The organism is Parabacteroides sp. CAG:2 (genome assembly GCF_000436315.1).
Taxonomy (GTDB): Bacteria; Bacteroidota; Bacteroidia; order Bacteroidales; family Tannerellaceae; genus Parabacteroides; species Parabacteroides distasonis.
In genome coordinates this window covers 71,091-122,923 of the sequence record NZ_FR885264.1, presented here as the reverse complement: position 1 = coordinate 122,923, position 51,833 = coordinate 71,091, and the positions used below count along the sequence as shown (strand labels likewise).

The window sequence follows — 51,833 nt, the reverse complement described above, 5'->3', positions numbered from 1 at the left end:
TATACATTTGCCCAGTTTTTAATGATATAGACCATGAATGGCGCACTAGTTCCGTACGGACTTACAATAGTATCATCGTCTTTCTATCACATAAATAATTAACTATCAAATATTTACAGTAAAAACACTTTAAATTGGTTACAATAAACAAATGTTAAATTTATTGAGATTCAAGGCTAGGCGAAAATGGCACTAGTATGGCTTCTATGAAAAAAACAGATAATATATTCAGAGACTGGATAATATAAAAAAATTTAGCCTTCCTTTATAAATAAAAGAAGAACCACATTATCTACAATCTTTCTACCAAGAAAGCGCCATAGACTTATTCCCACAAGGCTTGAAATCCAATAAGGCATTACCCGAAACAGAGTCTCTCATGACACTCTTCACCCATCACTCTAACACAAGCAAGTCTTCTGCTTAGAATAATACCGATTTATTTGGGATTAAATCCTATCAAAACATTCAATATACAAACATAAGACAAACTGGATAAGGGCGGGCAAACCCCGCCCCTACCATGCTACCAAGATAATTTTATAAACTTATTCTCCCACGGAGCGAAACTCAACGGATTCCCCGAAACTGGGTCTCCAACGACATCACAAACCGTAGTTTTCACAAAATTAATTTTATCTGAAGTTACGGAGAAAGTAGCTGGCTTCCCGCCTATCTCACGCAATTGAAGCATAACAGCATTCTCGCCTTCCACAGGCCTCATGTTTACCAACAACAAATTCTCCGGTACGATCTTGAAAATGGAAGCCGATTGAAGAGGCTCCACCTTTTTATCTCCGGCAGGCAAAACACGGGTCAAGAACGGAATCCGGTTTTCCCAAGCGAACTTAGTCGCATACTCAATAGTGTTGTCTTTCGAAGAGTTGATGAAGTAACTCCATTGCATCTCTCCCATTTGGTCCGCATTGAAATTGGTTACCCAATAGTTGTTCATCGGCCATGAATACATATTCGTGGACTGAGGTACGGCTCCGGCCTTATACCGCCCCGTATTGATCGCCCCAAATTGCATTAATGGTATTTCTTGGCTACCCATCACGACCTGTGACTCTCCATTACGAGCCGTAGCGAAGTTTTGCACCGTGTACCAATCGTTAGAGGAGCCCGGGATTTGGTCTACACCCGCCTCAATCGATCCGCCGGGTACATCCAAATGGATCTTACCGCTTTCAACCTCAAACGGGAAAGCGATATAAACCGCTTCCGGATCTGTTACCGCTTTTTTACGCAAGCGATAAACTACCTCGATTTTCTTTGTTACGTTAAATACACGGAATTCCACCATCAAATTATTCGGCTCACGTCCCGCTACTGTCTCTCCCCGAAAACGATATGTATCCCAAACATCGCCTTTCTCATATTTCTCGAAACGCATCTTCTCGGGACGACGGCGGAGGAATTGGGGAGCACGATATTGTTCCATCGGATGACGGCTATCGATAATCTCATAAATAAACTCTCCCATCTCCCATTCCGCATCCGGCGTAACCAATTGTTTGTTCAAATCCTTATCATATAATTTACGAATCGTACCTTTACGGGTATTGAAGTCGATGGCATACCAAGGATTCTCCACATGTGTCTCTTTTAATTCCGTTGCGCCCTGTATTTCCGGACGTGGCGCATCCTTTACTTTTATATAATACTGCGCATATCCCAAGGCCGGGACATCTTTCACGTAAAAGCTCCAATAGGTACCGTCGGAACGGCTTTCGCCAGCTTGTGCGGGAATTACGTTGCCAGCCGCATCCACGATCTCGAAAGCCTTGTCTTTCGGAAGAATCTGATGATCGACATAAGCTTTAGCGATACCGCTATAACTCCAGTTGAGCGTATTGAATACAGCGATAGACGGAACGTCGCTTTTAGGCACGAATGATTGTAATATACCCATAGTAGCCTCTCCCAGCAAACCGGAATGGCGATAGGCTTCCCACGCATACGATTGTTTCAAGGAGCGTTGTTCCCAAGTTTCCAGTCCATAAGCGTTACGTACGCTCTCGCTATGCCCGAAAGTATGCTCATCATAGAACAAAAGAGCTTTGTTGATGTCCTGAATCCGATCATTGATGTCTTTCGGCAATTGAGCGCCTAGCATTTTAGCAAATGACAATCCGGCTTGATTCGCGATAATATCCGAATGAGTCACACGAGATATGGCGGCTTCACGGGCACCGGAAGCGAAACCATCCGTCCACCAATCCGGCCAAGCTCCACGAATGGTCTCGATACGATCCGCATATTGGCTCTCTACCGTCTTAAAGAACTCGCTGGCTACCGCCGTGCGTAATTTCGGCCATTCATACTTCTCATTCCATTTTTGTAGCATCTCACAACTTTTCGTGGATGGAGGCGCATTATCCGTAAAATAACCCGAATGCTGGGCGGCCAATATATCATACGGATAGTTTTTCGCTTCCATTTGATCCAGATACGCTAAGACCCGTTCCTCGAACTGCTCAAAATCATCGGTATGGATACCAAAGAAATTTCCTTGGTTATAATGCTCGGCACGATAGGTCAAGACCTTCTTCCCTGATGGAGATTCCCACCAGAATACGGTAGGTTTATCAAAACAGATCAACGCCCGGTGGCCATGGGTTCCCATATTCACATATTTCACGCCGGCATCCGCAAAATACTCGCTGAAGCACCAACCGATTCCATTCACGTCGTCTTGCATAGCTACCTCGGCACGCATCCCATTCTCACGGAATTGCTTGATCGGATAAAGGGAGGCGGCGAGCGTTTGCTCATCGGGTAATTCGTCAAAGTTCAAGTACATTGTAGCTAATTCGATACGACCCTCTTTTACCCGCTGCTTCAGGCGAGCGATCTGTTCCGCCGGACGGCATTTCAAATATTCGCTAACCGCCCAAGCGATCTCGCAAGTCCAACGGAATTTAGCGAAATCCGGATAATTATCCGTAGCGTCGCAATAATCCAACGCATAATCAATATATCGTAGATGTTCCGCTAGGATTTCCATTTGGGAACGGGTATAACCGATATCCGTATGCGTGTGTTGCACCATATTCATTTGCCAATGGCGAACCGGTTTTACCGTCACCATAGTCTCCTCTTTCTCTTTCCCACTTGTCAGCGTCAACGGTAATTGGCGAGTCGTGCTAACCTCGGGTATCTCGATTCGGAATACATTATCCCCGGACACCAGTTTCTCTTTACGGCTTTGCTCGCCTAAACGGATCGTTACTGTAGAAGGCTCTCCTTCATGTTTTACGGAGATCTCGACCTTTTGGGTCAGTCCGTTTTTCGATTTATAAACCGCCGGTAATACACGGCTCTTGACATCCGATAATCCCGGAGACGCATGAACCGACAATGTCCCGATCAACAAAGCCAATCCTGCTGATAAATAAGTTCTTTTTTTCATCTTATCGTGTTTTTATTGATATAAGTCCTATATACAACATACATATTAATAATAGCATCAAGCCGGCTACCTGTCCGAACATATCGGCTATGCCTCCCATACAAGGCGTAATCAAAGCGCCTCCTGATACACCCATAATCATCAAGGCCGAGACCTCGTTCGATTGCTCCGGCCGATGTTCCAACGCAAAAGAGAACAGGATCGAAAACACATTCGAGCAAGCCAAGCCAACCAGTACGATCATAACGCCCATGCCCCACAAGCTATCCGAGATAAGCAATCCTACGAAAGCAAGGATAGCGATAAGCATGCTCCCCCTTAAGAAGGGTCGTGACGAGATCCTCGCCAACAATATAGCCCCCAGGAAAGAGCCTCCGGTACGAGCGGCAAAATAAAGGCTACTCCCTAATCCGGCCTCTTGCAACGGCATGGATAACTTTTCCATCAATAGCTTAGGGATCGTCGTATTCAGACCGACATCGATCCCGACAATACACAGAATCCCCAAGAAAAGCATCCGTATCCTAGCATCTTTACATAAAGCTAACGTAGAGGCGAACGAGGCTTCTTGCTCCTCTCCTTCCTCTTTACCCGGAATAGTCGTTATCAACCAGATGATAGATAACAAGGTAGTCACCGAATAGACAATGAATATCAACTTCCAATCTCCCCAGAAAGAAGAAGCTACACCTGCGATAATCGGCCCTAAGAAGGAAGATACCGCCTTAATAAACTGCCCTAACGTAAGTACGCTCGTTACTTTATCCGGATTTACCACCCGCGCTACCATCGGATTCAAGGACACTTGCAAGATCGTATTTCCAATTCCCAGCAAAGCGAACGCAAACAAGATACAAGCAAAGTCATAGAAGAATAGAGGTATCAGCATCGCCAAGGTTGTGATAGCCAAGGCTACGACCACCGTATTCCTACGCCCGTGCCGTCCCATCCAGATACCGGTAGGGACAGAGAACAGGGCGAACCAAAGAAAGACCATCATGGGCAATAGGTTCGCCAACGTATCGGACAAACCAAAGTCCATCTTCACATAATTCGTGGCAATTCCCACGACATCCACGAATCCCATCACGAAAAAGCCGAAAAGGATCGGGAATATAGCGGAGTTCGTACTTTTAGTTCTCATATCGATCTTTTGGTTGGTTACCCATTTCTAAAACCAAATGTCCACCTTGAACAATCTCCGAGAAAGGAATACGAGTATCCGTCAATGGTTTCCCGTTTAAGTTCATCGATTGCACGTAATCATTTTGCTTACTATTATTACGAGTCTCGATCACGAATTCCTTCCCTTTATAATAGCGGTCATTCAGCCGGATCGTAATCTTATCGAATAAAGGACTGCCCAAAGCGAAAGAAGGCGCTTGATCCGTCAAGCCTTTCATATCGAATAAGCCTAAGGAAGAGATCACGTACCAAGCCCCGAGCTGGCCTTGATCCTCATCTTGTCCGTAGCCATAACCGTGGATGCCATCCGTACCATAGAACTCATTCAAGATCGCCCGTACCCATTTTTGCGTAAGCGAGGGACGACCGGCCTCGTTGAACATCCAAGGGATGTGCAAGCACGGTTGGTTTCCTTGGTTATACAAGGTTTGCAAACCGGCGAAAGCCCCTACTTCCGTGCCTCCGCTAAAGATTAATTTACGAGACACCGTGAAGATGCTATCCAACCGATGGTTAAACACGTCTGCGCCTACTTTCGCGACCAAGCCTTTCGCGTCGTGCGGTACATAGAATGTATATTGCCAAGCGTTACCTTCTTGGAATCCACGCCATACTTGCATCGGATTGAAGTCCTCGATAAACGTACCATCCTTCTTTTTAGGACGGACAAAATTACAGGAAGGGTCATAGATACGCTCCCAGCCTTTCGATAAGTCCATCAAACGGTTATAATCGTCCGTCTTACCCAGTTGCTTCGCCCATTGGGCCACGGCCCACGCACTATAAGCATATTCCAAGGTATGGGAAGCGGAGAACATGAAAGCCTCGTCTGGCCCGTCCCCCTTATCCAAATGAGGCACATAACCATATTCCACGAAATAACGGGTATCGATCTTTCCTGCGCCCAATGGACGATTCTCCCCATCCAACTCATTCTTCAAGCAAGCCTCATAGGCCGTATTCACATCGAAATCCCGAATGCCACATTGATAAGCGCCGGCGATAATCGTACTTAATAAATTCGTACCAACCCCGGAGACATAACGGCTATTAGCGATTCCATCCGCCAGCCAGCCGGCGTCCTTGTACACCAACAAATGGCTACTTATATAATCCGAATAATATTCCGGATAGGCCAAAGCCCAAACCTGCGTCAGATTCCATTGCGCTCCCCAAGCGGCATCGGTATTATATAAGTTATGTATCGGTTTCCCGTCTTTCAAAGGGATTTGTCCTACCGAGCCATCATTTCTCGGATAAGCGCCATTCACGTCGCTAGCCAATCCGCGGCCCAATAAAGCATGATACAAACCGGTATAGAATTTCACCTTATCCTCTTGCGCCGGAGTCTCTACCCGGATACGTCCCAAATATTCTTCCCATGTTTGGCGAGAGATTTCCCTTGCCTCGTCAAACGTAAGGGTAGCGGCCTCCGTCTCCCTATTTAACCGGGCATTCTCCACGGATGTATAGGAAAGACCTACTTTAGCGGTTACCGACTCTTGATCTTGGGTACGGAATGTCAGATAAAGTCCGGCCCCCACGCCCGTCGCTTTCCGTTCATCCGGACGGATATCCGCTCCGTTGAAAGCGCCAAATCCAACGGGAACCTTGTCCAGCACCGCCGAGAAATACAAAGGAACCGATGCCCCGGGTTGATATTTCCTCACATATTCAGGCTCGGTAATCACCCAGCCCTCGATATGCCCGTCTTCCGTAAAAGTAATTTCAGCATCCCGTACAGCTCCGCTCTCTCCTTGACGGTTTCCTATATCGAACAAGATATGGCTATCCTCCCCGGCCGGAAATGTATAACGCTGAATAGCGACACGAGGGGTAGCGGTAAGCTCCGCACAAATCGAGTAATCTTTTAGGAGAACGGAATAATAACCGGCGGTAGCGATCTCGTCCGTACGGTCAAAACGGGAACGGTATCCTATACCTGTCGAGTCGTCTACCGCCCCGGGAATTGTTTTCAATGGACCCGTCGTAGGCATCAGTACGATTCCACCGATCTGAAACTCATGCAAGCAGGGGAAACCCTCGATCGATTGATCCCGATAATCGTAACCGGTCGCCTCCCAACCGGATTTATTCCCGATATGCCCGTTCGTAGAAGGAGCCGGCTTGGCCATACCGAAAGGCATCGCTCCCGGGGTAAAATGAAACCAACGGCAATGCGCCGTACCGATCCGAGGTTCTACATATTGGCTAAGTTCTTCTTGCTGAACTTTCTTGCCTTGTGTCACGCAGGATGTGAAGAAAGCACACGCAAACATCAAGAACCATACAGGTCCTATACTATATTTTTGTCTCATATTCCTTTAGATAGATGGTTTAACGCAAAAACATAAGCTCCCATAGCGATCGAGCGATTAGCACCTTGTTTACTTACGGTCACCCCTATCCGTTTACAAGGATCATACCCTACCTTGCGATTGGTACCCGGAATGGGTACCTCGACAGCTCCTCCTTTAGCGAAATCAGCGAAACTCTCCGCATCCTCCAAAAGATAAGCTTTCATTTGCAATCGGCCGAAACGACTTCCATCCATCATACCGGTAGATGAGTTCAATTCTTTCAACAAAGCAGGGAGAATATATTTAGAAGCCCCCGATAGTCCACCACCGATCACGATGATGCCATCGATTAAAGTAATGGCAGACGCCAACGCATCCCCCGCTAGCTCCCCTAATTCGGAGAAAGCCGTAATAGCAGCCTCCCGGTTACCCGGGCAAATACCCTCGGCGATCTCAAAGATCTCTTTCGGAGTATGCACTCCCGTATCACCGGATCGTTCCGCATATACTCGCATGACCGCACGTATGCTGACACTCTCCTCTACGATATACTCCGGATATTTCTTATTCCGAAAACACCAGATATCTCCTCCTGCCGCATTATCTCCCAATAGAAGCTCTTGATTAATGACAACCCCGGCACCAAAACCGGTACCCAAGGTGACTCCCAGCAGGTTCTTATATTGCTTCATGCTTCCTGCCTCCCGCAAACGGCGGTTTATATCCGGAAGGGCTCCGGTTAACGCTTCTCCATATGCGAATAAATTCCCATCGTTATTGATAAATACCGGTATCCCGAATATATCTTCCAGAAACGGGCCTAACGCTACTCCACCCCGGAAAGAGGGGAAGTTGGGTAAATCGCCTATGATACCGGCTTGATAGTCTGCCGGACCGGGAAAAGCGAAACTGATAGCGACCGGAGTTTCCGGCAAGCCTGCCTGAATTGCCTTAAAACCCTCTACCAAATTGCCTAAACACTTATCTAAACAATCCGCGCATGCCGGAAGAACTACCGGATCGGCTATCTCTTTTCCTCCTTGGATGGCAGAGAAAACAAAATTCGTTCCTCCCGCATCCAATGTCATTACTATTCTATTGTCATTTGTATACATCATATATTCCTTTTCTTTATTTACCCATGTTCCGCCAGTGCCACCACGGTGGCACAGCCGTGCCATAGGGTTGGCATTGGCGTGCCATCGCAGTGGCACTACCGTGCCATCAAGGGTGGCACAGTTGTGCGACGCCTATGGCACGGTGATTATTGCCTAAATCGTACGTAAGCTTTTATAGTACCACAGTATTTACCTACGGACGATCCATACGGGCGGATCGTATATTCACCCACGCAAGCCGGAATGATAAAAGTCTCCGCGTAATGAACGATGAATGGTTCAAAAGCGTTTGTCGGACTCTCCACGATCAACTCATCTCCCTTGATTACATTCAGTACTTGCACCCCTCCATTCGTATTGTGAGGCACGATATCCGTGAACCAATGACGGCGGGTCTCGATGAACTCGTTCTCATGCAAGCCGGTCCGCTCCTCCCGCCAACCGTCTCCCTCGGCGATCATCTCCACTTGGTTGATCAAGTTATGACGGACAAACTCCGTTTGCCGCTCCCATTGGATCACTTTCGAGCCGTGGCCGATATTAATCGGTCGAGGCAATCCGTCCAATCCCAAGCGGCCCCAGTCCCAAAGCTTAAAGGTAAAGATACTTGGGGTAGCGCTAATCTCCAGCACCATGGCACCGGCTCCCGAACAATGGACCGTTCCGGCGGGGATCAGATAATGATCATGGCGTTTGGCAGGCCATTTGTTGACATACTTCTCCGTATCGAAAGGCTTTCCGGTCTGTTGGGAGTCGTTTAGGGCAGCGATCATCTCGTCCGGATTTACACCGGTTTTCAATCCCAGATAAACGGTAGCGTCCTCCTCGGCATCCAGCAGGTAGTAGCTCTCGTCCTGCGTATAATAAATCCCGAACGTATCCCGGATATATTGGGTGACCGGATGCACTTGCAAACTTAGGTTTCCTCCTCCCATCGTATCCAAGAAGTCGAAACGGATCGGGAAATCTTGTCCGAAACGAGCCTCGACCGGCCCGCCCAGCAAGTCTCTCGTCTTATAGAATACCAAGTCATTGGAAGGGATCTCAAACAGCTCTCCGGCAACTTTCAGGTATAAACTATTTTCCTCGGGCACGCAATCAAAACACCAGCCGAAGTTATCTTGCTTTTTATCCAGATCACAGACCTCTTTCATCCATTGGCCGCCCCAAGGAGCCGGATCGAAGAAAGGTACTACCCGGAACGGAGTATGCGCCGTTTTCTCTAACCCTTCTTTCAAGGTCTCCCCGGAAATCATCTTAGGTGTTCCGACGATATGGGTATCCAACCAATAATCGACCTTGGGAAGGACTTTCTTCTTCAGATTATCGCAAACAATCCAATCAATAAAATATCCTCGCTTATAATGGTACGACGGGGCTTCCTCCCGGTTTTCCACACCTAGCCCGTTCACCTCTTTTCTACGGGAACGCATCTGGATCTCCCAACGAGCCATATCCGCATAGATCAATTTGTCCGGAGCGGAAACGATCTCGGCGGCGGCGTGGCCATAAACGATTGTCCAGCCTTTTCCATCACGCAAGGACTCCCGGCAGGCGTTCACCTTCTCCTCATCCAAGAAATCCGTATAAGAGAAATGAGCCCGGCGGCCAAACAACCGGTCATCCGTCAGATAAGGATAGGTCATCGCCTCTATATCTTCTGCCGATTTAAATAAATCTCGCGTATTGATAAAACGATCGGGCGCGAGCGCTTGCAGTTCACGCATCAACTCCTCGTGATGAACCCCTTGGTAGCATTCCACCACCCAAACTTGTGATCCATTCGTTTCCGCATGTATCTCCGCCAATCGCTTCCGTATCGATTCCCAGCCTTTCCACAAGGTACCGTCTACAACGGTGGCCGGCATTTTATCATAATTACTTTTTCTCATCTCTTTTGACATTTAATATTGCACGCTTGTATTTAACTCTTATTTTTCTCTGCCCAATCCCTTAATAATTCAATCGCCTTAGATAACACTCCGGCCGATCCCTTGAAATTACCAGAGCCGCTGGGGACACCGCCTTTGCCATACCATTCGTAGAATCCGTCATTTTGGATCACACGCTCGATCATCGGATGAATCTCCGCATAAGCCTCCTCAACCATTCCATTAACGACAAGCTGCTGGATCATCCGACCGCCAAACCAAGTCCAATCCCCGCCATTCTGATACAGATAAGCCTTTGACATTCCTCCATGGAAAAAACCATCCGGATACACGGGATATAAGGTAAGACCAATACTCGGCATACCCGACAGGCGAACATTCTCAAGCATCTGGGCATTTACGGTACGTATCTCGTCTTTCGATAATAAGCCGGCCTCTATAGCGATAGCCGTCCCACCATGATAATGAATGGCAAGTTCATCAAAACCTTCCGGAATCGGAGATTTCTCCGGATAAATATGAGGAATGAACTTCTGGCGCTTTACATCCCATAGATGAGCCCGCACATTTCTCTCGATTCCCTCACGCAGACTTTTCCAACGGGAGGCTTGCGGAGAATCAGGAGCCATTTCCAACAAATAATCCAAGGCGATTATGAACATAGCGTTATCATATACATCGATAGCTGGATCCGACAAATCATTCATATCACATCCGAAATCGTCATTCGGCTGTACATCGCCCCAATCAGCGGTCATTGCTCCATAAAGCAATCCATATTTCTCATTATATCGTTCCCGCATCAGATAATCTACCATAGCGTTCATTCGCTCGAGAACGGTCTTCCCGGCAACTTTCTCATTCAATATCTCCCGATCACCCGTCTTACGAATGTATTTACCTACGATCTGAATCAAGGAAGATTCTTGGTCCGTCTCTACCGTATTCTTAAAAGCGACATGTTTCGGGGCGGCATTCGAATAATAAGGCGTATCATCATACCATGTAAAATCTTCTTTCAGCACATAACCATCGATCATCTCATCATTCGGCTGTTGAAGAGCGAAAAACAATAAGATAGCTTCCCGCAGTTCGTGTGGATCACTCTCCTCGCAAGCGATCTCTATAAACGTATTCATATCACGAGCCCATATCTGGGAATAACCACTCCCTGCGTTAAAGCCACTACGAATGGTCGCACGAGCCATACTATCCACCTTATGTAAAGCCGTGTCGGACAATATTTGATCGGCCAATCGCTGTTTCTCGGTCAATCCCGTACAGGATAAAAAAGATACAAATACAAAAGAAACTACAACTAGAATTTTATTCATGGCATTATGTTATGATTTATGTCGGCAAAATTATTTCAATAATCCAGAAAGGAATGCTACATTTGTTCCGATTTACTTGTACAATCTTATGATTTATAGATCATGGTCAAGATAAAAGAAGGATTTAAGGGAGAACGGCTTGTTTCTTTACCCGAGGAACTATTGGCAAGCTACCGGAGGGAACCGCTCATCAATAATTTATATGTACGCAAGATAGGTTTCTTCCCACGTGTTAAATATCATTTTCTCCAAAAAGAACATGGCTGTGACTACGCCATGCTTATTTATTGTACGGAGGGAAAAGGATGGTATCGTATCCTCGGTAAACAATATACCGTGGAGAAATACCAATATATCATCATCCCTCCCGGTATCCCCTACTCATTCGGGGCAGACGAGGGAGATCCATGGACTATTTACTGGTTACACTTCCAAGGGAAGCTTTGCGATCAATTCCTGCCGTCGCATCCGGTTCCGGTCACTATTTCGCCGAATGAATATTCCCGTTTACAAGATCGGTTACGGCTGTTTGAGGAGATATATAGCAGTTTCTCCATGGGATATATTAAAGAATATATGATTTATTCCTCCATGTGCCTTTACAATTTTCTGGCCTCTTTCATCTATCTGGAGCAATTCCGCCATATCATGATTCCCTCGCAAAAAGAATATCCGTTCACGGCACGGGTTATTCATTATATGCGTGAGAACATCCAGCAGAATCTTACCTTGAAGGAATTAGCGTCTTATTTCAAATATTCCCCTTCTCACTTCTCGGCTCTCTTCTTTGGCGAGACCGGGGTCTCGCCCATGAATTACTTCATACGCTTGAAAATACAGAAGGCTTGTGAATATATCGAGCTAACGAATATGAAGTTGAATGAGATCGCCACGCATCTGGGATTCGAGGATGCCGCCTACTTCTCGCGTACGTTTACGAAAGTTATGGGTTGCTCTCCTTCCGTTTATCGTAAAAAGGAGATGGAGATATAGAATTCGTTTGGATTTCTAGTATTTCTCATGAGAATAAAATATATTTGTACAATAGATATTTAAACGAACATAAAGTAAGTAGTTACTATGATAGACCTAACACAGTTCACCCCTTGGACTCTCTTTACGGATCTTGGATTCATTTCGATACTTCTATTGGTTGGCAAATTCATACGAGTCAAGGTAAAACTGATACAACAATTATTCATCCCACCCAGCTTGATCGCGGGCTTGCTAGGACTGGCGTTCGGACCTAATGGACTGGGGTGGATTCCGCTTTCCAATGACTTAGGTACTTATGCGGCTATCCTTATCGCCTTGGTGTTCGGCGCGTTGCCTTTATCTTCCCCGAACGTCTCCATGAAAGAAGTAGCGAAACGAGTCGGGCCGATGTGGGCGTACGCTCAGGTGGGTATGTTATTGCAATGGGCATTAGTAGGCTTGTTCGGATTGTACGTGATCAAGCTGATCTGGCCGGACCTGAATGACGCTTTCGGCATTATGCTGCCGACAGGCTTTTATGGCGGACACGGCACAGCCGCCGCTATCGGGTCCGCGTTCGAGGGATTGGGCTGGGACGAGGCTCGCAGTTTAGGCATGACAACCGCTACCGTGGGGGTTATTTGCTCGATCATCGGAGGTTTACTGATGGTCAAATGGGCGGCCAAGCATAAACAAACCGCTTTTATCTCGGATTTCGACGATCTCCCGGATGAGTTGAGAAGCGGGTTGCTGCCGGAGGATAAGCGGGATTCCATCGGAGAGGCTACGACTTCCTCCATATCCATCGATACGCTGACTTTCCATGTGGCCTTGGTGTTTGTCGTGGCTTTTTTGGGATATATGGTTAGCCAAACCGTAAAGGTGTATTATCCGGTATTGGAGTTACCTGTTTTCAGTTGTGCCTTTATCATTGGATTAGTATTAAAGAAATTCTTCGACGCAACAACCATATCCAGATATATCTGTCCGCAGACGACCCAGAGGCTGAGCAGTTCCTTCACGGATATGCTGGTAGCTTGCGGTGTAGCGTCTATCAAGCTAGGGGTGATCGTAAAATATGCCTTGCCGCTTATCGTACTCATCATAGCGGGCGTGGCGATCGTCTGGTGCATAACATTCTTCTTAGGAAGAAGATTAGCCAAGACCTTTTGGTTCGAGCGCATGATTTTCGCTTGGGGATGGTGGACCGGCACGATGGCCATGGGCATCGCCTTGCTGCGGATCGTCGATCCGAAACTTTCCAGCAAAGCGATGGATGATTACGCGATGGCTTACCTGCCTATCGCTCCCATAGAGATCTTATTGATCACCTTCGTCCCCATCCTTTTCGTCAACGGATTGGGAGTTTGGTTGCTATTAGCCTGCTTGGTCCTTTCCCTACTGATCTTGCTACTGGCGTGGAAGATGGGATGGTGGATTACTCGCTCTTGATACTATTTACCGGGTTCTCGTTCGCCGCTTTCCAGTTCTGGAAGCTTACGGTCAATAATGTGATTACGGTTACGATCAATAAGGCGATTAAGAATACCCACCAATGAAGCGGAGTCTTATAAGCGAAGCCCTCGAGCCACATCTTCACGCCCTGCCAAGCGACCGGCGCCGCTATCACGAAGCAAATACCTACAATCCTCAGATAGGCCTTATTAAACATCAGCAGGATCTCTCCTACCGTAGCTCCATGTACCTTGCGGATACCTATTTCCTTACGGCGGTATTGAGTCTCGAACACCACTAAGCCAAATACTCCGACCAAAGAGATAATAATCGCCAGTAAACTAAAAACCGTAACCAGATCGCGTAAATTCTCCTCTTTCTGGTAAAGATGATTAAAGATCTCATCATAGAATTCGATATTAAACGGATAGGAAGGATCTAATTCTCTCATCGTCTCCTGAATGTGACCTACTACGGCATGAATGTCCGATCCGGCTTTCAAGCGGATATAAGAGATTGGCAAAGAATAACCAAAGTTTCCGACCAAGAAAGCGATATTATCCTCTCCACCACGAAGCGAGGTGAATTTCACATCGTCGGAGAAACCGATAAGATGACCGGGAGAATAGCTATCGAACGCGTCACCCACTTGCATATCCAACCCCTCCATCGCCGTACGATTGAATATATAAGACGTATGATCCGAAAGTTCGTCCGCCTTTGAGAAATCTCTCCCTTCTATAACCGGAATCCCCATCACCCGCAAGAAATTGGAAGATGCTATAATTATGAAATACTGAAAGTCCTTACCCTTATAACTACCGCCATTCGTGTTATACCCGTCCTTAGAGCCCACTTTCTCCATAGCGAAAGCTACATCCTCGATACCCGGGTTCTCTTTCAAGCGATTCACATATGTATCGTGATGCTTATCGTACATTGTCTCATTCAGCTCCACGATAGCTACCTGGTCCTTATCGAATCCTAAAGAGAAATTCCGCATATAACTATTCTGGATTTGTACAAAGCAAGCCCCGATAATCAACACGATCGAAACAACGAACTGGACACAAATCAATGTCGTACGTAACTTACGCCCGGAAGGAGATAACCCGAAGCTGCCCTTCAGCACCAAGGCCGGAGGAAAAGAAGTTATATAATAAGCAGGATAAATACCCGCCAGCCAACCGATAACCAACGCTACGATGCCACACAAGAAAACGATCGGAAGATTTGAGACCAAACTCAAATCAGCCTCGATAAAAGGTAGCGCTTCCGCCCAATCCAATCCCCAAACGATAACGAGACTTACCAGCCATGCTATAAAACTAATAAGGGCTGCCTCTATCAATAAAGATCTGCGCAACAAAGTATCCGAACTACCCAATACCTTCTGCGTATTGATACTTTTGATTCGCAACGGAGTCAGAGAAGTGCTAAAGTTCGTGAAGTTAATAGCCGCAACAATGACGATCAGAAGGGCTATACCGAACAATAAGGCCGTGACCTCCTTGTTTCCGCTCCGGAATGTACCACCGTCTTGCGTCTCATTCATATAATAAATATCAGTCAGCGGAACGAGCCGGATCTGTTCTCCTTCATGGTAAATCTTCTTGAAATCAAAATGACGGTTGAAATTATCGGCAACCTCATCTGCCATGGCAGGATTATCAAGCAATAAATAACAAACCCAGTTACTTGAGCTAAAATTATTGATATTATAATCCGGATCGATCGCCGTATAGACCACGTTCCGAAGCTGCGTATTCTCCGGGAAATCCTTATAAACCGCACCAATCGTAAAGAGTTTAGCCGATTTAGTCCAGATATTTTCTTCCGCTCGCAACGTCTTACCAACCGCGGAGATATCTTCCCCAAACAACTTGTCAGCCAAGCTTCGGGGTACCATTACTTTCTCAGGATCTTTCAAGCAATCGATATCGCCTTCCACGATCGGGAACGCGAATATCTTCGGTAAACTAGCGTGGCAGGTTGTCACGATTTCCTTAAACCCAAACGGTTGCCCGTTTCTATCCACCGAGAGATAAACACCATTCTGGCCAAAAGAAGGAGTCAACAATGTACCCGCCTCTATATGCGGGGAAGATTGGATGACAGCCTCCACAAAAGCACGGGGTAATATTGTCCCGAAAGTACCCGGAATGGTCAAGTCCACCCTAAAAATCCGCCCGGACGTAGGATGGCAACGGTCAAAAGTCCGCTCAAAATTAATCTGTATCAAAATCACGATAAAAGCGGCGAAAGCAACCGCAAGACCGGCTACGTTCAATGCGGTCGCCATTTTAAACCGCCTCAACACACTTAGAAAGTTTCGAATAATCGTTTTCATTTTATTATAGTTTCATTTATTATTCCGTTTTAATGCTATCCACCGGATTCGCGTTCGCCGCACGCCAGTTTTGGAAAGTTACCGTAAACATCGTTATTAAGGAGACAATTAATAGAGCGAACGCAAATATCCACCAATAAATAGGAGTTTTATAAGCAAAACCCTCTAACCATTTCCGTACGCCATAATAAGCCAAAGGAGCCGCTATGATAAAGCAAACGCAGACAATACGGAAATAAATCTTATTGAACATAACCAAGATCTCATGAACCGTGGCCCCGAATACCTTACGAATACCGATCTCTTTCCGGCGATACTGGGTCTCGAATATAACGAGGCCGAATATACCGACAATAGAGATAATCACAGCCAACAGGCTAAACAATAAAATCATCGTACTTAAATTCCGTTCTTGATGATATAAATGATCGAAAATCTCATCATAAAATTCCACCTCACAAGGATATGTGGGATCTAAGTGGGCTACTGTCTTACGGATATGATCCACCACGCCCATGATATCGCTTCCCGCTTTCACACGAATAAAAGAATAAAGCATCAAACGAGGTTCATTAATAACAAAACCTAATTCGGAGACGCTTTGTCGCAAGGAAGTAAATTTAACATCATCTACAAATCCGATGACGGAACCATCGGCCGATTCCTCCTCAAGCCATGGAATCCGCATGATATCATTCGGTTCCATGTTCCATTTATCCCGCATTTGTCTATTGAATACATAACTATAGTTGTTACCTCTCTCATCAGACTCGGTAGGCATCCGCCCCCCAATCAATGGAATACCCATTACTTTGAAGAAATTCCAAGAAACAGAAAGAGAAGTGAAATTAACACTCTGCTCTTTATATACACCTCCCCACGTACGATAGCTATCCTCCGATCCAAACTTCTGGGAACAGAACGCCACATCCTCTATTCCCGGATATTCTTTCAATCCACCCACGTAGCTATCCTTATGGTCATGCATAATATTCCGGTTCAGCTCGACAACTACTACCTGATCTTTGTCGAAACCCAAAGAATATTTTTGCATAAACCTATTTTGTTGACGAACGAACATGGCTGATATAATCAATACGATAGAAACGATAAACTGAAAACCGATCAATGCCGTACGCAACTTCTTCCCAGAGGAAGAAAGCCCGAAAGAGCCTTTCAATACTAATGCCGGAGGGAAAGAAGTCATATATAAAGATGGATAGATCCCCGCAATAAGACCTATTATAACAGATAATACAGCTAAGCCACCTACTAAACCGGGGTAAGCAGTCAATGTCGTATCCGCTTGCACAAAATACAGCCATCCCATATGTCCTAATCCCCAAACGATAAACAAAGAACAAAGGAAAGCAAGCAAACTAATACCCACGGCTTCAAATAACAGGGAAGCACGTAATATGCCAGCAGAACTCCCCAGAACTTTTTGCGTGTTGATACTCTTGATGCGCAAAGGCGCCAAAGAGGTACTAAAATTCGTGAAGTTGATACCCGCCACAATAATCACCAGAAAAGCGATCAGCATCAGTAACCGGGCTTTCTCCGCGCTACCGCTTTTCACTAAACTTCCGCTGGAATCCTCGTTCATATAATAAATATCGGTTAGGGGGACCAGCTCGGCATGTATATCTTTCGCCATATCCCCATATTGCTTCGAATAGTCAAAATGGGCATCAAAATTCTCAGCTACTTCTTTCGGGGAGGCAGAAGGATCTAGCATCACGTAACAGAAATAGTTACTACTTATCCAATTCGTCAGCGCATAATCCGGAGACATCTCCGTATAAATCACGTTCTTCAACTGTGTGTTTTCCGGGAAATCCTTATAAACACCTCCTACGACCAAATATTTCACGCCCGGTTTTGTCCAGATCCCACCATCGGGAACGATCTGCTTTCCAATTGCCGATTCCTTTCCAAATAATCGGTGAGCCATACTTTCGGGCATCAAGGCTTTTTCCGGTTCCGACAAGCAAGAAGATTCTCCTTCACACATCGTAAACTGAAACATCCGGGTAATCTCCGGATGGCAAGTTATGATCGTCTCCTTAAAACCTTGCTTTCCTTCTTTTCTTGTAACAGTCACATACATCTCTCCTATATACGGATTGATTAACGTACCAGCCTCAATATGCGGGGAAGAGTGGATAAACGCCTCTATCAACGGTCGGCAATGGATCATGCTTGCTCCATCCGGGAAAGAAAGTCCCATCCGATAAATCCGGGTCGAGTTCGGATGACAACGATCGAAGTTATGCTCAAAGCTTACTTGCACCATGATAATTAAAAACGCAGCGAAAGCGACCGCTAATCCCGCTACATTCAAAAAGGTAGCTACCTTGAAACGTATTAATACATTGATGAAATTGCGTATGATTGTTTTCATAACTTGCTCTATTTTATTGATACTAAAATCGACCCAAAAAGAGTATTCCTTAAATAAGATGGCTGATATTCATTCGTTTCAAGATATTCAAAGAAACCTTGTTCAACGCAATTGTCTCAACCTCTTCCGTACGGAAAAACTTACTTAAACCTTCGATCTTAATCATGGCTGTATTTGTTTTAATTTATTATACTCAAATCCATCTAATAATATTCAAATAACGTGCCAAACTACACATCAAACTAATATTCAATAAATTAATTCTCAATTCATAAAACAGAAGTGTCCAATAATTGGACACCATTGTACAATTATTGGACACATACTTTTCTATGAAAGCAGCAATATGATTCTACAAAAATCTTCTATTCATTCTTAATACTATGTACTGGATTCTCATTCGCCGCATGCCAGTTTTGGAAAGTGACAGTCAATATTGTGATAACCGCTATGATAGCAAAAGCGATCAAATACACCCACCAATACATCGGTGTCTTATAAGCGAAATTCTCCAACCAGCGGCTCACCGCATAACCCGCAACCGGAGCGCCCAATACGAAGCAAACACATAAAATACGTATATACGTCTTGTTGAACATCACGATAATCTCGCCCGTGGTAGAACCCAGCACCTTACGAACACCAATTTCTTTCTTCCGATACTCGCTATCGAATACTACCAAACCAAAGACTCCTACGATAGAGATGAAAATAGCGCATAGCCCGAACAAGGTAATCAAGGAACTCAGATTCCCCTCTTTCTTATACAAATCATTCAACACCTGATTGAAAAAACGGATATTGAAGGGATACTCCGGATCGAATGTTCGCACGGCCGATCGCACATGATCCATGGCTGCCCGCAAGTCTGATCCCGCCTTTACCTTGATATATGCCCAGTTAGGACGACTCCCCCAATTACGTGTTCCCCATACGAAAAACGCCATGGGCGCTATCTCCGTACGGAAAGAGGCGAATTTCACGTCCGGTATGAAACCGACGATTTTTGTGCTGTCAATCATCGCATCTACCTCCATTTCATAGGCGGCACGCGCACGCTCATTAAAAATATAAGCCCCATAAGGATTATTAGCGTCTTCCTCCCGAAAGTCGCGACCTTCATTTACTTGTATCCCTAACACCTTTAGGAAAGAAGGATCTACCGGCAGGCATTGAAAACTGATCTCTCTGCCTTGATACTCACGTCCCCACCCCATGTACTGGTCACTGCTGGAGAGAAGAGGCTCGGCGAACGTCACGTCATCGATGCCCGAGAAAGATTTCACCTGGCTCACGAAAGCCTCATGGCTTTTCCAGAGTTTAGAGTTCAGATCGGTAACGATAATCTCATCCTTATCATAGCCTAACGGGGCGTGCTGCATATAATAATTCTGCAAATACATGAATACCGCCCCAATAATCAACCCAAATGAAGCCACATACTGCACGCCAATCAAGACATTACGCATCTGGCGGCCTTTTGGTGACAGACCGAAACTTCCTTTCAATACCAAGGCCGGAGAAAAAGATGTCATATAATAAGCGGGATACAACCCGGCGCACAAACCGGTAGCAATCGCGATCAATGCCGTAGCCCCCAACAACAACGGATAATCCATCAAGGCAATCCGAGCGTCGATAAGCGCGGATAAGGTTGTGCTGGAAAACAAAGAGACCCAAAGCAACGCCAACAGGAAAGAGATAACACTGATAACGATAGCCTCCAAAATCAGAGACATACGGATCACCGAGACCTCTCCACCCAATACTTTTTGCGTATTTATGCTCTTGATACGCATGGGCGTAAGCGCCGTACTGAAGTTCGTGAAATTAATACCGGCAATCACTACGATCACGATGGCGATCGCAAATAAGACAAGCATAGTAGATTTACTTGCCTTCGGAGCATTATCGTAAGTGACCCCGGAGTCGAAATGCACCTCCGTCAGAGGGTTCAGAACCAAAGACACTCCACCTCCTTCCCAAGAGAAATCTTTCGATAAGGTAGATACATCGAAATGCGCTTTGAAATTCTCGAACAAGCCGGAAGCGTTCGCTGGATCATCCAAACGGACGTAGAACATATAATTCCAATTGCCAAAGTTCTGGAAATTCTCTTTCGGATTTAATTGGTAATAGATGCTATTCCCCACAGATGAGTTATCCGGGAAATCCCGATACACTCCTCCAATGGTGAAAACACCTTTCGAATTAACCATATGCAACTGCTTACCCACCGCAGATTGATTGCCGAAAAGCTTGTTCGATAGACTTAGCGGAAGTAATACCATATTGGGTTCTTTCAATTTATCGGCGCTGCCGTCCAACATATCAAACGTAAATATATCCGCATACTCAGGAAATACACGCATCCATCGCTCCTTGAAATTATTCCGAACACCGTTCTCCTCCGTATAAAAGAAAGCGCCCTCTCCCCAAGGATCCAATAACGAACCGGCCAGAATATGCGGTGATGATCGGATAAAAGCTTCCGCTAACGGACGGTTTATAATAGCCTGTTTCGTACCACTTTCATAAGCCACCTCTACCCGGAATATCCGATCCACATCCTTTATGCCTCGGTCAAAATTCCGGTCATAGTCCACTTGCATCATAATCAAGATGAAAGCAGAAAAAGCCACAGATAGTCCTAATACATTTAAAAGTGTCGCCATCTTGAAACGGCACAATACACTCAAGAGATTCCTCAAAATAGTTTTCATACGTAATTTTATATTACCTGTTATATTATTCGTTCTTAATGCTACGGACCGGATTCTCATTGGCGATATTCCAAGATTTCAGGATCACGCATCCCCAAATGATCGCTAGAACCAGTAGAGCCGTAGATATGAAAATAAAAACAGTCAGCGGTATCTTATCCGCGAATTGCCTCAACCAGCTCTCTCCCACGACTCGTGAGGCTATCACTCCTAAAAGGATAGCCGGAAAAGCCGTGATCAAAACATCCTTAGATAAAAGACGTAAAATATTCGGGGCCGTCGCTCCATTCACCTTGCGAATCGCTATCTCCTTGCTCCTACGGTGCATCTCGTCCGTAATATATCCTAATAATCCCATTAAGGTTATCAGCAAGATAGCGATCGAGGCAACAAAGACGCCGTCACGGAAATGACGGGTTCCCTCATACTGAGACTCTATGATCGTTTTCAGCACCGTAAAACCGACATCCTCATTCGGGAATAGTTCCGCAATCCGATCATTCATTTCCCGCAAATATTCCGGAGTTAACTCGGAGACACGAACCGTAAAGTTACAATAACTCATCCGGTCACTACCAAACATGATGACCGGTAACTGGGGAGTGAAGAAGGAAGTCACCATGAAATCGCAGGTGACACCCACTATTTTTCCCTTTAAATTACCCTCATCATCATAAATATATTTACCGATCGCACCATCCGTCCACCCACGCTTACTCACGAATGACTCATTCACTAAGATATCCCCGTCACCTTTTAGTGGTTGCCCCTCAAGCAAGGGGATTTTCATCAGAGAGAGATAATCGGCGTTATAGTTTACCTGTCGGGCCGTGAACAGCCAGTTTTTCTCATTATCCAGAATAGGGAAACCACCATAACCACTTAGAATGTCCATTGACGAAAGCCCCGTAGCCGTGACATAAGGTAACTTCTTGAACTCGGCGGTAAGTTTGGCCGTTTCCGGATCATCCATATTATTCAAGGGGGCATACACTATATTTTCCGGATCATATCCTAAATCATTATTCATTAGCCGATCATATTGCAATAACACGATCACCAATAATGTAATGACAAACGCAATTCCCCCAAACTGGATAAAGAGCAAACTCCGCTTCCATCCCTGCTTACCCGAAGTAGATACCCGGAATACTTGGGTAACCGGGATAACGCTGAACAAACGGGCCGGTAGCAAGGCGGACAAAATGAATATAGCCAAGATCATGATCGCAGGAAGCCATATAGTCTGCGCATTCAATAAAGTGCCCAAAGTAGGAACAGCCGCCATATCCGCTACATATTCCCGGAAAGCGAATAAAAGCAATGCCATACATACAAGAGCCACAACAAATAAAGCCGCCGTCTCAAACAAGAACATATTGAAAATGTCCTTGCTGGAAGCTCCATTACATTTATGTACTCCTACGGATCTCGCCCGGATCGGCAGAGAAGATACCGAGTTCAAGATATAATTCATCGCCGCCACGAATAACAAAGCGAAAGCCAGTACGCTCATGATCACCACCATCCGCTTCACCTCGGTACTTTGCGTATATATCTCCGAGACCGGCTTGATATAAAGCTCCATATCAAAACCTTGTTTCCTCTCTCTTTCTACATCTATATATTTAGGCAATAAAGCCGGTATTTTCTGATTGATTTGTTCCGGGAACACACCCGATTTCAGGCGGATATAGCCCAGATAACTATCGTCGGCACCCCAACCGGCATAGGCACCGAACTGGGTTTTCATATTAATGAAAGAAGCGACAGCGTCAAAACGTAAATGACTATTTTCCGGTATGTCACGGAATATCCCAGCCACCGTATAAGGATAGTTTTTTCCGTACAGCAGTTGTTTCCCGATCGGATCTTCCTTGCCAAATATACGTTCAGCCATTTTTTCCGATAAGAAAACTTGATCTTCGATTCCCAACAAACGGTCATCCCCTCTTAGCACCTTGATTCCCATCGTACGGAAAAAGAGGGAATCCGCCATCATCAAACGGGGCTTGAACCGATCCTCACCATGATACAATACGGCCCCGTACCTTCTCCGGCAAACCGTCGCGTACTGTATCTCGGGGAACTCTTGCCGCAAAGCCTCCGGGATCGGGGCAAATAGGATACGAGACCCATCTTCCTCTCCCGTTTTATCATCATTGTATCGCACATGCACGCTATACAAATCTTCCACTTGGTCAAAGAATGTATCGAAGCTCAATTCAAAAGCGACCCTAGCGAACAGGATCAATCCCACTCCAAGTCCTAGTGTCAAGGACAGAACCTTGATCACATTTCCCCCTCGGCCTCGAAGTAAATAACGGATTGTATAATATAGCTGTCTCATCGATTTGTATTTAAGTTAAATTGAAAGCTAACCGACCTTCACAGGCCAATTAGCTTATAAAAAACTCTTGTGTGTATGTGTTTATGTCATGTTGACTAAATAAATTCACTAACGGAAGAAACAACGCTACCGTCGAATAAATTGATCACACGGTGAGCGAAACCCGCGTCGTGCTTGGAGTGCGTCACCATTACGATCGTCGTTCCCTCCTTATTCAGCTCGGTGAGCAGCTGCATAACCTCGGCACCGTTCTTGGAATCCAAGTTACCCGTTGGCTCATCGGCCAAGATAATCTTCGGGTTGGAAACTACCGCACGGGCGATAGCCACACGCTGTTGCTGACCTCCGGAGAGTTGCTGAGGGAAGTGAGCCGCACGGTGGCTGATATTCATCCGCTTCAAGATATCCGTTACCATCTGCTTACGCTCCGACGCCTTGATCTTTAGATAAGTCAACGGCAGCTCCACGTTCTCAAAAACGTTCAACTCGTCTATCAAGTTGAAGCTCTGGAACACGAAACCGATGTTTCCCTTACGGACCTGCGTACGCTCTTTCTCTTTCAAGTGTCCTACCTCTTGGTCGCCCAAGTAATAATTTCCCTCGGAAGGGTTATCCAGCAAACCCAGAATATTCAACAACGTAGACTTACCGCAACCGGAAGGTCCCATGACAGCGACGAACTCGCCATCTTTTACCTCCAAAGAAACCTTATTCAACGCAATTGTCTCAACCTCTTCCGTACGGAAAAACTTACTTAAACCTTCGATCTTAATCATGACTGTATTTGTTTTAATTGTTATCTAACTATTTAATTCACCATATCTAATTCAAATAGTGTGCCAAACTAACTAAATATTTAATTCTCAAACAAGTACTATTTTACTTTCCAAAACAGACTGTCCAATTATTTGACAGTGGTGTACAAAATTTAGACACTACTATCCAATATCTCGACATAAAAAAACACCTCCCAGCTTCACAGATGAGAGGTGCTATTGTTGACTTATCTACATAGTAAAACCTACATGTCACTACTTGATCTTATCTCTATATCTTTTCCCTCCGGCATGTCGAAGTTCTCAATGACTGTCAAGAGAAGCTCCTCCTCATCAACATTTATAGAATAAGAAACTGTATTTTTACCCTTCGAAAAACGGATAAACCAACTAACCACCCCATCGTTCTCATTCTCGATCACTTGATAAGCCTCTTCCTTATCCCGCTCAAAAGCGGATTTAATTTCTTGTTGTAATGCGGCGTGGCCCTCCACGACGAAAGAAGAGACTATCTTATATACCTTTTTAGTTTTCGGATCTTTATTCGTTACTACGCTTTTATCGATCGTCTTATCCGCTTTACATTTCTGCACGACAGCCTCCAAATTCTTCTGTGCCCATAACTCTGTACTGAAACTTCCCACCAAAAGGCATAATGCCACCCAAAAACATTTACTTGCTTTCATAACTTCTTTTGTTTATTAGTTAATTTACTATTTATCCAATTCCAAGATCTTATAAACTTCCTTACGTACCTGAGTATCCGGAATATTCCTCAGTAGAGTCTCCCGTTTCTTCTCGAACCGCTTATTCATCCTTTCCGGCAAATAAGCTATTTCATCCGCATTTCTTAAGAGCTGATCCGCATTCTTCTCCATCGCTTCCGCCGCTCGGGATATGACCTCCAATTCGGGTTGTATCTTCTTTATATCTGTCATTACGACACCATTGCGCACGATGTAGCTTCCCTCATAAGGGTTAAAAGAAGCATTTTGATTCATAAAGACCGTATTCACCAAAAACAACAAAAGAGAAGCCGCCACGCAAACTGCGATCGCCCATCCCATTTTTCGCTTATCAGAAGATTCCTTAACGGGTAGCCTCAATTCCGGAGTCTCGCTAAAATCCAAGGCAATGCCACTCTCGAAGTATCCGAATACCTCCCGATAACGTTCCAGATGGGCGGGAATATCCGGACGGGCGAAGAACTTATACAACACTCGCTCCTCCTCGTTCGAGGTCTGGCCCTCGAAGAAGCGGTCTAATAAATCCTCTATAGACTTGTATTCCTCTGTTTTCATAACGTCTGCATTTTAAAGAATTGCTCTCTCACCCGTTTACGGGCACGGGAAAGATTCATACGTACCGCCTCGGGGGTACTTCCGGTCAACCCGGCGATTTCCTCTACCTCGAAACCATCCACGTGTTTCATGCGAAGAATGGTCTGTTGAAGTCCCGGTAGTTTATTGATAAGCCGCATTACATGCTCCAAACTGTCTTTTTGTTCCAGCTGGGTATAAGGCGTGGAGGCATCGCAGATAAAGAATTGTTCGCCCGCCTCACCTTCCGTGCGTTCACGAACTTTCATCCGATTCAGGCAAAGGTGCTTTGTGATTTGTACGGACAAGGCCATTACATTATTATAATAGTCTAACTCGCCACGCATATACCACAGTTTCAAAAAGACTTCCTGCATGATATCCTCGGCATCCTCCGGGTTATCCAGCAGCCTTCTCGCGTAAAGGAATAGTTTCTCCCGCAAAGGCAATATCTCTTTTTTAAACTGTTCTTGTTCCATTCTATCTTAATGACAATCGAGAAAAGAAAACGTAACATGGCTGGAGAAAATAAATTCAAGGTCTTTGTCATTCTAGTATTATAGTCGTGCCACCCTTATGGCACGATGATGCCATAGCGATGGCACAACGATGCCACGCTGGTGGCACAGCCGTGCCACTATAACGGCACGGGCTTGGCACTGTAAGTTATTACTAAATAGCCCTATACATCACAGATACGGATACACTTCTCCAAGGAAGCGATCTTGTCTTCTTGGGCGGGGACGAACTCCTGCCCAACGAAGCCTTTATAGCCTGTCTCCATAAGAGCCTTGATGATAGCCGGATAATAAAGTTCCTGCGTCTCGTCGATTTCCGCACGTCCCGGACTACCTCCGGTATGGACATGGGAGAAGTATTGATTATATTTCCGGATATTCTCGATGATATTCCCCTCCATGATCTGCATATGATAAATATCATATAGTAACTTAAAATTAGGGGAACCGATACGGCGACAAAGCTCCGCCCCCCAAACCGTATGATCGCACAGATAATCCTTATGGCCGACACTGTTCAAAAGCTCCATGGTCAAGACGACCTTGTGTTTCTCCGCTAACGGGATAAGGCGCTTCAACCCCTTCTCGCAGTTCTCCCAGCCTTGCAAGTCCGTTACGCCATTACGTCTGCCGGAGAAGCAAATCAAGTTTGTCAATCCAGCGTCCGCCACCATCGGGATCACCTTCTCATAACTGGCGACCAACTCGTCATGCAAGGCCGGATCATTGAAACCTCGATCTATTCCAAGCCCGGCCCCTTGCGCCATCGCCACCGTCAAGCCATGTTTTTGTACGATCGGCCAATCTACCGGGTCCAGCAACTCAACGGATTCAATCCCTATATGCTTGCAGATCTCACAGAACTCGTCCAGCTTATAATCGCCGAAACACCATTTACTTACGGAATGGCGGACATTTCCTTTCAAGGGTTCCTTCACGTCTGTTTTCTTTTTCGCGGCGGCTGCCGCCTCGATACCTGTAGTCGCCAAAGCCACGCCTCCAGCTAAAAATGTCTTGATAGCCGTTCTTCTTGATATGTTTTCCATGTATTCGAATTTGATAGTTAATAGGAGACAAATATAAGAAAAATCGGATATAATATCCTGAGGCGTTGGTATTACATCCAAAAACACTACTTTTGCATCGGAAGTCACTCTACATGAAAAACACATCATATACAAAACGATCTATTTATCTGATCCTATTCTTTATAATAGGATGCACTTCATCCCTATACGGAATGGAAGGTGCAAGTGTGTATTTCAAGGCGAGCCTATGCGGAAAAATCTATAAGCATTTATCCTTTCTTGTAGAAGAGGACATCCGTCCGAGAGATGACTTTAAGGAAGCGGAATGGTTCCTCACCACCGTTGAGGTAAACTACAAGTTTAATAAATATCTTCTGGCAGGAAGCGGATATATGTCTCTAGCACGATACAAGGCATCCGACGAGTTACGAAACCGATATTATCTCTACGCTACGGGGACTTATTCGGCCGGACGTTTTACCCTCTCTGTCCGGGAACGTTTTCAAAGTACCTATAAGGTTCACGCCGAACATCCCAAGAATTATCTGCGTTCGATGCTGACCCTCTCCTATAAGATCGGCAAGAGTGGTTTCTGTCCTTTTGCCTACACCGAGGTCTTCAATGATACGCAAAATAAGATGCGGTCCGATAAGATCCGTTTCTCCACAGGAAGTAATTACCAACTAAACCCGAACAATAACCTCCAACTCTATTATCGCTACCATATATTTAATGTAGACGATCCCGTGAATTACCGCCATGCGATCGGTATCTGCTATACCCATCGTTTTTAATAAGAATTTTCGTACCTTCGCGTCCCGAGTGCTTGATAAACCTCGTTAAAAACAAGAAGACATGCAAAAAACAGTTACAGTACCTTTCATGCTGCTAGGTATACTTTTTAATATATGCCTTGTAGCGTCCAATCTTTTAGAGACAAAAGTAGTGCAAGTAGGCGGTATAACGGCTACCGCAGGTTTGATCGTATTCCCGATCTCGTATATCATCAATGATTGTATAGCGGAAGTGTGGGGATTCAAGAAGGCACGGCTAATTATCTGGAGTGGCTTCGCCTCTAATTTTCTAGTGATCGCATTCGCGCAATTGGCGGTATTATTACCGGCCGCCCCTTTTTGGGAGGGTGAGGAAGGTTTCAATTTCGTCTTCGGGATGGCCCCACGTATAGCGGTCGCCAGCTTGATAGCGTTTTTGGCCGGTTCTTTCCTGAACGCCTATGTGATGAGCAAAATGAAAATCGCCTCCAACGGAAAGAATTTCTCGTTACGAGCGATCGTATCTACCCTTATCGGTGAGAGCGCCGATTCCCTGATCTTTTTCCCGATCGCCTTCGCCGGATTGATCCCGGCCGGAGAATTGCTTATCATGATCGGGACGCAGGCGGTACTTAAATCCTTGTACGAGGTTATCATCCTTCCCGTCACCATCCGTGTCGTAAAGTACATCAAGAAAGTAGACGGGAATGATGTGTATGATCTTGGTACCTCGTATAATATCCTAAAGGTTAAAGACATTTAGGCCGGGACCAAACAATGACCGGCCTTCATTTGAATAGATGCGACCAATCCTCCCTTTGCTGCGGCATATAGGACTTCATTCCCAATAATTCAGCCGCCCGGCAATTCACGGAAGCGTCATCAATCAGCATAGTCTCCTCGGCTAAAAGATTCGAGTCCTTCAGTACGTACTCAAAAATATCCGCATTCGGCTTCAGCATATGCAATTCGTAAGAGAGGTAAATCTTATGGAAGAAATCTTGGGCACAAAGACCTTGATAAGAGAAATAGGTATCTTCGGACCATTTCCAATGAAGCTCGTTCGTATTGCTCAGAAGCATCGTATTATAGCGTTCACGAAGCTCCAATAGCAGACGCAACTTATTTTCCGGGACGTCTCCCAACATGGCGATCCATGCCGTGTCGATTTGTTCGTCCGTCAGGGGCTTTCCCGATAAGGCACGAATATCATCGCGAAACTGTTCCACCGAAATCGTTCCCAACTCTAATCGCTCAAACAAGTCCTTATGTTGATAGTTATTCGTGATCTGTTCCCGGATATTCTCCACGCCCAGATTCTCGAAAGCCTCGATACAACGGTTGCGAGTCAGGTTAATAAGCACACCGCCCAAGTCTATAATCAAGTTCTTTATGCCTTCCATATCATTTCTTTTTATACCAGCTACGACGTCTACGATGTCGTCTTTTCTGTTGATAACGATTGATCCGCTTGTAAACGACCCAGACAAACAACAAGCCGAAAACAGCGAATATCAATATAACAATCCAAGAGTTAAGATTGTCACCTTTTACCCGGCTCCACATTTCCAGAACCACCTCCGTCTCGTTCCCGAAATCACGGATCATGGCACAACGTTCCACGACCTTCCGGTCCGGATATTGGGCCGGGTCTATCTGGATACGCTCCGCTCCCGGTCCGAAGAAATAACTTACGTCCGAGAACTCGGTCAGCGTCGTATCGATCTTTTCCGCCAATATTTCCGGGGTAGCCACGGTGCTGACATATCCGGTCACTTCCATATTACGGCTGACGATGTCCGGACGGCATAGATAGTTCATAAAATAACTGGCCGCCTTCACGTTGCGAGCGTATTTAGGGATCGCCCAACCATCGTACCAGATATTACTACCCTCCAAAGGAACCTCATACCCCAGATCTACGCCTACGGCACTCGCCTCTTCCATGGCCCAGACCGCGTCGCCGCTCCAAGTGAAATTCAGCCACGCCTTTCCTTTCGTCATCATCTCCTTACCGAAATCGGCCTCCCAACCGGCGATATTCGGTTTCATTTTCTTTAAGTATTCCTCGGCGATAGCGATCATTTCCGGGGAGCTATCGTTCATCAATTGCTCCACCGTGATCGTACCATTCGCCAATTCCCTCGCATGGGCGTAGATGATGGCGGTTCCATAAGCGTCACGATAGCTATCCTTCATCAAGATCTTATTCCTGAAACGAGGGTCCCAAAGGCATTTCCACGACATTACCTCGTCCCTCGAGACATCGGCTTTATTATACAACAGGCCGGCGGTTCCCCACATATAAGGAACCACGTAGTCGGTAGTCTTACGGCCCGGCTGACTTAACTTATTCAGTTCCTCTTGGATATAGGGAGAGACATTGTCGATATAATCCGGTGTCTTCCCGAAATTACGGTCGATCGGTAGCAAGAGATTTTTCCGCAGCATGCGCTCAAGGATATACTCCGAAGGGCAAATCAAGTCGAAATCCTCATGTCCCCGCTCGATCTTGGTCAACATGATCTCGTTGATATCAAAGACCTGATAGATAATCCGGACTTCCTCACCCGTCTGTTCCTTATACCATTTCGGGAAATCCGTCAGGACGTCCTCGTCGATATAATCTCCCCAGTTATAAATCTTCAAGATCTTGCTTCTCTCCTCGTCCGAGCGCCCGCAAGAAGTGAACAGCCCCATAAGCAGGGCCAAAACAGACAGAATCGATATAAACTTCTTCATTTTCATTTACCCTCGCTTCGCTTTCTCAGCACGTTTATTTATAACAATCAACAATACTAACACGGTTACGAATATAATCGTTGAGAGGGGACGCAGTTCCGGGGTCAATCCTCCTTTCCGGGCATCCGCATAGATAAAGGTGGAAAGGGTTTCCAAGCCCTCATTACCAATCGTAAATATGGTCACGGCAAAATCGTCGATAGACAGCGTGAAGGCAAGGATAAAGCCACTGATCATACCCGGACGGATTTCCGGGAAGATCACCTTCCGCAAGGCCTGAAACGGAGTCGCCCCCAAATCCAACGCCGCCTCGTAGATATTCTGGTTCATTTGTTTCAAGCGGGGCATGACGCTTAATACCACATACGGCGTACAGAACGTGATATGCGCCAGCACGACCGTCGTCAAACCTTGAGAGATCCCTAAGCTGACAAACAACAGGAACAAGGAAATACCGGTAATGATATCCGGATTCAACATCGGGATGTTATTGACAAAACTCACGGCATTGCGGGCCCTTGCCTTCAAATTAAAGATCCCGATAGCGGCTACGCTCCCCAACAAGGTAGATACCGTAGCGGCTATCATGGCGATAGCGAACGTATTCCAAAGTGCGCTGACCAACGAATGTTGTACGTTGCCGGCAAAAAGAGAGCTATATAATTTCGTGGAGAACCCGGTCCAGTTACCCAGTACTTTCGCCTCCGTAAATGAGAAGATCATGATAATCAAGATCGGCGAGTAGAGCAATAATAACAAAGCCCATAGATATCCCTTAGCTAAATATTTCACCATCAGATAAGCCCTCCCTCATTCGCCGAATCACTGCTCTCATTGCTGAACAATCCCGTGATTCCGATTAATAACAACATGATAAGAGAAAGCGCCGCCCCGTAGTTCCACATACCGTTATTGATATTCTCCTGTATGGTCGTACCGAAGAGCTTGATATTGTTCATCGTCAACAACTCGGCGATGGCAAACGTAGAGATGGTCGGCATAAACACCATCATGATACCGCTCATCACTCCCGGCATCGATAGTGGGAATACGGCCTTGATAAATACCTGCGACGGATTCGCCCCCAAGTCTTGCGCCGCCTCTATCAAGCTGTGATCCATTTTCTGGAGTGTATTATAAATCGGGTAGATCATAAAGGGCAGGAAGTTGTACACCATACCAAAGATCAAGGCCCCCTCTCCCAGCGGGAAATTCAAGAAATCGAACAAAGCCACGGTAGCCAACGTACGGATCAAGATATTGACCCACATCGGAAGGATAAACAAAACGACCATCGTACGGGAAGTATTAAATCGGGCTTGGCTCAATATCCAAGCGGCCGGATATCCCAGCAGCAGACAAAGAATGGTCGTTATCAAAGCGATCCCGACTGAATACACGAAGGTGTTTATCGCCTCGGGATGGATCATAAACTTACGGAAATTGGCGAAGGTAAACATCCCTTCGTCATTCGTAAAGGCGTAATACACGATCAAGAGGAGCGGTATCACGACAAAGATGGCCAAGAACAGGACATAAGGAATGGTCCAGTTCCTTCGTCTCATAAAAAATGCAGAAAACGTATTGATCACTTCCTTCCCTTTTTAAGCATGAATAATTCGAATTTTATCCGGGGCGATCGTTATGCCGACATGGTCTCCATCATCCCATACATCGTTGGTATCGACAAAGATGTCCTCGTCCCAATCCGTAAACACGGTCAGATGATAATGGTTGCCTTTGTAGAGGATAAATTTCACCTCTCCGGTCAGGCGACCGTCTTCCTCGTTATCCTCCAAGATCACATCTTTAAAATCGATCTCGACTTTCACAGGCATATTTGGCTCTATATCGGTTACCTCCTTGCATTCGAACGTACAGCCTAGGAATTCCACATGCGTAGCGTCGATGAGCTTTCCCTCGAAGGTATTGCAAATACGCTCTTTCTTCATTACATGGATATCGAAAGGCTTGATAAGAAGCCCGACCTCGCTACCCGCCTCGAACGGGTGGTAATCCTGTACCATAAACTCGTATCCGTTCGGGGTTTGCACCATCATCTCATAATGCACGCCCTTAAAGATAGAGGAGGTTACCGTACCCGTCAGCATCGCCGCCTCCGACGGCTCGAAGATGTAAATATCCTCAGGGCGCAACACGACATCTACCGGCATTTGCTCCCCGAATCCCTCATCCACGCACTCGAACTCATGACCGGCGAAAGAGACTTGCTTATCCTTGATCATCGTTCCGTTCAAGATGTTACTCTCACCGATGAAATCAGCGACAAACGAATTGACCGGCTCGTTATAAATATCGATCGGGGTACCGATTTGCTGGATCTTTCCCTCGCTCATGACAACGATCGTGTCGCTAAGCGTCAGCGCTTCCTCTTGGTCGTGGGTCACGTACACGAACGTAATGCCTAAGGACTTATGCATCTCTTTCAATTCCATTTGCATGTCCTTGCGCATCTTCAAGTCCAAGGCCGCCAACGGCTCATCCAGCAATAACACCTCCGGCTCATTCACGATAGCGCGAGCGATCGCCACACGTTGCTGCTGGCCACCGGAAAGGGAATCGACATCCCGATCCTCATAGTCTGTCAACCCTACCATTTTCAACGCTTGTTTCACTTTCTTCTCGATCGTGGCGGAAGGAAGTTTCTTCAGCTTCAGGCCAAAGGCGATATTATTGTACACATTCAGATGTGGAAATAAAGCATATTTCTGGAATACCGTATTTACGGGACGTTTATGCGGCGGCGTCTGCGTAATCTCCTTCCCGGACATCGTGATAACGCCCTCGGAGGCCGTCTGGAAGCCGGCTATCAAACGCAACAGGGTAGTCTTTCCGCAACCGGAAGGCCCCAAAATGGTTACAAACTCGCCCTTGCGGACCTGTAAATTTACATCATTCAGCACGGCCTTCTCGCCAAAATACTTCGATACGTGCTCCACGCTGATAATGCGATCCGATTTTCGTATTGACATTCTCGCTTGATCTAATTAGAATTAAACAATCATGAACAATGTTCTTATTTATTTTTGCGCGAATGTACAGATTTTAATAAGGCCGGGCACTATCGTTTTTACAAAATCTGACCTTACACCGGGTGAGAAGCGTCGCATTTCTCCAAGATTCGACCGCACACCCGATGTAAGCCCCGTATTTCTCCAAGATTCGACCACGCACCCGGCGCAAGGTCCAATATTTCTCCAAGATTCGACCGCACACCCGACGCGAGCCCCGTATTTTTCCAAGATTCGACCGCGCACCCGGCGCGAGGTCCCGCATTTCTCCAAGATTCGACCGCGCACCCGACGCGGGCGGGATATTTGGGAAATATTCAATCCACGTATATCCGGTAGCTCCCCGATCCCAATCGGTACACAGCCTTCCCATCCTTCAATCCCACGGGCGTGATCCCCTCCTGCCCTTTCTCCATACGAACGGACTTCTCCGATTTGGCGGGCAGATATAAGGTAGCCGTCGTATTAGCGGGAATGGTTGCCTCGTATATATAGCCCTTCTTTTGGATTTGCCATCCACTCTCGATACGGCCATAGGCGGAATCGTAATGACCCCGGATGAACGAGAAGGTTCCGCCGATACGGGGTTGAAGGATGATGTGCTTATAGGCGGGTTGTTCCTCATCCCGCTGGATACCCAAGGTATAAGCTATCATCCACTCCTCGATAGCGCCATACGAATAATGGTTGAAAGAGTTCATATCCACAGGGCCGAAGCCATTTACCAACGTGTAGGAATTCCAACGTTCCCAAATCGTGGTAGCGCCTTGCAGGACAGGATACAGCCATGAAGGATAGGCGGTTTGCTCAAACAGCTTATAGGCGACATCGTCATAACCATTGTCGGATAATACCAAATTCAGGTAAGGCGTACCGATAAAGCCAGTGGTAAGCGTATAATTATGTTTCTTGATATTCTCTACCAGATGCCGGATCGCCAAGGGTTTGTTTTTCTCATTGAACAGATCGAACTGGAGAGGAACCACGTATGAGGTCTGCGTATCCACGATCTTCGCCTCGGTAGCCGCCGTTCCGGGCCACATACCTACTTGCGAATCCTTGCCAAAGATAGATTCCACCGTTGGAGCGAACGTGCGTCCTTCCTCGTTTACGAACAGGTCGTTAAAAGACCTCTTCACGTTCTCGTAGAAAGTACGGAAACGCCTTTGGTCCGCGTCCTTCCCTAAACGTTTCGCTACCTGCTCCATAATCAAAGCGTCGTAGGCGGAATAAGCGGTGTTCGTCAACATGGAATTCGTCGGCTCGATAGCCAGCCAATCGCCGAAACCACCGAAGGGCTGTACATAGCGTACGGCACGACGCTCCAAATAATCCATATAAGCGACCATGGAAGCGTAATGTTGCTCCAGAATACGCACGTCTCCGTATTGTTGATACATTTGCCACGGTACGATCACGCCGGCTTCCATCCATCCCATGGCACCTCCGCCATCCTCCGCGCCGTGTGGAGGGAAACCGACCACGGGTATATAGTTCGCGTAACTACCGTCATCTCCTTGATTATCCCGGACCGAGTAGAGCCAACGGGTGTAAAACGGATCGACATTCATATTATAAGTAGCCGTACGAGCGAATACCTGCGCATCCCCTGTCCAGCCCATACGCTCATCCCGTTGCGGACAATCGGTCGGAACCGACAGGAAATTACCCCGTTGGCCCCAAATGATGTTATTAAACAAACGGTTGACACGCTCGTCCGATGTCTCATAACCGCTCGTCCGCGCACCGATAGATTCCAGCACGATCCCTTTCACCGCCTCCAAGGGTAACGGCCTCTCCAACCCGTGAATCTCCACGTAACGGAAACCATGGAACGTAAAGCGAGGCTCATACGTCTCACCTGCCGCATCCCCTCTCAGGATATAGCGATCCGTGGAAAGGGCGCTCCGGTAATTATCCGTATAGACTTGCCCTTTCTTCTCCTTATACATCGCGATCGTGTACGGGGCGACCGGCTCGGTAGGGATCGTTTCCGGATAATTCATCTCCCCGAAACGGATCGTGATTTCCTGTCCGGCCTTTCCCTTGAAAGTCAGACGGGGAACACCGACCATATTCTGCCCCATATCATAGACATAGACGCCGGGAATAGGCTCTACCATGGACTGAGCGGTCAGGGTCACATTATTTTGTATCGGGCTGCCTACATATCCTTGGATCTCCACATTTACCGGAGGAGCGGCGAATAAGGTCGCCGGTTTCCATGACGAGTCATCAAAACCCGGAGCATCCCAGCCGTTCACCTCTTTCCGGGCATCATATTCCTCTCCATTCTGAAGGCCGTTAAAAGTGATCGGTCCCCGGTCATAACATTTCCAGCTATCATTCGTAACGATCGTCTCACGAGTACCGTCGGCATACTCGATCACGATCTTTCCCAATAAGGACTGGCGGGTTCCGTATTGATCCTGCCAACCGGTAAGGAAACCGCTATGCTCGCTCCACCATCCGGCGCCCAACATCGCCCCGATACCATTATCGCCCGGTCGTAGCAAATCCGTTATATCATACGTATTATACATGATACGGTAACGGTAATCCGTCCAGCCCGGATTCAGATAATCCTTTCCAACCTTCCGCCCGTTCACCGAGAACTCGTAGACACCCCTAGCGGTAGCGTATAAACGGGCGCTCTTGACCGGTTTCTCTATCTTTATCGCTTTCCGGAGCATGGGAGCGGATACGTTCTCGCCCGGATACCAGACATTGAGCTTTCCCTCCCCTTTCTCCACGTAAGTCTCGGCAGGATCGTACAGAAGCGTATTCCACGTATCCTCGCTGATACGCAAGTTGGAGAATGTGGCGGTCTGCCCTTTAGGTTGCAGGAAACCGATCGCGTACAAGCGGCAATGATAGACCAACTCCCCATCCGGATAAGGATACACGGTGAAAGCCCCTTCCTTGCCTCCCCAGAAATCACCACGGCTCTTCCGTTCTTTCTCCTCGGGAGTCAAAGAGGAATTCACCAAGGTCTTTCCATCGATCTCTATATCCACGAAATATTTCAAGGCATATTGGGCCGTCGTCACCTTCAACCGGATATGATGTACCTTATGTTTATCCGAGGCTGGGATGATAGAGGCCAGACTTTCCGCCGCATCTTGCCTCGTTTTTCCATCTGTGGTATGACGTAAAATGAAACGGGCGTCCCCCGAACCATTCAAATCCAGTTCAGCAGACACATAATTATCAGCGTCCCTCGCCCCAAAGACAAATACGGCTTTATCATTACCCTCGGCCACCCGCACATCATAGTCGATCACATAATGCGAGCGATATTTGGAGAGTTGTGTCTCCGACGAGCCGATCCAACGGGCGCCACTCCATCCGGAACCCAGAAGACCGGTCTCGAACCACGCAGGCTCGGTGGAGGTAATTTCCGTTCCCGATTCATCCCATACGGAAACTTTCCAATAATAGCGAGTGGAAGGTTGCAATGCTTTTCCTTGATAAACTACGCCGACCGATTCCCCGGAAAGAACCTTTCCCGAATCATAGATATAACGCCCGGCAGCCAATTGCTCCGGACTATCGGCCACCCATAACCGATAAGCCTGCCCACAGGCCCCATAGCGATCGGACTCCATCTGCCAGTTAAAACGTGGCTGACTGACATCAATTCCCAGTGGATTGGTTTGATACTCAACCTGTAGGTTCTTCAATACGGTAACCGCACCCAGAGGTAGCCATCCGGCCAGCAACCCTAAGATTATAGACAAAATACATCGTGTGCTCTTCATAATACAAAGAATTAAAATGATAACGGTACAAAAATATCCATTATCATCTTAACTCTTTGTTTCATTTTTGGGAGAAGATGTAGCAGTTTTGACACTACTCAATCTTTCCTACCATCTTGGACGGGTCTACCCAACGATCAAACTCCTCGGCGGTCACATAACCGGACTCGATAGCCGCCTCCCGCAAAGTCTTATTTTCTTGATAGGCTTTTTGGGCGATAGCGGCGGCCTTGTAATATCCTATTTTCGGATTCAAGGCGGTAACCAGCATTAAGGAGCTATCCAGATGGCGTTTGATGTTTTCGTTCACCGGGGTAATGCCTTTTACGCAACGTTCACTGAAATTCAGGCAACCGTCACCGATCAAGCGGGCGCTTTGCAAGAAGTTCGAGATAATAACCGGCTTAAATACGTTCAACTCGAACTGCCCGTTGGAGCCGGCTATCGAGATTGTCACGTCGTTACCCATTACTTGAGCGGCGAGCATCGTCAATGACTCGCATTGCGTAGGATTCACCTTTCCCGGCATGATGGAGGAACCCGGCTCGTTCTCCGGCAAATGGATCTCACCGATACCGGCACGAGGACCTGAGCCCAACATTCGTATATCGTTCGCGATCTTCATTAAGCTGACCGCTACGGATTTCAAGGCTCCATGCGCCTCAACCAAGGCATCATGGGTAGCTAGGGCCTCGAATTTATTCGGAGCGGTTACAAAAGGAAGCCCAGTCAACTCTGATATCTTCTTAGCGACACACTCGTCATAATTGACCGGGGCGTTAATACCGGTCCCAACCGCCGTACCTCCTAAAGCCAACTCGGAGATATGCGACAGGGAATCCTTTACTTTCCGTATACCATATTCTAATTGAGCCGCATAGCCACTGAACTCTTGCCCCAATGTCAATGGAGTGGCATCCATAAAATGAGTCCTCCCGATCTTCACGATCTTCATGAACTCCTCACTTTTTAGCGCCAACGCACGATACAGACTCTCCAATCCCGGGATCGTCACCTCCGCAGTCACCTTATAGGCGGCAATATGCATAGCGGAAGGAAACGTATCATTGGAGGATTGCGATTTATTCACGTCATCGTTCGGAAGCAGCACTTTCTCCTTATCCGTTAGCCTTCCTCCGGTCAACACATGCGCCCGGTTGGCGATCACCTCATTGACATTCATATTCGTCTGGGTCCCGCTCCCCGTTTGCCATACGATCAAGGGGAAGGAGTCATTTAATTTACCCGCCAAGATCTCGTCGCATACCTTACCGATCAACTCGCATTTCTCCGGAGACAAGACGCCGGCGTCTTTATTAGCCAAAGCCGCTCCTTTTTTCAAGTAAGCGAACGCCTCTATCACCTCTTCGGGCATCCGGCTAATATCGGTGGCGATCTTGAAATTATTCACGCTCCGTTGTGTTTGCGGCCCATAATAAACGTCCGCCGGCACTTCCACCTCACCTAAGGTATCTTTCTCTATTCTATACTTCATGACACATAAGTTTTATTAATCTCTTCTATGTATAAACTATCTGGATATCGAATTGTTTATGTTACATTCACGAGTATATCATGAAAAGACATTTATCATGGAACAGAATTCAGATCATAGAGAAACGGCTTATTTCGCCTCCGATGTTTTTTAATAGTTTTTCTTCTCGTCAATAATGTATTCGGGACGGGCCTTGATCTCGTCAAAGAGGATACCGACATATTGCCCTAACACGCCGACCGTCAATAACTGTACACCTCCAAAGAAGATAATGGAAGTCATGATAGAAGTCCAGCCAACCTCGGCGTTACTAAAACCATAGATCTTGCCCAACGTGAACCAAACCGCCAAGATTATACCGACCAATACGGATATAAACCCGAGACTCGTCGCCAAACGCAACGGCTTCTTCGAGAAATAAAGCATTGCCGTCGATGCGAATTTCAGCATCTTACTAATCGGATATTTCGTCTCGCCGGCGATACGCGCCTCACGCTCATAATAAAACGGCACTTGGTGGAAGCCCACCCAGCTTATCAAGCCACGGATATATTTTCCCCGTTCCTTAAAACGGTCGAACTCATTCATCACCTTCCGGTCCACTAAACGGAAATCTCCCGTATCCAGCGGGAAATGGACCTCGCTCATATAATTCATCACCCGGTAAAAAGCCTTGGAGGTGAACAGCTTGAAAAGGCTCTCCCCTTCCCGTGACTTACGGACGCAATAAACCACGTTGGCATCCTCTCTCTCCTGCACTTCCAGCAGATCCGGAATCAATTCCGGCGGATCCTGCATATCGGCGTCGATGATAATCGCCAAATCAGCGTCACAGTTATTGATACCCGCCGTTACCGCCGGTTGATGACCGAAATTCCGGGAGAAGTGAATCACCTTCACATGAGGATCGGTAGCGGCTATATGATCCAACAAAGAACGTGTCTTATCCTGACTGCCATCATTTATATAGATAATCTCCGTAGGGTTCGGCAACTTTACCAAGACCTCTTTCGTACGCCGATACGATTCCTCGATCACGGCTTCCTCGTTATAACACGGGACTATAACCGCTAACTTCTTCATGCCTTTTAAGCTTTAAAGGTATAAAACTTATTTACTAAAAAATTAATCACCGTATAGAAAGCCATTCCAATCAAGTGGTTGTAGTAATGATCGATCGTAAGTCGGGAATTCAAGATCAGTACCAATCCGTACTGTAAGGCATAACAAATAATAAAAGCGATCGTGAACCGAACCGCCCCTTTCGTCCATCCGGTGGAACTTCCCTTGAAAGTCCATTGCTTGTTCCAGATGAAACTGTTTAATATGCCTGCCACATATCCCGTTAAGTTAGATAAACCTTCCCGGCATCCGAAGAGTTTCATCATCACCCAGATAACGATCATTGTTATCAAGGTATTGCTCAACCCGACTACACCATACTTAATAGCTTGCTTAATCGTCTCCATTCTTACTTATAATCTCGGAAATCTCCTCGGGTGTCAATTCCTTGACATTCGTGATCGTGAAAACATTCGAGAGGAAATCGCCGTATTGGTTACATTCATTGATCACCCGGTCCAACGTGGCTTTTATATCCGTACGTACCGGGATCAAGAACACCAGCTCCACATACTGCTCACCGATCGTCAAACGCTCGATCTCGCAGTCCGTTTTCGGCAGATAATAAGCGAACTCCCGCTCGATTGTCTGCCGCTGATATTCTTGGAAAGGTTTCTTGCCTTTAGACGTCATCAAGACATAGAAACGCAGCTTCTCCCCTTTTCCTCCCAAGCCGGTCGAGATATAAATTTGTTTCTCGTCGGAGAAATCGGACTCTAAGGAGATACGAGACTCCATCAAAGCCATGTAGGCCCAATCTGTCACTTCCGGGTCCGGATGCTGGGTGTATTCCTCCAACAAGCGGTACGCACGGACGGATTTCGAGGTAGCCAATTGAGATAACAAATATCTCTTCTCGGTCTTGTCCGTGGTTTCCTCCGTCAACAAAGTGTTGTACAGGGTCTCGCACTCATCCTCCGATAAGGGACGAGGAGGCCGGTTTTCCTTCCGTACGTTTTCCGAGTATTTGAAATACTCCATCTGAAGTTCAACCGGCACACGCTGTTCTAGTATATGGAAATGTCCCTCCATCCTGCTGAAGGAATCACGGAACTTTTTGAATACATCACCTTCTTCTTTCATAGATCGTCTTTTTTCGTTATTAAACTCCCATAAACAAGAAACAAGAACAAAGGTAATGTTTTTTCCGGAATAAATAAAAATAACGTTATTTAAGCTCCCGCATAAATTAAAAACCCAAGTCCGATCACGAATAAAATAAACATCCCGACATTCAGACGATTGGAAATGGCTGGTGCTCCCTTGAACTCTTTCCAGATAAGGATGCCCCATAAAGCGGAGACTAGCGTGGCTCCTTGCCCCAATCCGTAAGATATAGCCGCTCCCGCTTTCTCTGACGCTATCATACTGAAAGATTGACCGATACACCAGATAACACCCCCCAATACACCCACGAGGTGCGTACTCATATTTCCCTTAAAATAACCGCATATGGAGACAGGCTTACCTTCCACCGGATGTTTCATTGCCAATGTGTTAAACAAGAAATTACTAACAAATACTCCTATGGCAAAAACAAATACGGCGGTATAAGGCGTCAACTTCCCGGGTGCCGGAGAAGCGAAATTCTCCATATCCATGGAAGCGGCGACAAAACGATAGAAAAAGGCCATGATCACGCCGGCCACAACCGATATAAGGATCCCCTTCCCCGATACTTTCTTGGTACCGACCAAGGCTTTCTTATAAGCCAGGCCATTCAAGATGATGGCGACCGTGATTAAAGCTACACCGATAAAGATATAAGTTGGTTCCCCCTTCGCCGCCCCGAAATAGTTAACCAATACGCCTAGCACCAAGGCTAATCCGATCCCAACCGGAAAAGCAACCGACAATCCGCAAATGGCGATCGCCGCAGACAACAAGATATTGGCAGCATTAAAAATAATACCGCCCAAAAAGGCACTCCCTAAACTAGCGAGGTTCGCTTGCGCCAAATCCGGCAGGAAACTGCGTCCTTCCGTCCCGATGCTACCCAAGGTAAAGCCGGAAATCAGAGAAAAGAGCAAGACACCAATCACGTAGTCCCAATAGAAGAACTCATATCTCCAAGTCTTGGAGGCTAATTTCTGCGTATTCCCCCACGATCCCCAACAAAGCATCGTAACGACACAGAATATGACAGCTAAAGAATAATCTTGTACGATATACATAAAAATACTATTTAATAGATCGTTGATGCATCATATAATTCTCTATCAAGGAAGCGACCTCCGTAGGCGGCATCTTCTCGATCAAACGAAGATCACGGCCATTGGGATTTGCCACCCAATTGTTAGTCCCCTCATCATCTACGACATGAAAGGTTCCTCGCTCTACATCGAAATAAGGCTCATAACCTTTTATAGCGACCAATACCGCCGTATGATCCCAGCTCATGCGCCCTTCTGGGTCTCCCTCCGCAAAACAAAGGGCATACGCATCTTTTACAGGACTGTTCTCCACGTTCATTTGCACCAGTTTCTTTCCGGTCAAGATTACGTTCCCGATCTCAAAACCGCTAAAGACAATCTCTGTAGGCCATTCCTCCGCTACGACTTTAGAGGCAGGGACATCGCAATACACATTGAATTCTTTACCTTCCGGAAACAGGCCCGCCATAGAAACCAAACGTTTCACTTTCTTGGCGACTAATTCCTTTCCGGAGAGATCGCTATATTCATCAGCTCCCGATTGAAGCAAATCCCTTAAATTAGAGAAGAAACCAATCGTACAAATAACAACGCTGGTATCCGGTTGTTCGCTCAGAATCTTACGATACACCTTCAGGGCATCCGGAGCGTCGGAAGTCTTCGCCGTATGATGCGGATAGTTAGCGGGTAACTCGTCAGTCCACTTCGTTTTATGCCAAGTAGTCAAGGAGGCCCCCGGTTCGCTCTTTGGTGCCCCTACCGGTATGTCCGGACGGTTGAAATAAGTGTTCAGCACCTCAATGCAAGGCACCACCCGCTCATCATGGTTGGAGGAAAGAGTCGCAAGAATATTTACCTGACCGCTATCCGCCAAGGCATGCATCAAGGCCATAGCGCCCACATCATCATAGTCCGGACCTAAATCGGTATCTAGAATAAGATTTACCGGTTGAGGCTTATCGGTTTGAGAAACATTCCCCTTACAGGAGACAAACAAGGCGAATAAGCCCATCAGAAACAATGATTTCTTCATAATCTTTATAATTTTATTGGTGAACAATCTCTTTCGGAGCATCCGAGTAAATCAGTATCTCACCGAAATGTACGGAGACATCATTACGTGGATTTAGCCATTTAAACGTAGCCGTATGTTTTCCCTTGGGCAGCTGATACTTCCAAAACAGGTCGTTCCTACGAGTCGTATAGGATGCCGGAAGGTTCGCCGTCTCAACCAGCTCCCCATCTAGGTACATCTCTACTTTCGCTACGTATTTATCATCTTTAGCGTTCACAAAGCCTTTGAATACGGCGCCTGTTCCCTCAAATGGAAGTTCTCCTACATCGGACAAATTCTTATTAACCGCCACTTTCTCTATCGGATACATACCCTCGAAAGCCTTCTCGTAACGAACGGCTACAGGTTGCTGGCATTTGATCGTCACCTCGTCACCTGAAACGGAACCGCCGTTGCGCTCTATCACTTGCAACGCTTGATCGAAGCCCATTTGGTAAGTCTTATTCAATGAGATGGTCGTATAGGCAAAATCCATATTCTCCACCTCTCTCAAGTTCTTCATCCAATAATCCGGTATACGGCTATAACCAAGGATTGTTCCTAAGATACCACCCGCAGAGGCTGGGTTGCAATCCGAATCTTGTCCACAACGGGTAGAGATATCCAATGTCTTATAGAAATCTCCCTCACCATAAAGCAAGCCGATAAGAATGTATGCGCTATTGATCACGGCATCGATATTGAACGGAACGAAAACGCCATCCGGACAACCAATATCCGAGCTCCATTTCTTCTCACACTCAAACCAAGTGCGTTTCCAATCGTCCGGATATTCCTTATGCCAGCGGATCACATCGCTCATACATTTATAATAGGTACTTTGCTCCGGTATCGTCTTTAACGCCTCGGTCACGATAAACTCGATATCATCCGAGATAAACGATAACGAATACATCGCCCCGACATACACACCGCCGTACCAACCGTCTCCGTAATTCATGATATGCCCGATCTTATCAGAAATCTCGGAAGCCGTATTCGGCATACCCGGCGACATCAGTCCGGCATAGTCCGCCTCGATCTGATAATCCAGATCATCCGCATGAGGGTTATTCAGCCAATGGCCGGACGCCGGAGGCATGATCCCTTGCAAAATATTATAACGTGCCGACTGGTTAGCATGCCATAACGTATATCCCGCCGTAGCGAACGCCATGGCGAATGAGTCCACAGGAGCGTCCAATCCCAACCGGTCAAAGACATCCACGAATGTAAGGTCCATATAAACATCATCGTACAATCCGGGTACATTCTCGTACCACCACTTGATATATCCGTCCGGCCATACGATCGGTACGTATTCCTGAATCATGGTTCCGTTATATTTGAACTCCGTCGGACCGCCATACGTACAGCCTATGGTTTGTCCGGCCCAACCTCCCTTAATCTTATCCATCAACTTTTCTTTACTAATCGTAAACTCAGCGGGCACCGTCGTTTGATCCTTTGCCGAGGGTTGTTGGGAACATGAGGTCGCCCCTAGAAATAAAGAGGCTACCGTTATCACCGCAAATACTGTTTGTTTCATAATATTAGATTGTTTTTATAGATTAATCAAAAATATCCACCTCATTCCGGTAAGGAACAGAAGATTGCGCTCCCACACGAGTCACGGAAATGGCGGAAGCTTTGCAAGCGAATTGTACCGCATCCGTCAAATCACGTCTCTCTGATAAAGCTACAGTTAATGCACCATTGAATACATCACCTGCCGCAGTTGTATCTATTGCTTCTACTTTTATAGCAGGTATCATTTTAACGGTTGAATCACAATAGATCAAAGCACCTTTAGAACCTAAAGTAATAATTACGTTCTGTACCCCCATCCCCCTAATCACCTGTGCAGCTTTACATGCAGAAACTTCGTCTGTTATCTTCACTCCTGATATCATCTCAGCTTCTGTTTCATTGGGAGTTATCATATAAAGATGTTCCAAAAGCGATGCTGACAATGGTTGAGCTGGAGCCGGATTTAGTATTACTCGCTTATTTTTCTTCCAAGCTGTCTTTGCGACAAACTCAACAGTATCCATCGGTATTTCTAACTGCATTAATATCAACTCGGCTTGTTCTATAGCTTCCTCTGCCTTCGCTAAATCTGTTGGCAGTAAATTCGCATTTGCCCCAGAAGCCACAACAATACAATTCTCAGCATGGGCATCTACCGTAATCAACGCTACACCGGAAGGATTCTTTGAATCTGAGAAAATATAAGAAGTATCTATGCCTTCTTCTTCAAATAATTGCTGAGACTGATGTCCAAATATGTCACTACCTGTTTTACAAATAAATGAAACTTCTCCTCCCAATCTCGCAATGGCAACTGCTTGATTCGCACCTTTTCCCCCGGGATTCATAAAAAATGTTCCACCTAACACAGTCTCCCCCGGCCGGGGGAGATGGTTTGTTTTTATTACCATATCAGTATTACTACTTCCAACTACCAATATGTTATGTTTCCGCAAGTTTCTTTCACTCATATCTTAATTATTTAATTAATAACCGGGATTCTGTTTTAATTTCACATTCGTATCAATCGCCCAATACGGAATAGGAAATAGTTTCGTAAAATCACCCTTCGCCTCTTTCTCATACCATGCATCATTCCATTTACCAAAACGAATCAGATCCTGACGACGACAACCTTCCCATGCTAACTCTCTACTCCGTTCATTTAAGATTTCCTCCAAAGTTAAATCTTTTTCTTGATATAATGGAGCCCCAGCTCTTGCTCTTACCTCATTAAAATATGATAAAGCCTCTGAAGCTCGACCTAAACGGACTAAAGCTTCCCCTTTCATCAATAAAATATCCGCATAACGATAAAAAGCATAATCATTGTTCATTCCATTCATTAAGCCTGATTCATATTCATATTTCGCAAAACGAACTCCATCATCTAATAATGCAGGATCATATTCATTATATAAAGCTTTTACTTGAGGACGATAAGTTAGCTGACGATTAGGTCCTAACATTAAAGGATTTCCTGATGAATCAAATTGAGGCCCTTCTAACCAAGATTTCTTTCGTACATCTTGATCCGTATATAATTTATAATGACTTTCCATCGCACAGAATCCATCCCAACAAAAGTCGACGATACCAAAAGTCTGCTGGCTCAGCGTATGTAAACACATTTGATGAAAAATCATCGCCGAGGGTGTATAAATATTATCAACAGCTACCACAAATATGTTTTCTTTAGAATCTTCATTATTCACCTTGAAGTTAGAAAAGTAATTAGGCTCTAACGACAATTTACCAAACCCTATTACTTTATCGCACGCATCAGAAGTCTCTCTCCACATCTCTTTTCCAATCCATTCTTTTGCGTTTAAATAAAGTTTTGATAACATTGTATAAGCCATAGCCTGTGTCACACGTCCATAATTGTTAGCCGCCGGGACCTCATCCAACAAATCGATATTCCCTTTAATCTCTGATTCTATGAATTCAAACAAAGCAGGCCGTCCTACTTGATCCGGTAATTCTTTTTCTTTGAAATCAATTGCCAAAGGGACATTTCCATACATATCGATAGCATTCAAGTAAAGCCAAGCCCGCAATATTTTCACCTCAGCCACCAGATTTTTCTTTGTCGGAAAATCAACCTCCGATTCTTCCATCTGGTATAGAATCTGATTACAGAGAGTCACCCCATCAAAAATAAAACTCCAACAATTATTCAAATTACCAGATTGAGAATGGAAATTATGTCGGTGCAAATCTATCCATACCCCATTATCCCACCATAAATTTGTTTCACGGTAAGGGCACAGACCTTCATCTGATGTAATGACTAATGTACCCCAGATATTCCAGTGATTAAGATAAGAAGTCAAATGAGTATATGCCCTTCCTACATTCATTATCATTTCATCCTCATTCTTAAAAAATTCATCCGCAGGAATTGTCGAATAAATCTTCTCATCTAAATTCGTACAAGATTGCGCAAGAATACTAAAAATAGCAATCGCCAATATATGAATCTTATGTAATGTTTTCATGATAGAATCCTTTTAAAAGTTAATATTCAATCCCAATAAAAATGTCCGAGTTCTCGGATAATACTCATACCGATCCATTCCCGGCTCTAAGCCCGATAAATCAACTTCAGGGTCAATACCTTTATAGCCTGTAATCGTAAATAAATTTTGAGCGGTCAGATACAATTTCAATCTTGAAACCCATGAAGTATTCAGCCTAAAATTATATCCAATTGTAAGGTTATCTAGTTTCATATAAGAGCCATCTTCTACAAAACGATCAGAAAACACTGCAGATCCCTTATATTCAGGATGTTCCAATGTAGATACCAAGATATTCTTCCCTCCAAAGTAATTAAACCCCTCATAATACATTCGATGAACATTCAAAACATCATTTCCTATCGCTCCTCGCAATAAAAAACTTAATTCCCAATTCTTGAAAACAAACGTATTGGAGAAACCAAATGTCACATCTGGATATGCGTTTCCTATTACTTGGTAATCCTCTTCATTTATCACTCCATCCTTATTCAAATCCTCCAATATATTCTGTCCATTTTCGTCTACACCTAAAAAACGTGGCCCCCAGAAATTTCCAATCGGACCTCCTTCTACGATACTTTGTGTATATTGCTGAAAATCTTCTGGGATATAGCCAGTCCGGATTTGTACCATCGCATAATCTTTATTTGAGAACTTATCCAATTTATTCGTATTATGGCTTAACGTAAGCATCGAATTCCAACGAAAATCCTTTGTTTGAACAGGTATAGCATTAATCGTTACCTCAATACCAGAATTCTTTATAGTACCTACATTTGTAAAAAGCTGATTATACAGATTAGGAGGAACAGGCACTGTATACCAATACAATAAGTCTTTTGTCGTACGATTATAGTAGTCAACTGTACCTCCTAAACGACCTTCCAGCACTGAAAAATCCAAGCCTATATTAAGCTCACCTTTACGCTCCCATTTTAAATCAGGATTGGGATTACTAGCAGGTTTATACGTACTAATCCAGTTTTCCTTATAATAGAAAAATCTATCTTTTTCCAATAATTGCAATGATTTATAATTTCCTATCTCTTGATTTCCAGTAACACCATAACCTACACGTAATTTTAAATCATTGATCCATTTTATGTCCTCCATAAAATGTTCTTTATTAATACGCCATCCAGCACTAATAGCAGGGAATGTTCCCCATTTATTATTTGCACCGAAACGCGATGAGCCCTCATAACGTACTGATGCGGAAAGCAAATATCGTTCTTGGTAATTATACATAACACGTCCAAAAAAAGCGATCAACTTATTTTCATCCTTGTAACTACTCATACCAGCTTTTCCTTGCGTAAGAGCTGCTCCCGCCCCAATATTATGGTAAGAAAAATAGTCTGTATCATACAGATAGTTACGAGACCTGTTCTCTTCATATTCTCCTTTATTATATGAATACCCCGCTATCGCTTGAATTGTATGATCCTTAAAAGCCTTCCTATAATCAACACTAGCTTCTAACAGGCTATTGGTCGAGGATGATTTTTTAATTTCAGCACTTCCATTCGTCCCAAAATCTTTCGGATAGTAACGACCAAAATAAGATCCGGTATTTGAAGACGATTGAGTGATTGATCCCATTACAGACGCTTTTAATCCCTCAATTATTTCAAATGAAGTTTTCATGCTACCCATAACATCCCGCATTTCTTTTTCTCTTGTAGATTCATTTACCATCGCTACAGGATTGAAGTATTGAAACGGTCCCGGATTATAATAATATCCTCCAGATATTGGTGTAATACCTTCCTGATCATAAACAGGCTCCGTTGGATTACGTCTGGCCACTTGTTGCAAAATCGAATTATCAGCTAGTTCGCTTTTCCCTTTTGAATATGTCAAATTATAATCTATAGACAAACGATCATCAAAATTTCTTTGATTGATACTCATTTTAGCCCTCAACTTATTATTGCTCGTTTTATCTAAAAGTCCTTGATCATTTTGATAAGATAGAGAAGCACGATAGCCCAAGGACTTTGCCCCTCCCGAAAACGCTACATTATAATATTGACTTATAGGATTTTTCCGAGTCACTTCCTCAAACCAATCTGTAGAGGCCCCAAAATCATATTGATCTTTCATGGTCGGATAATAATCATTGATTACAGATCTAAATTGCTCCGCAGTTAATACATCCAATTTTTTCGCTACGGATTGCATAGCTACATAAGTAGAAAATTCAATTGTTGTTTTTTCTCCACCACTCGCTCTTTTAGTCGTAATCAAAATAACTCCATTCGTACCTCTAGTACCATAGATGGCTGCGGCAGAACCATCTTTTAATACATCTATCGATTCAATCTCTTCAGGATTGACGCTCTCCAAACTTCCCCCAATAATACCATCGATCACTACCAATGGAGAAGCGCCACCGGACAATGTCGTCATACCCCTTAACTGAACCTTGAATTCTCCATTAGGATCTCCTCCATTAGGCTTTACAATATTCATACCAGCAACCTGTCCTTGTAATAACTGCATAGGATTGCTGATATTTCCTTTCACGAAACTTTCTTCTTTCAAACTAGATATTGATCCCGTAACCTCTTTTTTTGTAGTCGTTCCATAACCGATAACAACAACTTCATCCATTTGGGTAACGTCCTCTCTCATTTTTACACGTAAATTTTGTTTATTTTCAACAGGTACATCAATAGAAGTAAAACCTATATATGAAAATGAAAGTATAGCGTTGCCATCCTTCAGCGTTAATTCAAATTTACCATCTACATCTGTGATCGTACCATTACGTGTTCCTTTCTCCACGACATTAACCCCGGGTAAAGGATTATTCACTGCATCTATAACCTCCCCTGTCACTACAAACGCATTAGTTACCGCATAGGCAGGCAAAGTCAACATAAAAAAAACAATGATTACCCAAAATCGTTTATCAAGTAATCCCTTAATGCTTAAAGTGTTTATTTCTCTATTCATAACAATATGGATTAGATTAGGTTTATTCTTTACAGTTTACATACTCTCTTATCAAAAAAACGTCCTGTGTCCCATAGGCTACTTATTTAATGTTAACAAATCCTCACATTAGCTCCTCTCTTGATATCGCAAATGTAAAAAGAGAAAAAACAAAAAAATTATCAATCAATTGGCATTACAGATAAACCCAAATTGATATATTTGCATTGTTTATTACGTTAGTATTACTATTTATCAAGTACTTAAAAAACCATCTATAGCCATATGAGCAGTACACACACACTTATAATCCTTGTCAATTCTTTGACAAAAACAGAAAAAAGGTATTTTCATCTTTACTCAAATTTACAAAGCGGAGATAAAGTTTATATATCACTTTTTAATTTAATTGACTCCAATACCTCTCCTGAAGATTTGTATTCATGCTTTTGTAAAATCCAGAATGGAAGGAACTTTGAAGCTGCAGTTAAACACCTTTATCGCACAATTTTAGATTGCTTAGTTAAACTCCGAGAGAAACAAGATATACAAGCAAGAATTTTCAACTACATATCTAAAGCAAACATACTATTTGAGCGTGAAATGTATGATGAAGCGTTCATCGAGTTAGATAAATCCAAGAAATTAGCAAGTATGTATGAAAACGATCCCTTGCTTTTACTAATTCGGCGAATAGAGCTAAAATATTTAAGTGCCCTAGAATTTGAGACAATATCTGAAAAACAGTTGATAAATAAACAAATGAAAGTCAATGAAGTAATAAAATATGCCAAAAGCCTTAACGAACACACACAACTATACGATATACTTAAACATCGTCTTATCCATAAAGGATATATCCGTTCTGATAAGCAAAAAGAAGATTTGAACGATCTCGTGTTGAGTGAACTATATCTAATTGCCAATAGTTCATACCGAAGCTTTGAAGCTAACAAGTTACATTTGTTATTCCAAGCCACTTATTATCTAAATGTAGGGAATTATAAATTAGCTATTCAATATTATCAAGAACTCATTGGATTATTCAATGAGAACCAACATTTAATACTAAATCCCCCTATTTACTACCTTAGCGCTATACAAGGTGTTTTAGACAGTTTATATGTCGCTGGCCTATACCGCGAAACCTCATTTTTCCTTTCTAAGCTAGAAGCTCTGACAATAGGTGAGTATTCCACTGAGTTCATACTACATGTAAAAACATTAGTATATATCTATAAATCTAATAGCTTATTACATATGGGACATTTTGAACAAGCCAAAAAGTTAAAGGAAAGACAAGAAGAAGAGTTACTAAAAAAAATAACATCATTAAGACTTGAAACCCAATTATCTTTATATCTAAGTTCCGCTATTTTATGTATGTATACAAAAGATTATAGTCAAACCCGTAAATACATGAAAAAGATTTTCAGTTTAGGAAAACTACTTCACACATTTCCTACTTATAAGATAGCTAGATTAATAAATTTACTATTTCAAGCAGAGTTAGGGAACTATGAGTTCTTTGAAAATGAGATCACGTCTATCAAAAGAAACATCC

36 protein-coding genes and 1 pseudogene (1 of these 37 only partly in view) are annotated in these 51,833 nt (G+C 45.0%); 5 read left to right on the top strand and 32 right to left on the bottom strand.

Annotated elements, in window-relative coordinates; translation table 11 throughout:
- Positions 1 to 526: 526 nt before the first annotated feature.
- The 6 genes from QVP94_RS02735 to QVP94_RS02710 form a co-directional block, all read right to left on the bottom strand.
- Positions 527 to 3,415, bottom strand: a complete 2,889-nt coding sequence (locus QVP94_RS02735) for a glycoside hydrolase family 38 N-terminal domain-containing protein (RefSeq protein WP_022191916.1) — start codon at positions 3,413 to 3,415, stop codon at positions 527 to 529.
- 1 nt (position 3,416) lies between these two features.
- Positions 3,417 to 4,559 carry an MFS transporter gene (locus QVP94_RS02730; protein WP_022191915.1) on the bottom strand — a complete coding sequence of 381 codons (1,143 nt, stop codon included), beginning with the start codon at positions 4,557 to 4,559 and terminating at the stop codon, positions 3,417 to 3,419.
- Positions 4,549 to 6,918, bottom strand: a complete 2,370-nt coding sequence (locus QVP94_RS02725) for a GH92 family glycosyl hydrolase (RefSeq protein WP_022191914.1) — start codon at positions 6,916 to 6,918, stop codon at positions 4,549 to 4,551. Before QVP94_RS02725 ends, QVP94_RS02730 begins: the two co-directional genes overlap by 11 nt.
- Complete coding sequence (locus QVP94_RS02720) at positions 6,915 to 8,018, bottom strand: ROK family protein (protein WP_022191913.1); 1,104 nt, start codon at positions 8,016 to 8,018, stop codon at positions 6,915 to 6,917. Before QVP94_RS02720 ends, QVP94_RS02725 begins: the two co-directional genes overlap by 4 nt.
- 146 nt (positions 8,019 to 8,164) lie before the next feature.
- A complete protein-coding gene (locus QVP94_RS02715) occupies positions 8,165 to 9,910 on the bottom strand; it encodes a class I mannose-6-phosphate isomerase (protein ID WP_022191912.1) in 1,746 nt (581 codons plus the stop codon).
- Positions 9,911 to 9,942: 32 nt separating this feature from the next.
- A complete protein-coding gene (locus tag QVP94_RS02710) occupies positions 9,943 to 11,244 on the bottom strand; it encodes a glucosidase family protein (RefSeq protein ID WP_022191911.1) in 1,302 nt (433 codons plus the stop codon).
- 102 nt (positions 11,245 to 11,346) lie between these two features.
- On the opposite strand from QVP94_RS02710, the gene QVP94_RS02705 reads away from it, so the two are divergent.
- Both QVP94_RS02705 and QVP94_RS02700 read left to right on the top strand, forming a co-directional pair.
- Complete coding sequence (locus tag QVP94_RS02705; RefSeq protein ID WP_008774281.1) at positions 11,347 to 12,237, top strand: AraC family transcriptional regulator; 891 nt, start codon at positions 11,347 to 11,349, stop codon at positions 12,235 to 12,237.
- Between the two features lie 87 nt (positions 12,238 to 12,324).
- On the top strand, positions 12,325 to 13,671 hold the full coding sequence (locus QVP94_RS02700; protein WP_005858025.1) for a sodium/glutamate symporter: 1,347 nt from the start codon (positions 12,325 to 12,327) through the stop codon (positions 13,669 to 13,671).
- Here the strand turns inward: QVP94_RS02700 and QVP94_RS02695 are convergent.
- The 10 genes and pseudogenes from QVP94_RS02695 to QVP94_RS02650 form a co-directional block, all read right to left on the bottom strand.
- A complete protein-coding gene (locus QVP94_RS02695) occupies positions 13,658 to 16,024 on the bottom strand; it encodes an ABC transporter permease (protein WP_022191910.1) in 2,367 nt (788 codons plus the stop codon). The genes QVP94_RS02700 and QVP94_RS02695 overlap by 14 nt on opposite strands.
- 19 nt (positions 16,025 to 16,043) lie before the next feature.
- Positions 16,044 to 18,428 carry an ABC transporter permease gene (locus tag QVP94_RS02690; protein WP_022191909.1) on the bottom strand — a complete coding sequence of 795 codons (2,385 nt, stop codon included), beginning with the start codon at positions 18,426 to 18,428 and terminating at the stop codon, positions 16,044 to 16,046.
- Between the two features lie 82 nt (positions 18,429 to 18,510).
- Positions 18,511 to 18,594 (bottom strand): annotated as a pseudogene (locus QVP94_RS02685) (ABC transporter ATP-binding protein); the annotation flags it as partial.
- Between the two features lie 199 nt (positions 18,595 to 18,793).
- The gene (locus QVP94_RS02680) at positions 18,794 to 21,151 is read right to left on the bottom strand and encodes an ABC transporter permease (protein WP_022191907.1); all 2,358 of its coding nucleotides are present in this window, start codon (positions 21,149 to 21,151) and stop codon (positions 18,794 to 18,796) included.
- 25 nt (positions 21,152 to 21,176) lie between these two features.
- Positions 21,177 to 23,501: an ABC transporter permease gene (locus QVP94_RS02675; RefSeq protein WP_022191906.1), complete on the bottom strand. Its 2,325-nt coding sequence runs from the start codon at positions 23,499 to 23,501 to the stop codon at positions 21,177 to 21,179.
- A 95-nt stretch (positions 23,502 to 23,596) separates the two neighbouring features.
- The gene (locus QVP94_RS02670; protein WP_005858035.1) at positions 23,597 to 24,277 is read right to left on the bottom strand and encodes an ABC transporter ATP-binding protein; all 681 of its coding nucleotides are present in this window, start codon (positions 24,275 to 24,277) and stop codon (positions 23,597 to 23,599) included.
- A 245-nt stretch (positions 24,278 to 24,522) separates the two neighbouring features.
- Entirely contained in the window at positions 24,523 to 24,963 is a 441-nt protein-coding gene (locus tag QVP94_RS02665; protein WP_008774277.1) for a DUF5024 domain-containing protein, read from the bottom strand.
- 27 nt (positions 24,964 to 24,990) lie between these two features.
- Positions 24,991 to 25,578, bottom strand: a complete 588-nt coding sequence (locus tag QVP94_RS02660; RefSeq protein WP_022191905.1) for a PG0215 family putative anti-sigma factor — start codon at positions 25,576 to 25,578, stop codon at positions 24,991 to 24,993.
- The gene (locus QVP94_RS02655; protein ID WP_008774275.1) at positions 25,575 to 26,075 is read right to left on the bottom strand and encodes a GFO_1088 family ECF-type sigma factor; all 501 of its coding nucleotides are present in this window, start codon (positions 26,073 to 26,075) and stop codon (positions 25,575 to 25,577) included. Before QVP94_RS02655 ends, QVP94_RS02660 begins: the two co-directional genes overlap by 4 nt.
- 203 nt (positions 26,076 to 26,278) lie before the next feature.
- Positions 26,279 to 27,160 carry a hydroxypyruvate isomerase family protein gene (locus QVP94_RS02650; protein WP_008774274.1) on the bottom strand — a complete coding sequence of 294 codons (882 nt, stop codon included), beginning with the start codon at positions 27,158 to 27,160 and terminating at the stop codon, positions 26,279 to 26,281.
- A gap of 113 nt (positions 27,161 to 27,273) precedes the next feature.
- On the opposite strand from QVP94_RS02650, the gene QVP94_RS02645 reads away from it, so the two are divergent.
- The gene (locus QVP94_RS02645) at positions 27,274 to 27,936 is read left to right on the top strand and encodes a DUF2490 domain-containing protein (RefSeq protein ID WP_130882077.1); all 663 of its coding nucleotides are present in this window, start codon (positions 27,274 to 27,276) and stop codon (positions 27,934 to 27,936) included.
- A gap of 61 nt (positions 27,937 to 27,997) precedes the next feature.
- On the top strand, positions 27,998 to 28,678 hold the full coding sequence (locus tag QVP94_RS02640; RefSeq protein WP_005858047.1) for a queuosine precursor transporter: 681 nt from the start codon (positions 27,998 to 28,000) through the stop codon (positions 28,676 to 28,678).
- Positions 28,679 to 28,703: 25 nt separating this feature from the next.
- Here QVP94_RS02640 and QVP94_RS02635 read toward each other — a convergent pair whose 3' ends face one another.
- The 16 genes from QVP94_RS02635 to QVP94_RS02560 all read right to left on the bottom strand — a co-directional run bounded on the left by QVP94_RS02635 (position 28,704) and on the right by QVP94_RS02560 (position 50,290).
- Positions 28,704 to 29,318, bottom strand: a complete 615-nt coding sequence (locus QVP94_RS02635; protein ID WP_005858049.1) for an HAD family hydrolase — start codon at positions 29,316 to 29,318, stop codon at positions 28,704 to 28,706.
- Between the two features lies 1 nt (position 29,319).
- Positions 29,320 to 30,657: an ABC transporter substrate-binding protein gene (locus QVP94_RS02630; RefSeq protein WP_022191902.1), complete on the bottom strand. Its 1,338-nt coding sequence runs from the start codon at positions 30,655 to 30,657 to the stop codon at positions 29,320 to 29,322.
- Positions 30,658 to 30,663: 6 nt separating this feature from the next.
- Complete coding sequence (locus tag QVP94_RS02625) at positions 30,664 to 31,452, bottom strand: ABC transporter permease (RefSeq protein WP_022191901.1); 789 nt, start codon at positions 31,450 to 31,452, stop codon at positions 30,664 to 30,666.
- Positions 31,452 to 32,249 carry an ABC transporter permease gene (locus QVP94_RS02620; protein ID WP_005858055.1) on the bottom strand — a complete coding sequence of 266 codons (798 nt, stop codon included), beginning with the start codon at positions 32,247 to 32,249 and terminating at the stop codon, positions 31,452 to 31,454. The genes QVP94_RS02625 and QVP94_RS02620 overlap by 1 nt, the downstream gene beginning before the upstream one ends.
- 12 nt (positions 32,250 to 32,261) lie before the next feature.
- Positions 32,262 to 33,650, bottom strand: coding sequence for a polyamine ABC transporter ATP-binding protein (locus QVP94_RS02615; protein WP_022191900.1), 1,389 nt, complete (start codon positions 33,648 to 33,650; stop codon positions 32,262 to 32,264).
- Positions 33,651 to 34,006: 356 nt separating this feature from the next.
- Positions 34,007 to 37,450: an alpha-L-rhamnosidase gene (locus QVP94_RS02610; RefSeq protein ID WP_022191898.1), complete on the bottom strand. Its 3,444-nt coding sequence runs from the start codon at positions 37,448 to 37,450 to the stop codon at positions 34,007 to 34,009.
- A 94-nt stretch (positions 37,451 to 37,544) separates the two neighbouring features.
- Entirely contained in the window at positions 37,545 to 38,945 is a 1,401-nt protein-coding gene (gene fumC / locus QVP94_RS02605; protein ID WP_022191897.1) for a class II fumarate hydratase, read from the bottom strand.
- Positions 38,946 to 39,095: 150 nt separating this feature from the next.
- Entirely contained in the window at positions 39,096 to 40,028 is a 933-nt protein-coding gene (locus QVP94_RS02600) for a glycosyltransferase family 2 protein (RefSeq protein WP_005866377.1), read from the bottom strand.
- A gap of 5 nt (positions 40,029 to 40,033) precedes the next feature.
- The gene (locus QVP94_RS02595; protein WP_005858065.1) at positions 40,034 to 40,414 is read right to left on the bottom strand and encodes a GtrA family protein; all 381 of its coding nucleotides are present in this window, start codon (positions 40,412 to 40,414) and stop codon (positions 40,034 to 40,036) included.
- Positions 40,401 to 41,150, bottom strand: a complete 750-nt coding sequence (locus tag QVP94_RS02590) for a hypothetical protein (protein ID WP_005866375.1) — start codon at positions 41,148 to 41,150, stop codon at positions 40,401 to 40,403. The genes QVP94_RS02595 and QVP94_RS02590 overlap by 14 nt, the downstream gene beginning before the upstream one ends.
- An 89-nt stretch (positions 41,151 to 41,239) precedes the next feature.
- Positions 41,240 to 42,241 carry a GRP family sugar transporter gene (locus QVP94_RS02585; RefSeq protein ID WP_005858069.1) on the bottom strand — a complete coding sequence of 334 codons (1,002 nt, stop codon included), beginning with the start codon at positions 42,239 to 42,241 and terminating at the stop codon, positions 41,240 to 41,242.
- A gap of 7 nt (positions 42,242 to 42,248) precedes the next feature.
- A complete protein-coding gene (locus QVP94_RS02580; RefSeq protein WP_022191896.1) occupies positions 42,249 to 43,253 on the bottom strand; it encodes a nucleoside hydrolase in 1,005 nt (334 codons plus the stop codon).
- 13 nt (positions 43,254 to 43,266) lie between these two features.
- Positions 43,267 to 44,823 (bottom strand): ADP-ribosylglycohydrolase family protein, encoded by a 1,557-nt coding sequence (locus QVP94_RS02575; RefSeq protein WP_005858072.1) that lies wholly within the window; start codon positions 44,821 to 44,823, stop codon positions 43,267 to 43,269.
- Positions 44,824 to 44,845: 22 nt separating this feature from the next.
- Complete coding sequence (gene rbsK, locus QVP94_RS02570; protein WP_022191895.1) at positions 44,846 to 45,775, bottom strand: ribokinase; 930 nt, start codon at positions 45,773 to 45,775, stop codon at positions 44,846 to 44,848.
- 15 nt (positions 45,776 to 45,790) lie between these two features.
- Positions 45,791 to 47,305, bottom strand: a complete 1,515-nt coding sequence (locus QVP94_RS02565) for a RagB/SusD family nutrient uptake outer membrane protein (protein ID WP_022191894.1) — start codon at positions 47,303 to 47,305, stop codon at positions 45,791 to 45,793.
- Positions 47,306 to 47,317: 12 nt separating this feature from the next.
- Positions 47,318 to 50,290 carry a SusC/RagA family TonB-linked outer membrane protein gene (locus QVP94_RS02560; RefSeq protein ID WP_022191893.1) on the bottom strand — a complete coding sequence of 991 codons (2,973 nt, stop codon included), beginning with the start codon at positions 50,288 to 50,290 and terminating at the stop codon, positions 47,318 to 47,320.
- 264 nt (positions 50,291 to 50,554) lie between these two features.
- On the opposite strand from QVP94_RS02560, the gene QVP94_RS02555 reads away from it, so the two are divergent.
- Positions 50,555 to 51,833, top strand: the 5' portion of a protein-coding gene (locus tag QVP94_RS02555) for a BT2802 family ribose utilization protein (protein ID WP_022191892.1). Its footprint extends 248 nt past the window's final position; 1,279 of the gene's 1,527 nt are visible here — the first part of the coding sequence; it begins with the start codon at positions 50,555 to 50,557; the stop codon falls past the right edge of the window.

Excerpts from the sequence above, each read along its gene's own strand:
- QVP94_RS02735 (WP_022191916.1), bottom strand. The coding sequence starts at position 3,415 with ATGAAAAAAAGAACTTATTTATCAGCAGGATTGGCTTTGTTGATCGGG.
- QVP94_RS02730 (WP_022191915.1), bottom strand. The coding sequence starts at position 4,559 with ATGAGAACTAAAAGTACGAACTCCGCTATATTCCCGATCCTTTTCGGC.
- QVP94_RS02725 (WP_022191914.1), bottom strand. The coding sequence starts at position 6,918 with ATGAGACAAAAATATAGTATAGGACCTGTATGGTTCTTGATGTTTGCG.
- QVP94_RS02720 (WP_022191913.1), bottom strand. The coding sequence starts at position 8,018 with ATGATGTATACAAATGACAATAGAATAGTAATGACATTGGATGCGGGA.
- QVP94_RS02715 (WP_022191912.1), bottom strand. The coding sequence starts at position 9,910 with ATGAGAAAAAGTAATTATGATAAAATGCCGGCCACCGTTGTAGACGGT.
- QVP94_RS02710 (WP_022191911.1), bottom strand. The coding sequence starts at position 11,244 with ATGAATAAAATTCTAGTTGTAGTTTCTTTTGTATTTGTATCTTTTTTA.
- QVP94_RS02705 (WP_008774281.1), top strand. The coding sequence starts at position 11,347 with ATGGTCAAGATAAAAGAAGGATTTAAGGGAGAACGGCTTGTTTCTTTA.
- QVP94_RS02700 (WP_005858025.1), top strand. The coding sequence starts at position 12,325 with ATGATAGACCTAACACAGTTCACCCCTTGGACTCTCTTTACGGATCTT.
- QVP94_RS02695 (WP_022191910.1), bottom strand. The coding sequence starts at position 16,024 with ATGAAAACGATTATTCGAAACTTTCTAAGTGTGTTGAGGCGGTTTAAA.
- QVP94_RS02690 (WP_022191909.1), bottom strand. The coding sequence starts at position 18,428 with ATGAAAACAATCATACGCAATTTCATCAATGTATTAATACGTTTCAAG.
- QVP94_RS02680 (WP_022191907.1), bottom strand. The coding sequence starts at position 21,151 with ATGAAAACTATTTTGAGGAATCTCTTGAGTGTATTGTGCCGTTTCAAG.
- QVP94_RS02675 (WP_022191906.1), bottom strand. The coding sequence starts at position 23,501 with ATGAGACAGCTATATTATACAATCCGTTATTTACTTCGAGGCCGAGGG.
- QVP94_RS02670 (WP_005858035.1), bottom strand. The coding sequence starts at position 24,277 with ATGATTAAGATCGAAGGTTTAAGTAAGTTTTTCCGTACGGAAGAGGTT.
- QVP94_RS02665 (WP_008774277.1), bottom strand. The coding sequence starts at position 24,963 with ATGAAAGCAAGTAAATGTTTTTGGGTGGCATTATGCCTTTTGGTGGGA.
- QVP94_RS02660 (WP_022191905.1), bottom strand. The coding sequence starts at position 25,578 with ATGAAAACAGAGGAATACAAGTCTATAGAGGATTTATTAGACCGCTTC.
- QVP94_RS02655 (WP_008774275.1), bottom strand. The coding sequence starts at position 26,075 with ATGGAACAAGAACAGTTTAAAAAAGAGATATTGCCTTTGCGGGAGAAA.
- QVP94_RS02650 (WP_008774274.1), bottom strand. The coding sequence starts at position 27,160 with ATGGAAAACATATCAAGAAGAACGGCTATCAAGACATTTTTAGCTGGA.
- QVP94_RS02645 (WP_130882077.1), top strand. The coding sequence starts at position 27,274 with ATGAAAAACACATCATATACAAAACGATCTATTTATCTGATCCTATTC.
- QVP94_RS02640 (WP_005858047.1), top strand. The coding sequence starts at position 27,998 with ATGCAAAAAACAGTTACAGTACCTTTCATGCTGCTAGGTATACTTTTT.
- QVP94_RS02635 (WP_005858049.1), bottom strand. The coding sequence starts at position 29,318 with ATGGAAGGCATAAAGAACTTGATTATAGACTTGGGCGGTGTGCTTATT.
- QVP94_RS02630 (WP_022191902.1), bottom strand. The coding sequence starts at position 30,657 with ATGAAGAAGTTTATATCGATTCTGTCTGTTTTGGCCCTGCTTATGGGG.
- QVP94_RS02625 (WP_022191901.1), bottom strand. The coding sequence starts at position 31,452 with ATGGTGAAATATTTAGCTAAGGGATATCTATGGGCTTTGTTATTATTG.
- QVP94_RS02615 (WP_022191900.1), bottom strand. The coding sequence starts at position 33,650 with ATGTCAATACGAAAATCGGATCGCATTATCAGCGTGGAGCACGTATCG.
- QVP94_RS02610 (WP_022191898.1), bottom strand. The coding sequence starts at position 37,450 with ATGAAGAGCACACGATGTATTTTGTCTATAATCTTAGGGTTGCTGGCC.
- fumC (WP_022191897.1), bottom strand. The coding sequence starts at position 38,945 with ATGAAGTATAGAATAGAGAAAGATACCTTAGGTGAGGTGGAAGTGCCG.
- QVP94_RS02600 (WP_005866377.1), bottom strand. The coding sequence starts at position 40,028 with ATGAAGAAGTTAGCGGTTATAGTCCCGTGTTATAACGAGGAAGCCGTG.
- QVP94_RS02595 (WP_005858065.1), bottom strand. The coding sequence starts at position 40,414 with ATGGAGACGATTAAGCAAGCTATTAAGTATGGTGTAGTCGGGTTGAGC.
- QVP94_RS02590 (WP_005866375.1), bottom strand. The coding sequence starts at position 41,150 with ATGAAAGAAGAAGGTGATGTATTCAAAAAGTTCCGTGATTCCTTCAGC.
- QVP94_RS02585 (WP_005858069.1), bottom strand. The coding sequence starts at position 42,241 with ATGTATATCGTACAAGATTATTCTTTAGCTGTCATATTCTGTGTCGTT.
- QVP94_RS02580 (WP_022191896.1), bottom strand. The coding sequence starts at position 43,253 with ATGAAGAAATCATTGTTTCTGATGGGCTTATTCGCCTTGTTTGTCTCC.
- QVP94_RS02575 (WP_005858072.1), bottom strand. The coding sequence starts at position 44,823 with ATGAAACAAACAGTATTTGCGGTGATAACGGTAGCCTCTTTATTTCTA.
- rbsK (WP_022191895.1), bottom strand. The coding sequence starts at position 45,775 with ATGAGTGAAAGAAACTTGCGGAAACATAACATATTGGTAGTTGGAAGT.
- QVP94_RS02565 (WP_022191894.1), bottom strand. The coding sequence starts at position 47,305 with ATGAAAACATTACATAAGATTCATATATTGGCGATTGCTATTTTTAGT.
- QVP94_RS02560 (WP_022191893.1), bottom strand. The coding sequence starts at position 50,290 with ATGAATAGAGAAATAAACACTTTAAGCATTAAGGGATTACTTGATAAA.